Genomic DNA, 50,941 nt, shown 5'->3' on the forward strand with positions numbered 1-50,941 from the left:
TAAGATCCCTGAAAGATGATCAGGTTGATAGGTCAGAGGTGGAAGCGCGGTGACGTGTGGAGCTGACTGATACTAATCGATCGAGGGCTTAACCAAATATAAAAAGCAGAGGCGAGCGTTTAGCGAGCTAAAGCTAGATTACGAATACACTATGTTATCCAGTTTTGAAGGAATATGCCTTCAAATGTCTAGTGATGATGGCAAAGAGGTCACACCCGTTCCCATACCGAACACGGAAGTTAAGCTCTTTTGCGCCGATGGTAGTTGGGACCTTGTCCCTGTGAGAGTAGGACGTCGCTAGGCACACAGTAAGCCGGTCATGTTGACCGGCTTTTTTATTTTGTGTATTAAAGTTTAATCCTAATATCCGTATTTATTAATTATGGTGTGTGGAGGATACAGCCCAAAGTGCATAGCGCTAAGGAGATTGCCTGATGTTTTCGCAAAGTGAACTTCTGTAACAAAAATCAATAAAAAAACCTTAAGACTTTGTTTTAACAGAGCTTTTGTTTTATATAACATAGAGTATGGTAAATCAAATAAAGATAGGCACCAATAAAATGCCTATATCATAAACTATAAAACAAAAAATTATCTAAATAATTTAAAAAATGTATAAAATTTAAGATAACAGTTAACTATAATAATACGGAGGTGAAGGGTTTGGAGAATACAATAAATGCAATGAAATCTTGTATTGTATGTGATCTTGAAAAGCCTACTGGTATTATGTTGTATAATGGATTCATATGTGAGAGTTGCGAAAAGGATATTGTATGTACAGAAACCAATGATCCTAAGTATGAATTTTATCTTACGAAATTGCGGAGGATACACGCGTGATACTCTCCTTATAAAAAAGTGAGTTTCTGTATTTAAAAATTTGTAAAACAGTAGGCTATAGTCTATTGTTTTTTATCTTTTCACCTGAATTATTCTCTAAAAAGTATGGAAAAGATAGCTTGGCAAACAGATCGGGATAGCTCCATTCTCTTCTACTGAACGACTTATTATAGTAAACTGTCAAAGGATATATAAGTAAATACTAATTAAGCTGAGGATAATAAAAATGAATCAATTAAAAACTCCTTTGTATGATGCATTAGTGCAATTTGCTCATCATAAACCTGTATCGTTTCATGTACCAGGTCATAAAAATGGGCGCTTTGCCTCTAAACATGCCAGTAAGTATTTTAATAATTTACTAGAAATTGATGTGACAGAGTTAAGCAATTTAGATGATTTACATCATCCAACAGAATGTATTAAGGAAGCAGCGGAGCTTGTTGCAGATTTATATGAAGTCAAAAAAAGTTTTTTGTTAGTGAATGGTTCTACCGTAGGGAACTTAGCAATGATTTTAGCTACATGTCGTTCCGGAGATATAGTATTAGTGCAACGCAACTGTCACAAGTCGGTTATAAACGGCATTGAGCTGGCCGGTGCTGTGCCGGTGTTTTTACGAACAGAGGTAGATGAGAAAGCGCAAGTTCCTGTTGGTGTAGCATATGAGACACTAGAAGCAGCTATTGAGGCATATCCACATGCCAAGGCACTTATTTTAACACATCCCAATTATTATGGAATGACACAAAATTTACAAAGTATGATTAATCTTGCACATAAGCATCACCTCGTCGTGCTGGTTGATGAAGCACATGGTGCACACTTTTGCTTAGGACATCCTTTTCCTAAATCAGCCTTAGCTTACGGTGCAGATATCGTTGTGCATTCAGCTCATAAAACGTTGCCTGCTATGACAATGGGATCTTATTTACATGTAAATAGTAGTAGAGTGGAAGAGGAAATGGTTGCCGAATATCTACATATGTTACAATCAAGTAGTCCGTCCTATCCAATTATGGCATCTTTAGATTTGGCGCGCTTTGAGTTAGCACAAATAAAAGAAAGTGACATAGAACCGCTACTTGCCTTTTATCGTGTATGGAAAGAGCGACTTGCATGTATACCGCAAATTGAAATGCTATACCCAAACGACCCGCTAAAAGTCATTATACAGACAAGATGCACTTTATCAGGCTTTGAGCTGCAAGCACTGTTTGAGGAAAAAGGGATTTATACAGAACTAGCAGATGTGTATAATGTACTATTTATTTTGCCATTGTATATAGATGAAACGCTTGTACAAGTAGTAGATATTATCGCAGATGCTTTACGTGCGTATCCTGTGATGCCAAGTAATAAACTTGCTGCACCGAGCGAACCGCTACTGCAAGCGTTAGAGATTCCTTATCGGCAATTAGCTAAATTCCCTAAGAGGGAGTTACCTCTTGAGAAAACGTTAGGCTATCTCGCAGCCCAACCTGTTGTTCCCTATCCGCCTGGCATTCCATTACTTTTAAAGGGGGAGCGCATTACAAACACTCATCTGCGTCAGATTATGTACTTGAAAGAGGCTGGAGCAACATTTCAAACCGATATAGAATATATCAAAGTATATGATTCGACACCCCCATGCCTAAAGGCAGACTAAAGTCCTGCATGGGATGAAAGTATCGCAAATTCTGTAAAGAAAGGGAATAGATTATGAAGTTTATCACAATTGAAGGGCCTGAAGGATCAGGTAAGACAACACTATTAGCTAAGCTTGTTCCTGTCTTGCAACAAGAAGGATATAATGTTCTACTTACAAGAGAACCAGGTGGTATAGAGATTTCAGAAAAAATTCGTGAAATTATTCATGACCCATCACATCTTGCGATGGATGCAAGGACGGAAGCTTTATTGTATGCGGCTGCTCGTAGACAGCATCTTGTAGAAAAGGTAATACCAGCATTGGAAAGAGGAATAATCGTTATTTGTGATCGATTTATAGATAGTTCACTTGCCTATCAAGGCTTCGCACGAGGCTTGGGGATGGAAAATATTTTAGAAGTCAATCGCTTTGCGACAGAAGGATGCATGCCGGATCTTACTATTTATCTAGATATCGAACCGGAAGTAGGATTAGCTCGTATTCATAAAGATAATGAAAGAGAAATTAATAGACTGGATTTAGAAGGAGTATCTTTCCATCACAAAGTAAGAGAAGGGTATCTACAGTTGTTAAATTTGTTTCCTGAACGTATTAAGCGTATTGAAGGAGATCAAGAAGCGGATCAGGTGTTACAGGATGTATTGTACCTTGTAAAACAGTATATAAAAAAAGCGGAAACATAACATATGCACAAGAAAGTTGGTATAATAAAGATATAAGTAGTCCTTTTATGAAATACGATATAAGTGAGTGATATAAAATGGGAACAACGTGGGAGCAATTCATGGTTGTACAACCGCTTGTTGCAAAGATGTTAACCAATAGTATAAAGAAAAATAGAATATCCCATGCCTATTTATTTGAGGGCTCAAAAGGAACAGGAAAGCTAGATGCGGCTTTGCAACTTACGAAAAGTGTATTTTGTGAACAACGTAATGGGTATGAACCATGTCAATTGTGTCGAAATTGTAGACGTATTATGTCAGGCAATCATCCGAATGTGCACATCGTAAAGCCTGAAGGTACTTCTATTAAAAAGCAACAAGTGCAAACTTTACAAGAGGAGTTTGCTAAGACTGGCGTTGAGTCTAATCAAAAAGTGTATATTATTGAGCATGCAGATCGTATGACAACGACAGCGGCAAATACATTGTTGAAATTTCTAGAAGAACCCCATACTGGCACAATGGCTATCCTCCTAACAGAAAACAGTCATAAGATTTTAAATACAATCCTTTCACGTTGCCAAACGCTAACCTTCCAACCACTAGTAAAGCATGCCATGGTTATGAAGCTTGAGGAAAAAGGTATATCTAAACCATTTGCACTAACTGTTGCACAGTTAACAAATAATATCCAAGAAGCGGAAGAACTATGTAACGATGAATGGTTTGCACAAGCTAGAACTTTAGTGATAAAATTATGTGAGGCTTTAGGAGATGCCTCATCGCTTTTTTTTGTTCAAGAAAAGTGGCTTAAGCATTTTACAGATAAAGAGCAAATTCAAATTGGTTTGGACTTATTACTCCTAATTTATAAGGATTTATTATATGTTCAACTTAATGAAACGGGAAATATAACATTTATTGACCAACAATCTTTATTTGAGACGTTCTCCTATTCTCAAAAACGTATTGTTTCGGCACTTTCAAATATATTAGAAGCAAAAAATAGGCTAAATGCTAATGTAAATGTACAGCTTACATTTGAACAATTGGTATTGCGCTTACAGGAGGGGTAGTTGCTTGTACGATGTAGTAGGAGTACGGTTTAAAAAAGCAGGAAAAATCTATTACTTCGACCCAAACCATCTTGATATTCCTGAAAACGAATTCGTTATTGTAGAAACAGTAAGAGGAATTGAATATGGTAAGGTTGTAATGAATCGAAAAAAGGTTGCTGAAAACGATGTAGTGCTTCCTCTGAAAAAGGTGCTTCGTATTGCGGATGAAAATGATCGAAGTATTGTGGAAGAAAACAAAACGGCTGCGAAGGAAGCTTATCGTATATGTTCAGAAAAAGTAGCAATTCATGAGTTAGATATGAAGCTTGTGGATGTAGAGTATACATTTGATCGGAATAAAGTTATTTTTTATTTCACTGCAGACGGTCGTATTGATTTTAGAGAGCTTGTAAAAGATTTGGCCGCTATATTTCGGACACGTATTGAATTAAGACAAATTGGAGTACGTGATGAAGCGAAAATGCTAGGTGGAATAGGTCCTTGCGGTAGGATGCTATGTTGTTCTACATTTTTAGGTGATTTTGATCCAGTTTCTATTAAGATGGCAAAGGATCAAAACTTATCTTTAAATCCTGCAAAAATTTCAGGACTGTGTGGTCGTTTAATGTGCTGTTTAAAGTATGAAAATGACGAATACGAAGCAGCAAAAGAGCAGTTACCGGATTTAGAACAAAAAATCCAAACACCAAGCGGTCTAGGACGAGTAGTTGGATTAAATATATTGGAGCGTTTAATTCAAGTGGAGCTTATCGGAAAAGACCGTGTTATTGAATATACATTGGACGAGCTAATTAATGGAGGCGTCGTTTCTAGTCAAGCCACGGATTAATGGGGTGGATGCTTGTGGAGAAAAAGGATATTTTCCAATCTGTTTCGAGTATGGAAGAGCAGATTGGACATTTATATAAGCAATTGGGTGAATTAAAGCAACATCTTGCAGAGTTGTTAGAAGAAAACCAGCATATCAAAATGGAAAATGAAAATCTTCGTCAACATTTTGAACAAGTTTCACAGTCCAAGCGTACTCATTTTAAAGAGAGACAAAAGAAAGTAGCAAAAGATATTGGAGAAGGCTACGATAACTTGGCCAGGCTATATCAAGAAGGCTTTCATATTTGTAACTTACATTATGGGAGTGTTCGAAAAGAAGGAGATTGCTTATTTTGCCTTTCTTTTCTCAATAAAAAGTGAAATTACCTTTCCAAGAGATTGGAAAGGTAATTTTTATATAACGTTAAAGGAGCTTACGTATGCATTTGTATGATGATGAACGGTTAGATTATTTACCTGGAGAGGATATAAAAATCATTCAAAGTCCCTCTGTATTTAACTTTTCGTTAGATGCAGTGTTGCTTGGAAGATTTGCTTGGTTACCTATTCAAAAAGGAGAAATTTTAGACTTATGTACTGGTAATGCAGTTATACCTCTGCTCATGAGCAGGCGTACGAAGGGAAATATTACAGGTGTTGAAATACAAGAGCGTATTTATCATATGGGTGTACGCAGTATAGAAGAAAACAGATTGGAAGAACGCATTCGTTTAATTCATGGAGACTTAAAAGATATGCCGAATGTGCTAGGATATCATAAGTTTGATGTTGTAACGTGTAATCCGCCCTATTTTCAAACACCAAATACGTCAGAAATAAATCCAAACAAGCATTTAGCTATTGCCAGACATGAAATTATGTGTACGCTAGAGGATGTAGTACGTGTTAGCAGTCAACTTGTGAAGCAAGGCGGTAAAATTGCTTTTGTCCATAGGCCTGGAAGGCTTTTAGATATTGTTACTCTTATGAGAACATATAAGGTGGAGCCGAAGCGTTTGCAACTTGTATATCCAAAAGCAGGCAAGGAAGCAAACATGCTTTTGATAGAGGGAATAAAAGATGGAAATCCGGATTTAAAAGTATTACCGCCACTTACTGTTTATCAAGATAATAATGAATATACAGAAGAAATGCGTGCTATTTTGTATGGAACATAACCATTACTTTTACGTAGTCCAATGCAGAGATGGAAGCTATTATGCTGGTTATACAAATCGTTTAGAGCAGCGTATTCGTCAGCATAATGAAGGAAGGGGCGCAAAATATACAAGAGCGCGTAGACCAGTAACGCTTATGTATTATGAGGTATTCGCTTCAAAATCAGATGCGATGAAGGCAGAATATCATTTTAAACAGTTAAGACGCAATGAGAAAGAAGTTTATATGAAAAGAGGAGATTGCCATGTGGCAACAAAAGAGTTTTCAGCCCAATGACAAAGGTACATTATTTCTTGTTCCTACGCCGATAGGAAATCTAGAAGATATGACATTTCGAGCGATTCGCACTCTCAAAGAAGTAGACTTTATTGCTGCTGAAGATACAAGACAAACAAAAAAGCTATGCAATTATTTTGAAATTGATACGCCCATATTAAGTCATCATGAGCATAATAAAGAAACAAGTACACATAAAATTATTAGCCTATTAGAAGATGGAAAAACGATAGCTCTTGTAAGTGATGCTGGAACGCCATGTATATCTGATCCCGGTTATGAATTGGTAGTACAAGCAACCTCACTTCAGTATACAGTCGTTTCACTACCCGGTGCTAATGCGGCCCTTACTGCTTTAATCGCATCAGGCTTATCGACAAAGCACTTTTATTTTTATGGTTTTCTGCACAGGAATAAGAAAGAGCGCAAGCAGGAATTAGACAAGTTACGTTACATACAGGATACGTTGATTTTTTATGAAGCACCACATCGGCTCACAGAAAGTTTGCTTAGCATGCGTGAAGTGTTAGGAAACCGCAATGTAGCTATATGTCGAGAGTTGACGAAGAAGTTTGAAGAATTTATTCGAGGATCGTTAGATGACGTACTGGAATGGACTAAACAAGGAGAAGTACGAGGAGAATTCTGTTTATTAGTCGAAGGATCAAAAGAAGAAGCACTAATTGAAGATGCTTGGTGGGATAAGTTATCTGTTCTAGAGCATGTGCAATTTTATATAGATGAGCAGGGAGTTAACTCAAAAGAAGCTATTAAAACAGTAGCAAAAGAGCGAAATATGTCAAAACGAGATGTATATCAGGCATATCATATACATGAATAAAAGCTGAGCGAAATGCTCAGCTTTTATTCATGTATTACTTTACTGTTGTAAGATATTGTTGCAATTCAGAAAGAATAGCTTCTGCACCTTCAGGGCTAAGAATGATTTTTCCATCAGCTAAAGAAAGGTTGTCATCAGATACTTCACCTGTAACTTGGCAAGTCATGTTTGGTTTGTATTTTTTCAGAATGATTTTCTCATCATCTACGTAGATTTCTAATGCATCCTTTTCTGCAATACCAAGTGTACGACGCAATTCGATAGGAATAACAACGCGTCCTAATTCATCAACTTTACGAACAATACCTGTAGATTTCATATCTTTTCTCCTCTCAAATGCTATTTATTCATAAGATAATTATATATCTAAATTCGTCATTTTTCGACAAAATTTATTACTGCTTTATCATACCAATGATTTACATTTACGTCAATTATTAAATTCTAAATTTCTATAAAAAATTTAAGAAATATATAATGAAATGTAATAGATTTGACACATTTTTACTATCTATAAATATATAAAGATAGATAAAAAATAAAAATTGGATATATTTACAAAAATAAATTGTATATTTTGTAATAGAAAATAGCAGTATCAATTGTGATGAAATGTATATTTTTAGGTGGTAATAGAAATACCTGATAATATTGATTAGAATTGAGTGTTGTAGTCTCGTTTTTGTATAAAGATTTTTGATATACTAGTACTAGTACATAGGTTATTTGGGAGGATAAACAATGATAGAGGAAAAAAAGACTTTTTATATTACCACACCGATATACTATCCGAGTGGTAAGTTGCATATTGGACACGCATACACAACAGTTGCTGGAGATGCGATGGCTCGTTATAAACGCCTGCGAGGGTTTGATGTATATTATTTAACGGGAACAGATGAACATGGTCAAAAAATTCAAAAGAAGGCAGAAGAGTTACAGGTTACACCGCAAGATTATGTAGATGGCATTGTTGCAGGAATTAAAGAACTGTGGACTAAAATGGATATCTCGTATAGCGACTTTATTCGCACGACAGAAGATCGTCATAAAGAAGTGGTCGAGAAGATTTTTAAGCAACTCCTGGATCAAGGTGATATTTATTTAGATGAGTATGAAGGTTGGTATTCTGTACAAGATGAGACTTTCTATACAGAACACCAATTGGTAGATCCAATTATTGAAAATGGGAAAGTAGTCGGCGGAAAGAGTCCTGATAGTGGCCATCCTGTAGAGTTAGTAAGAGAAGAGTCTTATTTCTTCCGCATGGGGAAATATGCAGATCGTTTACTAAAGTTTTACGAAGAGAATCCAGGATTTATTCAACCAGAATCTCGTAAAAATGAAATGATTAATAATTTTATTAAACCAGGCTTGGAAGACCTCGCTGTTTCCCGTACATCTTTTGATTGGGGAGTTAAAGTGCCTGGTAATCCTAAACATGTCATTTATGTATGGATAGATGCACTATCAAACTACATTACAGCATTAGGATATGGTACAGATAACGATACAAACTATAAAAAATATTGGCCGGCAGACGTACACCTTGTAGGAAAAGAAATTGTTCGTTTCCATACGATTTATTGGCCAATTATGTTAATGGCATTAGATTTGCCGCTACCTAAGAAAGTATTTGCTCATGGTTGGATTTTGATGAAAGATGGAAAGATGAGTAAATCTAAAGGAAATGTAGTAGATCCAGTTATGCTCATTAACCGCTATGGTCTAGATGCTTTGCGCTATTATTTACTTCGCGAAGTGCCATTCGGATCAGATGGTGTATTTACACCGGAAGGTTTTGTTGAGCGTCTAAACTACGATTTGGCAAATGATTTAGGAAATCTATTAAATCGTACCGTTGCAATGATTGACAAATACTTTGAGGGTGAAATTCCAGTTTACGAAGGCATTGTTACAAATTTTGATCAGGACTTGCAAGATGTCGCAAAGGCTACTGTGGCTAAAGTAGAAGAGGCTATGGAAAATATGGAGTTTTCCGTAGCGTTAACAACGATTTGGCAGTTGATTAGCCGTGCCAATAAGTATATTGATGAAACGCAGCCTTGGACTTTGGCTAAGAGCGAAGAACATCGTAAACAATTAAGTGCGGTAATGGTTCATTTAGCAGAAGTACTTCGTCAGTCCGCTATTATGTTAATGCCTTTCCTTACTGAGACACCAGCAAAGATTTTCGAGCAGCTAGGTTTAACACAGAGTGAACTAAAAACATGGGACAGCTTAGGGAACTTTACAGGTATTGTAAAAGGAACAAAAGTAGCAAAAGCACAACCAATCTTCCCAAGGCTAGAAGTGGAGCCTGAGGTTGCATATATTCAAGAGCAAATGAAGGGCACAGCACCTAAACAGGAAGAGAAAGAAGAAGTTACACAAGAAATACAAGAAGTATCTGAGATTACAATTGATGACTTCTTTAAGGTAGAGCTCCGTGTAGCAGAAGTTTTAGAAGCTGAACCAATTAAAAAAGCAGACAAGCTACTCAAGTTACAATTAGATTTAGGAACTGAAAAAAGACAAGTCGTGTCTGGTATCGCACAGTATTATTCTCCAGAGGAGTTAAAAGGGCGTAAAGTGATTTGCGTAACGAACTTAAAGCCTGTAAAGCTTCGCGGGGAGTTGTCACAAGGAATGATTCTTGCAGGAAGCGATAATGGAAAACTTTCACTGGCAACAATAGATCCATCCATACCAAACGGTACAAAAATTAAATAAATCGACAAAAAAGGAGATGTTTCACGTGTAACAACTAGAAACATCTTCTTTCTTGTTGTAGGAATTCAAACTGTGTCGATAAATATCATTCTGTTACAAGGGATGTATTCTTTTTGTAAAGAAACTGTAATTAAACGAAGTTTTTGAGCTGATTTCTTGTCGTTTTTTGTAAAATATATACATGAGATGTATTCTAAATGTAATACAGTTGTTATTTCACTGTTAGGAAAGTAATTTTTTGTTATGTTAGACTTAAACACAGTAAAGGAGATCATGTAATGCTATTTGATACACATGCACACTTAAATGCGGAACAATTTGAAGAAGATTTGCAACAAGTAATTGAACGCACAAAGGAAGCGGGGATTTCTCGTATCGTAGTTGTAGGCTTTGATGAGGTTACTATTTATAAAGCAATGGAACTCGTTGAGCGTTATGATTTCATTTACGCAGCTGTCGGTTGGCATCCTGTTGATGCAATTGATATGACAGATAAACATTTACAGTGGCTAGAAGAGTTGGCCGCTCACCCAAAGGTTGTAGCTATTGGAGAAACGGGCTTAGATTATTATTGGGATAAATCTCCGAAAGAGATACAACAAGAAGTATTTAAAAAACAAATTAGACTAGCGAAAAAAGTGGGTTTGCCGATTGTAATACATAATCGAGAGGCAACACAGGATATCGTGGATATTTTAAAATCAGAAGGTGCGTCTGAAGTGGGAGGGATTATGCATTGTTTTAGCGGCAGTGCTGAAACAGCAAAGCAGTGCATCGAAATGAACTTCCTGATTTCTTTAGGAGGACCGGTTACGTTTAAAAATGCAAAAAAGCCGAAAGAAGTAGCGGCGCAAATTCCGCTTGAAAAACTTCTTATTGAAACAGATTGTCCGTACTTGGCGCCCCATCCGCATCGCGGCAAGCGAAATGAGCCAGCATATGTTTCACTTGTAGCGCAAGAGATTGCGGATATTAAAGGTCTTTCTTTCGAAGAGGTTGCTCGTGTAACCACTGAAAATGCGAAGCGAATCTTCGGTATCCAATAACATATGGTAAAGAGGGTTATATACGGAAGGTTATATAACTACAGGTGTGGTATAACCCCCTCTTTTTATCATTTCTTCTCCTATTATCTTACCGGCCCGGATTTACTAGATTCATAAGGGGAAGCTAGTCATTTGATCTCAAGCATAAAGGAGGCGTTCTTCGTGAATACAAAGAACCTGTTATTAAAGTTGAGGACAAGTAAAAAGCTAGCAGTAAAACTTACAAGTGCTCTAGTAATATCCAGTTCAGTAGGCACAGCAGCTTATGCCGGAACAAAAGATAATGTTACTGTTGATGTGGAAGGAAAAAAAGAGGCATTCCGTACCCATGCCGATACCGTAGGAGAATTACTTAAAGAAAAAGGAATTACAATTAGTAAATATGACCATGTTACACCGAGTGCATCTGCAAAAGTAACAGATAACATGAGCATTGTAGTCGAAAAAGCAGAAGCGTTTACTCTTGTAGTAAACGGTAAAAAAAGAGAATTGAAGTCTCCAGCTACAACAGTAAAAGAGCTTTTAAAGAATGAAGGTATTGAGCTTGGTGAACATGATAAAGTTACACCAAGTTTAGATACACCACTTAAAGAAAACGACACAGTAACAGTACGATATGCTTTTGCTCTTACATTAAACATTGGTGGAGAAGAGAAACAAATATGGTCTACTTCGGATACGGTCGCTGATCTTTTAGACGAACAACAGGTGAAGTTGAATGAAACTGACAGAGTAGAGCCGTCTCGTGATCAAACAATTACACCAAATATGCACATTAAGGTCACACATGTCGAAAAGGTTAGCGATGTAGTGGAAGAAGTGGTTCCGTTTGCTATAGTAAAGCAAAAAGATTCTTCCTTAGCTGTCGGAACTGAGAAAGTATTGCAAGAAGGCGAAGAAGGTAAAGTTCAAAAAACCTTTGAAGTTATTAAGGAAAATGGTGTAGAAGTTTCACGTGCTATCAGGAATCAGGTTACTTTAAAAGAAAGCAAAGATAAAATTATTGCAGTAGGAACAATGCAAACAGCGGCTGCTGAACCTTCTCGTGGTTCTGATGGTGGTGTTGTTGCTGATGAGTATTACGTGGAGGCTACTGCATATTCGCCTTACTGCAGAGGTTGTCAGGGAACAAGTGCTGGTGGATATAACTATAAAGCAAATCCAAATATGAAGTTGATTGCAGTTGATCCGCGTATAATACCGCTTGGTACGAAAGTATGGGTAGAAGGTTATGGATATGCGATTGCGGGTGATACTGGAGGCGCTATTAAAGGAAGAAAAATTGACGTTCTAATGCCAACAGAGGCTCAAGCTAGTGCTTGGGGCCGTAAACGAGTAAAAATTCGTATTTTAAGATAAAACAGGGGCCATAGGGCTTCTGTTTTTTTTATGTTGTTGCTTGATGTTGATATTTAGAGTGTATTTGAGTAAAGGGAGCCAGCGTAAAGCAAACTCATGTAATGAACTTTCACATAGCTCATAAGTAAGATAAACCACTAATAATTTTAGGAATGGCCCACTCTTTTCTATATGATTTGATCAGAAGCAGGCACAACCTAAGTTTGAACCATATTGATATAGCACTGTGTTAAAGCCCATTGTTAATCTAATTGGAGTGAAGGGGGTGAGACTCCGCAGGCGCATAGCTCTGAGGAGGCCCCTGACCGCCCGCGGAAAGCGAACTCCCGTAACGGAAATCAACAACAAACTTTAACAGAGTCAATGCTAAAAAAGAGGATTTGATTAAATAAAACATCCAACTGCGTATTGTAGTATAATAAGGGAATGCTCAATGTATACGAAATTTTTAAAGGATAAAATGATTTCCTATAGAGGCTTGTAAAGGTGAGTGAAAGTGTGTCAAACGGAGTGAGAATTAAAGAAGTTATTGTTGTTGAAGGCAAAGACGATACGGTTGCAATAAAAAGAGCTGTAAATGCAGATACAATTGAAACAAATGGTTCAGCAATTGGCGAGGATGTAATTGAAAGAGTTCGTCTTGCACAGGCAACAAGAGGCGTTATTATTTTAACAGACCCGGATTATCCAGGGGAACGTATTCGTAAAATTGTCGCAGAGAAGGTCCCAGGATGCAAGCATGCTTTTTTGCCAAAAGAAGAAGCAATTGCTAAGCGTAAAAACGGATTAGGAATAGAGCATGCGACACCTGAAGCAATTCGTCGTGCTTTACAAGATGTAAAAGAAGAAATGAAAGAATATATAAGTGAAATTACATGGGAAGATATTGTAGATGCAGGATTGACTGGAGGAGAAAAAGCGAGCGATCGGCGTATGCGTCTAGGCAAAATCTTAAAAATTGGACATACAAATGGTAAGCAATTGTTTAAACGAATTCAAATGTTTCAGATTTCAAAAGAGGCGTTTGCAGAAGCGATGTCTCAAGTGTTACAGGAGGAAAAGAAATGAAGGATATTGCAACACCTAATCGCACAAAATTGATACTTGAAAAATACGGCTTCTCGTTTAAGAAAAGCCTTGGGCAGAACTTTCTAATTGATACAAATGTATTAAACAGGATTGTAGACTGTGCAGATCTTGATAATACCTCAGGAGCGATTGAAGTTGGTCCGGGTATAGGGGCTTTGACAGAACAACTAGCAAAACGAGCGAATAAAGTTGTAGCGTTTGAAATTGATCAACGTCTTTTACCTATTCTTGAAGAAACACTGGCACCGTATCCACATGCTAAAGTCATTCACAGTGACATCTTAAAAGCCAATGTTAAACAGGTGATGAAGGAGGAGTTTGGAGAAGGTCAAGATGTGATGATTGTTGCGAATTTACCATACTATATCACAACACCCATTCTCTTTAAGCTGCTCGAGGAAAATCTACCAATTCGAGGCATCGTAGCCATGATGCAAAAGGAAGTAGCAGATCGGATTGCGGCAGGTCCGGGTACAAAGGAATACGGCTCATTGTCCATTGCAATTCAGTATTATACAGAAGCAGAAACAGTTCTGACTGTACCGCGTACGGTGTTCGTGCCACAGCCAAATGTGGATTCAGCGGTCATTCGTTTAACGAAGCGCTCTAAACCATTGGTTGATGTAACAGATGAAGCGTTCTTCTTCTCTGTCATTCGTGCTAGCTTTGCGCAAAGGCGCAAGACATTAATGAATAATCTTGCTAATAATTTAAGTGGTATTCCAAAAGATAAGGTATGGCTAGAACAAACATTGCTTCGTATTGATATTGATCCGAAGCGTCGGGGTGAAACATTAACTATTGAAGAATTTGCTCGTTTAAGCAATGCTTTGTTACAAGGGAAGACAGCTGCAGAATAAGCAGCTGTCTTTTTTGTAACTTTTTTTTATTTCTTTCATAGGCTAGATAAAGAAATGAAAAGCGATGCGCCGAAGCTTGGAGGTAGGAAGAGATGGAGGTAAAGATTGGCGATTTAGTGGAAAGAGCGTCTCATCAGCGTGACCTTCTTTTTCGGGTAATTGAGTTACGGGAGGATCATACAAGTAAAGTCGCGGTTCTATTTGGAGAAGAATTTCGATTAGTCGCGGATGCGCCGTTGGAGGATTTAATCATTGTTAGTTCACATGAATATAGAGAACGCTCTAAAGAAGGGAAAAACAAATTAGATCGCACATACCAATTATTTCAGCAGGATTATCGTTTGGTCCAGCAGCGTAATGAGTATTATTCAACAAGTGGGTATACTGCAGATGTGAACTACTTTCAGCTTCCAGGAAAGGTATTACACCTAGATGGAGACCCATTATATTTACGAAAATGCTTAGATTTATATGCCAAAATAGGAGTTCCTGTACAGGGCGTTCATTGTAAAGAAGAGGAAATGCCTCAAAGAATTAACGAACTGTTAGTGCAATTTCAACCAGATATATTGGTGATTACAGGACATGATTCCTATACAAAAAGTAAAGGAAAAATCGGGGACTTACATGCTTATCGTAATTCTAGGCACTTCGTACAGGCAGTGAAGGAAGCGAGGCAAAAGTATCCTTCTTTAGATCAACTCGTTATTTTTGCAGGAGCATGTCAATCCCATTTTGAGGCGTTGATTCGAGCAGGAGCCAATTTTGCTAGCTCTCCTTCAAGAATTAATATTCACGCATTAGATCCTGTGTATGTGGTTGCTAAAATTAGCTTTACATCGTTTGTTGATCGAGTAAATGTTTGGGATGTTGTACGGAATACCATTACAGGTGAGCGAGGCCTTGGAGGAATTGACACAAGGGGAATTTTACGAACAGGATTACCATTTCAACATTACGAGGATTAACTTACTAAGAATTTATTTATGTTTCCTAAAGAGTCTGTGGAAGTGAACGGGCTCTTTAGGAAAAGTTCTCTTCACATGACAAGATAATTCTCTTACACATACTGATGATTAGAATTATTCGGATACATGCTTCCTCCTTGATAAGAGCTACGCTAAATTCTGGTTAACAGGCCTTAATACTTAATACATGGATGTAGCAAACTTTTTGTACATAAAAAAGGACCAAGCTGTACAAACTATAAGCGTGAATTATGGTCAAATAAGGTGACTTTCACAAATACGCAAGCAGCGAGGTGCAACATATATGACAAAACGGTTGACTGAGATTAAAGATTCTTTAGACGGCCAGCTTGGAAGACGATTAATGTTAAAAGCAAATAGTGGGAGAAGAAAGACCATCGAACGATCTGGCTTTTTAGCCGAAACATATCCGTCTGTTTTCGTCATACAACTTGACCAAGAAGAATATGCGTTTCAGCGTGTATCTTATAGCTATGCGGATGTACTAACGGAAACGGTAGAATTGACTTTTTTAGATGAACAAGCGGATGGAACGGCTTGGAGTAGTCATTGAACCTTACATAACTTGCTAGTAGTGAAACCCTTCGTTGTTATTCATACTATGGAAGTACAAGTAGAAAAAGCACATTTTCTAAACGGGAGAAAAAGGAACGTAATACTTAATTTTTGAGTGTTCATTGTCTTACCGTTTATTTATGTCTAAAAAACTACATGTACTTATAGGATAATACCGCAGCATAAAAAGGAGGGTTTGCATTGAGTAGAAGACGAGGTATCATGTCAGAGGGCTTTAAAGAAGAATTGGCAAAAGAACTCGGTTTTTATGATGTTGTACAGAAAGAGGGTTGGGGAGGCATTCGTGCCAAAGATGCCGGAAACATGGTAAAGCGAGCTATTGAAATAGCTGAAGAACGGCTTGCAAGTCAGAAGCATCAATAGTAAATATATTCTTTTCAACTGCGGTAATAAGGCTGTCGGGTTTCTCCTGACAGTCTTATTTTTATAAAGCAAAAACATTTGCAAATCGCTTTAAAGTGGTATGAAGCAAAGTATGATTTCCTTTTTGACCATAAAAAAACGGTTTTATTTTTGAGCATTTTTCTTAATGGAAGTTTTCGGTTATAATTAGGCTTACTGACTATGTAAGTATGATAAAATAAACGACAAAGATTGAGTATCTAGAGTAGGTGAAAAGATTGAAGTTATTAGTGAAGGCACCAGCTAAGATTAATTTATCATTAGATGTATTAAGCAAACGAGCGGATGGCTACCATGATGTGCGAATGATCATGACAACAATTGACCTGGCGGATCGTATAGAGTTAACAGAGCTGTCAGAAGATCGAATTGAAATTGTTTCACATAATCGTTATGTTCCTGATGATCAAAGAAATTTGGCATATCAGGCTGCTAAATTAATTAAAGAACGCTATCGTGTAGATAAAGGTGTTTCAATTGCAATTGAGAAAACCATTCCTGTTGCAGCAGGTTTAGCTGGTGGAAGCAGTGATGCGGCTGCAACCTTGCGAGGGTTAAATCAGCTTTGGAAGCTTGGATTGTCTGTTGATGAACTGGCAGAGATAGGTGCGGAAATTGGGTCTGATGTTTCATTTTGCGTATATGGTGGAACAGCTATTGCGACAGGTAGAGGAGAAAGAATTGAACATATTCCAGCACCGCCTCCTTGTTGGGTTATTTTAGCTAAACCTAAAATTGGCGTATCGACAGCGGATGTATACCGAAATTTAAAAGTAGACCGTATTCAACACCCCAATGTAGATGACATGATTCAAAGTATCCGTGAGGGGGACTATGACGGAATTTGTAGCTCTGTGGGAAATGTACTCGAGGAAGTTACGTTCCGTATGCACCCTGAGGTACAACATATTAAAGAACAAATGAAGCGCTTTGGGGCGGATGCGGTGTTAATGAGTGGTAGCGGTCCAACTGTTTTTGGTCTTGTTCGTTATGATTCACGGATGCAGCGTATCTATAATGGACTAAAAGGCTTTTGTGAACACGTGTATGCAGTTCGTATGCTTGGTGAACGAGAAAAACTTGAATAAAGACGTATAATGGGTTATGATTTATTTAGAATATTCGTGATTTGAGGTGAAGGTGTGAAAATTAGACGCAGTACTCGACTGGTCGATATGACATACTACCTGCTACAAAACCCCAGACGTTTGATGTCCCTCACTTTTTTTGCTGAACGATATCAATCTGCAAAATCTTCTATAAGTGAAGATCTAGTAATTATTAAACAAACGTTCGAGCAACAAGGTGTTGGTACATTGCAAACCATTCCAGGGGCAGCTGGTGGTGTCAAATATATCCCATATATGAATGAACAAGAAGCAGATGCTTTAATTGAGGAGTTTTGCAAACAACTATCTGATCCTACGCGTCTTCTTCCTGGCGGCTATTTATATATGGCAGATTTGCTGAGTAATCCTCACTATATCAATGGAGCTGGTCGATTGTTTGCTTCGATCTTTGCACAGCATGACATTGATGTAGTAATGACAGTTGCTACAAAAGGGATTCCTCTTGCTTATGCAGTTGCCAATTACTTAGATGTGCCCGTAGTGATCGCACGCAAAGATAGTAAAGTAACAGAAGGTCCTACAGTAAGTATCAATTATGTATCCGGTTCATCTAAACGGATTCAAGTTATGACCCTATCTAAGAAAAGCCTGCAAGAAGGTGCTAATGTACTAATTGTTGATGATTTTATGAAAGCAGGCGGCACTGTACAAGGTATGATAAGTATGCTTGAGGAATTTAAAGCAAATGTTGTAGGTATTGGAGTATTAGTGGAAGCTGTTGATATTGAGGAACGACTCATTGATGATTATGTATCTCTTGTACGATTATCTTCCGTCGATATTCGTGATAAAGTGATTGAACTCGAAAGAGGAAACTACGCGCTTCCGGCTTTACAACAGGAAGAATTAGTGACAGAAGAATAAGTATACAAGCCCTTGTCTTTTTAGGGCTTTTTTTTAGAAAAAAATATCAGAAAGGTATGATAATTTATGAAAATCATTCAAACAAATGAAGCACCTCAAGCAATTGGTCCTTATTCGCAAGGTATTGTTGTCAATAATGTATTTTACAGCTCCGGACAAATTCCTCTTCAAGCAGATGGAACTTTAGTTTCTGGAGATATTACGGTACAAACACATCAAGTATTTAAAAATTTACAGGCAGTATTGAATGCCGCAGGTTCATCTTTTGAACAGGTTGTGAAAACAACAGTTTTTCTGAAGGATATGAATGATTTTGCTGCATTTAATGATGTATACAGCGAATATTTTCATGTACATAAACCAGCGCGCTCCTGTGTAGAAGTTGCACGTCTACCTAAAGATGTAGCTGTTGAAATTGAAGTAATCGCCCTGACAAAATAAACACAAAAAAATTTGTTTAATTAGAAGGAAAATACAAAATATTATGGAATCTATAGTATATATCGCTTATTTAAAAAAAGGGTGGTGAACATAAGATGGAAGTTACTGACGTAAGATTACGCCGCGTAAGCACAGAAGGCCGCATGAGAGCGATTGCATCCATTACTTTGGATCATGAATTCGTTGTTCATGACATTCGCGTGATTGACGGCAACAATGGCTTATTTGTAGCGATGCCAAGCAAACGTACACCAGATGGAGAGTTCCGTGACATTGCGCATCCAATCAATTCGGGTACTCGTTCTAAGATTCAAGATGCGGTGCTAGCTGAGTATCATCGCCTCGGTGAATTAGAGGAAGTAGAATTTGAAGAGGCTGGTGCTTCGTAAACCATATACTCATGAACTCAAATAGTTCTTTAAAAACTCTTGCTGCCGGCAAGAGTTTTTTTGTGTTAAAATTTAAGAGTTTGACTACCTTCCTTGAAATGATGCGCATTTTAATATAATATCTTTATTGGATAAATAGGTAACCATGGAGGGTTTTTATGTCGAATCGATTTGCGGTCGTTTTAGCTGCGGGACAAGGCACTCGTATGAAGTCCAAACTATATAAAGTATTGCATCCTGTTTGTGGAAAGCCAATGGTACAGCATGTAGTGGATCATATCTCTGAACTTGGTATGCAAAAAGTTGTTACAATTGTAGGACATGGTGCAGAAATGGTCAAACAGCAACTTGGCACAAGCAGCGAATATGCACTGCAAGCCGAGCAACTTGGAACAGCACACGCTGTTATGCAGGCTCAACCTTTGCTAGAAGGAAAAAAAGGTGTTACTTTAGTGATTTGCGGTGATACGCCTTTAATTACAACAGAAACAATTGCTGCATTACTTGCTCATCATGAAAAGATGGATGCCAAAGCAACAGTGCTAACAGCTTACATAGATGAGCCGTTCGGATATGGACGTATTGTACGAAACGCTGAAGGTCATGTAGAACGGATTGTTGAGCAAAAAGATGCAAGTGAAGAAGAATTGCGTATTTGCGAAATTAATACAGGTACGTATTGCTTTGATAATGAACTTTTATTCCAAGCACTTTCTCATGTTTCAAATGAAAATGCACAAGGTGAGTTTTACCTTCCTGATGTAGTTGAAATTTTAAAATCACAAGGTCATATTGTCACAGCATATCAAACGTCAAACTTTGAGGAAACATTAGGGGTAAATGACCGCATTGCTTTGTCACAAGCAGAGCATATTATGCGTAAGCGTATTAATCGTAAACATATGATTAATGGTGTAACTATTATCGATCCTGCTAACACATATATTTCTGCTGACGCAGTCATTGGGAATGATACTGTATTGCATCCTGGTACAGTCATTGAAGGTAAAACGATAATTGCTTCGGATTGTCAAATTGGACCTAATACGACAATTAAAGACTGTCAAATTGGCATGCGTACGGAAATTCGTCAATCGCATGTGAGTGACAGTAAAATTGGAAACGACGTAAATATTGGTCCGTTTGCACATATTAGACCTGATTCAGTTATCGGTGATGAAGTGCGCGTCGGTAACTTCGTTGAAATTAAAAAAGCTGTTTTTGGAAAAGGTAGCAAAGCATCTCACTTGAGCTATATCGGTGATGCCGAAATCGGTTCCGATGTAAACCTAGGATGTGGCTCTATTACAGTTAATTATGATGGAAAAAATAAGTTTAAAACAGTAGTGGAAGATGGTGCATTTATTGGTTGTAATTCCAATTTAATTGCCCCTGTCACAGTAGGAAAAGGTGCTTATGTGGCAGCAGGTTCTACTATTACAGACGATGTACCAGCAAGTGCCTTATCGATTGCGCGTGCGCGTCAAGTGAATAAAGAGCAATACGTGGATAAATTGAATAGCAAGAAAAATTCTTAATGCGGAGGTTTACCCAGTGCCAACTCAATATCTTAACTCTAAATTAAAAGTATTTTCTCTGAATTCCAATCAAGGATTAGCATCTCAAATTGCCAAACATATCGGTGTAGAGCTAGGAAAATGCTCTGTTACACGTTTTAGCGATGGTGAAATTCAAATTAATATCGATGAAAGCATTCGCGGCGGGGATGTTTTCGTTATTCAATCAACAAGCAATCCTGTAAATGATAATATTATGGAACTGCTCATTATGATTGATGCATTGAAGCGTGCATCCGCAAAAACAATTAATATTGTTATCCCTTATTATGGTTACGCACGTCAAGATCGCAAAGCGCGCTCTCGTGAGCCTATTACAGCTAAACTTGTAGCAAACTTACTTGAAACAGCGGGAGCAACTCGTGTTATTACATTAGATCTACATGCACCGCAAATTCAGGGTTTCTTTGATATTCCAATTGATCATATGATGGGAGTTCCTATTCTTTCTGAGTACTTTCAAAAGAAAGAGCTACAAGATATTGTAATCGTATCACCAGATCATGGTGGCGTGACGCGTGCTCGTAAAATGGCAGATCGTTTAAAGGCACCAATTGCGATTATTGATAAGCGTCGTCCAAGACCAAACGTTTCTGAAGTTATGAATATTGTTGGTAATATTGAAGGTAAAACAGCAATCTTAATCGATGATATTATTGATACGGCAGGTACAATTACTTTAGCAGCGAACGCTCTTGTTGAAAATGGCGCGCGTGAAGTATATGCTTGCTGTACGCATCCGGTTCTGTCTGGCCCTGCTATTGAGCGTATTCAAAATTCTAAGATTAAAGAGTTGGTTGTTACAAACTCTATTGCATTGCCTGAAGAAAAGAAAATTGATAAAATTAAAGAACTATCAGTTGCAAGCTTGATTGGAGAAGCAATCATCCGCATTTATGAAGAACAATCTGTAAGTACGTTGTTTGATTGATAGAATAAAGACGTAACCAAACTTTGGTTACGTCTTTTCGTACATACTATACTAAGCGTTTGAATACGGTTTCATTATCTGTATTTATATTGTAAGGAGTTGCATAATGATGAAATTAATTGTGGGTCTTGGTAATCCAGGAAAAGAATACGAAGCAACACGTCATAATATTGGGTTTATTGTTATTGATGAATTGTCTGAGAGATGGAATATCCCGTTGAACCAACAAAAATTTAAAGGTGTATACGGAACGGGTATTGTAAATGGAGAAAAGGTCATTTTATTAAAACCATTAACATACATGAATCTCTCAGGAGAGAGCATCCGACCATTAATGGATTATTATAAGATTGATATCGAAGACTTTGTAGTATTATACGATGATTTAGATTTGCCAGTAGGAAAGCTACGTCTTCGTATGAAAGGAAGCGCAGGTGGTCACAATGGGATAAAATCAACGATTGCTCATTTAGGAACACAAGAGTTTAATCGCATTCGCATTGGTATTGACCGGCCGAAAAATGGAATGAAGGTTCCTGATTATGTACTGGGACGATTTACGGTTGAAGAAGGTCCTGATATGCGTCATGCCGTACAAAAAAGCGCAGACGCATGTGAAGCGTGGTTACGTACACCTTTTTTGCAAGTTATGAATACGTTTAATTAAGTAATTGATGTATAATACATTCATATACGAATAAAATTTGTCTCCATCATCCATACTGGTAATAATTGCGAAGTTTCAGGAGGAATAGATGAACACGCATTATTATTGCCGTCATTGTGGAAGTCATGTAGGAACTGTTGGATATAGGACAGAATCGTTATTAGATGATTTATCACCAACAGAAAAGTTAGATACGTTACATTATGATGAGTATGGAAATATGTACGTAAAAGCGATATGCCAGTACTGTCAAGAAACCTTAGATAGTTACCCGCACTATCATGAGTACGAGTTGTTTATTCAGTAAGCTTTGGTTTAACCAAAGCGTTTTTCTATTCTATTTTTATTTTTTGTCCGTATGGTAAAGCGGATATATAAACTGATTTGTCCTTTGGTTGAGAGGAGTTTGAAAAATGCTAGGTTTATTAGAGCGTTTTTATGATAGTAAAGAAATAGCAACAATCGTTAGTGGGGTAGAGAAAGGACTGAAAGAGCAACTTATTTCAGGTATGTCAAATTCTGCTCGTACCTTGCTAATGGCAGCTGTATATAAACAGACGAAGAAGTCTCAACTCATAGTCACGCATAATTTGTTTCAAGCGCAAAAGGTACATGATGACCTTCTGGCCTTGTTAGGAGAGCAGGACGTGCTTTTATATCCTGTAAACGAACTAATCGCTTCAGAAATCGGTGTCGCAAGTCCTGAACTACAGGCGCAACGAATTGAAGTGATGAATCGACTGCTACGTGATGAGCCGGTTATTATTGTAGCGCCAGTAGCTGGCTTACGTCGCTATCTTCCTGCAAAGAGAGTTTGGGAAGCTTATCAAAAACAGATTCAAGTAGGCAACGATTTAGAGTTGGAAGATTTAGCAAGGTCTTTAGTAGAAATGGGATACGAACGTAAATCTATGGTGGAAGCGCCTGGAGATTTTAGTGTGCGCGGCGGAATATTGGATGTATACCCTCTAACAGAGGAACTGCCGGTACGGATAGAATTTTTTGATACAGAAGTCGACTCTATTCGTTCATTCAGTATTGAAGATCAACGTTCGCAAGAAAAGAAATTGTCTATCTCCTTTGGGCCTGCTTCAGAGTTTGTTTTTACAAAAGAGCAGAGAGAGCATGGAACAAAACGCTTGGAAGAAAGTTTGGCACAAGCATTGGTAGATACGAAAGACACAAGATTAAAAGAACAAATCGCCGACAATGTAGGACGTGAGCTGGAATATTTAAAAAATGACCAATCTATTGAGCAAATGTTTAAATACTTGTCTCTTTATTATGAGCAGCCTTATAGTTTAGTAGACTATCTTCCTAAAGATGGTATCGTTATTTTAGACGAGGTATCAAGGATTCAAGAAACAGTTGAACATCTTGAGAAAGAAGAGGGAGAATGGTATATATCTTTACTTGAAGAAGGTACAGTAGTGCGAGGGTTGTCGTTCTCTCATGATTTCTTTAAGGAGTTGCAGCAAAAGAAGCGAAGTTATTTATATTTAAACTTATTTTTAAGGCATATTCCGCATACAAGTCCTCAAAATATTGTCAATATGACTTGTAAAACGATGCAAGATTTTCATGGGCAGATGCAACTTTTCAAGACGGAGCTAGAACGTTGGCAAAAAGGTCGCTATACAGTTGTTTTGCTTGCAGCAGATGAAGAACGGATAAAAAAACAATTACAAATTCTACAGGACTACGGCTTAGAAGCCGATGTGGGATCTGTGAATATAGCAAGTGATCGTATTCAAATTATACAAGGAGCGTTGCATGCAGGATTTGAATTACCAATGCAAAAGCTCGCTGTTATTACAGAAAAAGAACTATTCAATAAAAAAGTGAAAAAACCGCAGCGGAGACAAAAACTTTCTAATGCGGAGAGAATTAAGAGCTATTCAGAATTAAAACCCGGTGATTATGTTGTTCACGTTAATCATGGTATCGGAAAATTTTACGGTATTGAGACTTTAGAAATTAATGGCGTTCATAAAGACTATTTGCATATTAAATATCAGGGTAATGATAAACTGTATGTGCCTGTTGAACAGATTGATCAAGTTCAAAAGTATGTTGGTTCTGAAGGGAAAGAGCCTAAAATATACAAATTAGGTGGAACAGACTGGAAGCGCGTTAAAACAAAGGTTGAAAAGTCAGTTCAAAATATTGCTGATGATTTAATTAAATTATACGCAGAACGTGAAGCTTCTAAGGGATACGCATTTACTCCGGACACAGCAGAGCAAAGAGAGTTTGAAACCTCGTTTCCTTATCAAGAGACAGAGGATCAATTGCGCTCTATTGCTGAAATTAAGAAGGATATGGAACGAGAGCGACCAATGGATCGTTTGCTTTGCGGTGATGTAGGTTACGGTAAGACGGAGGTTGCTATTCGTGCCGCTTTTAAAGCTGTAATGGACGGAAAACAGGTTGCCATTTTAGTTCCTACTACTATTTTGGCGCAACAACATTATGAAACGATTCGTGAACGCTTTCAAGACTATCCAATTCAAATTGGTTTACTTAGTCGTTTCCGTACTAGAAAACAGCAGAACGAGACAATAAAGGGCTTAAAAGACGGGACAATTGATGTTGTGATTGGCACACATCGAGTTTTATCAAAGGATATTGTATTTAAGGATTTAGGCTTGCTTATTATCGATGAAGAGCAACGCTTTGGGGTAACCCATAAAGAAAAAATTAAGCAAATGAAAGCCAATATTGATGTATTAACACTAACTGCAACACCAATTCCGCGTACCTTGCATATGTCTATGCTGGGGGTTCGCGATTTATCAGTTATTGAAACGCCGCCTGAAAATCGTTTTCCAGTACAAACATATGTTGTTGAATATAATGCAGGTTTAGTCCGAGAGGCAATTGAACGAGAACTAGCAAGAGAAGGACAGGTTTACTTTTTATATAATCGTGTAGAAGATATTGAGAGAAAAGCTGAAGAGATTTCCATGTTAATTCCTGATGCTCGTGTTACTTACGCGCATGGAAAGATGAATGAGAGTGAATTAGAGTCTGTTATGCTTGCGTTCTTAGATGGGCAATATGATGTCTTGGTAAGTACGACAATTATTGAAACAGGTGTAGATATTCCAAATGTAAATACATTGATTGTACACGATGCCGATCGAATGGGATTGTCACAGCTGTATCAGCTTCGTGGGCGTGTTGGTCGCTCCAATCGAGTGGCTTATGCATACTTTACCTATAAAAAAGACAAGGTGCTTTCTGAAGTCGCAGAACGTAGGTTGCAAGCTATTAAGGAATTCACAGAGCTGGGATCGGGCTTTAAAATTGCTATGCGTGATTTATCAATTCGGGGCGCTGGTAATTTGCTTGGTGCTGAACAGCATGGTTTTATTGATTCAGTAGGTTTTGATCTTTATTCACAAATGCTGAAAGAGGCAATCGAAACTCGCAGAGGCACAACTGGTGTTGAAGCGCACTTTGAGGTAGAAGTGGATCTAGAGGTAGATGCATACTTGCCAGATAGTTATATTGCAGATAGCAAGCAAAAAATACTTATGTATAAACATTTCCGCGGCGTATCTTCCGTTGAGGATATTGAAGAGCTTCAGGAAGAGATGACAGACAGATTCGGTGACTACCCGCAAGAAGTTGGATACTTACTACAAATTTCTATGTTGAAGGTTCTGGCAACTAAAGAGAAAATTGAAAGTATTAAACAAAGCAAGCAAGAAGTAACCTTCCTGTTTTCTGAACAAGCAAGCCGTAATCTAGATGGAGGAAAATTGTTTATGTTAACAAACTCCATTAGTAGGTCTATGCGTTTAGGTATGGAAGGAGCCAAACTGAAAATTGTGATGGATGTTAAAGGAATCGAGCCTTCTAAATGGCTTTCTCAGATTGAAACGCTCATAAGAGGGTTAGATGATGCAAAAAAAGAAGCAATAAATGCCTAGCTTAACAAGAAAATCAAATCGGCGTGCATAGAACGTCTAATGTGAACAATACTATGCTTAACAGTTGGTGGTTTTGACAATATAAGGAGAAGAAACCACTACTTTTACCATCTGTAGAAAGCGAGGCAGCATTAGAATGAAAGCAACTGGAATAGTACGTCGAATTGATGATTTAGGAAGAGTCGTTATTCCAAAAGAAATTCGCAGAACGCTCCGCATCCGCGAAGGAGATCCTTTGGAAATTTTTGTGGATCGAGATGGAGAGGTTATCTTAAAGAAGTATTCGCCGATTAGCGAACTTAGTGATTTTGCAAAAGAATACGCTGATGCGCTTTACGATAGCTTAGGTCATAATGTGTTAATATGTGACCGCGATCAGATTATTGCTGTAGCGGGCGTTTCAAAAAAGGAATTTTTAAATAAAAATATTGGCGAATTAATTGAGAAGGCGATGGAAGAGCGTAACTCTGTTGTTATGATGGATGCAAGTGAGATCTCTATTATTGATGGATTAAAGGAGCAAGTTGCCTCTTATACAATTGGTCCAATCATTGCAAATGGCGATCCAATTGGGGCTGTCGTCATCTTCTCTAAAGAAAAAATTATAGGTGAGCCGGAACATAAAGCTGTTGATACGGCGGCAAGCTTCTTGGCGAAGCAAATGGAACAGTAAAAAGGTAGCTTTTAGCTACCTTTTTTTTGTTATAATATGGGACGGATGCTATACAGCTATCAGAATCACAGAAATGGAGCTTATCTTATGGAAACAAAGAAATATGCCTCGTTTTGGCAAGGTGCAATCATACTTACGATTGCTGGCATTATTGTAAAAATATTGAGCGCTTTTTACCGCATTCCTTACCAAAATATCGCTGGAGATATAGGGTTTTATATTTATCAGCAAGTATACCCTTTTTACGGCGTATGCTTAATTTTAGGTACGTATGGATTTCCAGTCGTTATTTCAAAGCTAGTGGCCTCGCGTATGGAAAGTGGTGATATTACAAAGGTCAAAGATATTATATATATTTCATTTTTAGCCTTAATGTGTATAGGAATCCTGTTATTTTGTACATTCTTTTTTGGGGCTGAAATCATTGCAGGATATATGGGAGATTCTTCTTTACAAATTTTGTTGCAGGTTATCGCCTTTTCGTTTCTGTTAATGCCATTTCTGTCCGTGATGCGCGGATATCTGCAGGGAATTGGTGATATGAAGCCTACTGCAGTATCGCAAGTAGCTGAACAAGCCCTAAGAGTTACTATTATCGTAGGGCTATCGCTTTACTTGGTTGCACAGGGATCTAACAGATATATTGTAGGCGGGGGCGCTATGTTTGGATCAGTTGCTGGTAGTATACTTGGTATTGTTATTTTAGCTTATTATCTACATCAACGCAAAGCAAGCATATATAAAGCTTCGTGGTCCGCTATAAGCGATAAAGGGATGATTATAAAACTGGTTGTACTACAAGGTATACTCGTATGTATTAGTAATATAACTTTACTTCTTATTCAAATGGTCGATTCTGTAACCTTTTATGAATTGCTTTTACAAACAGGAGAAACGTCAGAGAGGTCGAAGGTTATAAAAGCTGTATACGATCGGGGATTTCCGCTTATTCAACTAGGTACTGTAGTAGCTACCTCTTTTGTTTTACCTCTTATCCCGATGATTTCTGCTGCTCGTACAAAAGGTGATTATCGTGCTGTTAAGCGTTATATGCAATTGGCAATGAAGCTAACCCTAGTCGTAGCATTAGCAGCCACAGGTGGTCTCATTTGCATTATTGAACAGACGAATATTATGCTATTTACAGACAATCAGGGTTCTTTTACTTTAGGTATTTTAGCTGTGTGTATTCTATTTGGTTCCTTTGGAATCGTGGCATCAGCAGTGTTACAAGGAATTGGGAATACCATTTTGCCAGCCTTTTTTGCAGTTGTTGGTGTTGCTATTAAGTATATGGGCAATATAGTGCTGATGCCAAAGTTAGGAGATGTAGGTGCTGCATGGGCTGCAGTGTTGTCTTTAAGCTGCATCAGTATCTTAAACGTTGTGTATTTAAAACATAAAATGAAAATGCCTCTAGTTGGATGGAAGAACGCAAGCAAGGTCGTTTTCGCTTGCCTTGCTATGATGTTTGTTTTGAAGGGATATGTATATGGAATAAATACACTAGTTGATCATACAAGCCGTTATTTAATATCTGTAGAGGCTTTAAGTGCGGTTTGTATAGGAGGCATGTTATATTTAATTTTAATTATTCGATGGGGCGTATTTACAATTGAAGAAGTTGGTACAGTCTGGAAGGGAAAAAAACTACCTTCTTTCTTACGCTCTCAACGCTTATAACAAGGAAAGAGAGGAATAATTCATTGGGACATAAAATTACAGTTGTTGGACTAGGTGCCGGTGAGCTTGAGCAATTAACACTTGGCGTCTATAAATTGCTTACAAATACCTCGCATATCTATTTGCGTACAAAAGAGCACCCGGTTATTGAACAGCTTGAACATGAAGGCTTACGTTATACTTCTTTTGATCATATTTATGAAAAGCATGATCAATTTGAGCAAGTATATGAAGAGATTGTCACAGTACTACTAGATAAAGCTTTGGAAGAAGATATTGTCTATGCTGTACCTGGACATCCGTTAGTTGCTGAGCGCACCGTACAGTTGTTATTGCAACAAAATATGATTGAAGTTGAAATTGCAGGTGGACAAAGCTTTTTGGATCCTTTATTTGCAAGTGTAAAGGTAGACCCGATAGAAGGTTTTCAATTAATAGATGCGACTTCCTTTGCTCTAGATGAGATTGAATTGAGACACCATTTAATCTTTGGTCAAGTATATGATTCGTTTATAGCTTCTGAAGTGAAGTTATCGTTAATGGAGGTATTGCCTGACACCTATGAAGTGTATATTGTCACAGCTGCCGGGACTTCGTTTGAAAGTGTAAAAAAAGTACAATTATATGAACTTGACCGTCAAACAGAATTAAACAATTTGACTAGTGTGTATGTGCCGCCGGTTCAAGATAAGGAATTGTTATATGGACAATTTCATGCACTGCGGGAGATTATCCGCAAGCTACGTGGTCCTAATGGCTGCCCATGGGATAAAGAACAAACACATCAATCATTAAAGAAATATTTAATTGAAGAGGCGTATGAGCTCTTAGAAGCAATTGATGAAGAAGATGATGATCACATCATTGAAGAATTGGGAGATGTTCTTTTGCAGGTAATGCTACATGCACAAATTGGAGAGGATGAAGGATGGTTCTCTATTGATGATGTCATTCGCTCTACTTCAGCTAAGATGGTACGTCGCCATCCGCACGTATTTCAAGATGTGCAAGTGTCTGGTGCTGAAGAGGTTGTAGCAAATTGGGACGAGATTAAAAAGCAGGAAAAGGCTGATAGACCAAAATCTGTTTTATCTGGTATCCCGAAGAGTTTACCACAACTTTTGCAGGCATATGAGATTCAAAAGCGGGCAGCAAAAGTCGGATTTGATTGGAAAGAAGTAGAGCCTATGATGGAGAAGGTTCGAGAAGAATGGGAAGAGTTTTGCCAAGAAGCGCGTAATATGAACCAACAAGAAATGTTAAACGAGTTGGGAGATATTTTGTTTGCTCTTGTAAATGTTGCACGTTTTTATAAATTGAACCCTGAAGAAGCGGTTCACGCGACCAATCGTAAATTTACGAAGCGATTTACTTATATTGAAAAGTATATTGTACAAACGGGCAAAGAATGGGATGAGTTTACCTTAGAAGAGTTGGATTTTATCTGGGAAGAAGCAAAGAAAGAGGAAAACCGTTAGGAGGGAAATGTTATGAGGTTAGATAAGTTTTTGAAAGTTTCACGTTTAATTAAAAGAAGAACATTGGCTAAGGAAGTAGCAGATCAAGGTCGAATCTCCATCAACGGTCAACCAGCCAAGGCAAGCTCAGTTGTTAAGGTAGGAGATGAACTAACAGTTCGATTTGGTCAAAAAATTGTTACGGTAAAAATCAATGAAATTAGAGAAACAACAAAAAAAGAGAACGCTGTGGATATGTATTCAATTGTGAAAGAAGAGAAAGTAGAAACACAGGGCTTGTTCTAAATAAAAATATCCCTTCATACATTGATAGCAGTATAGGTTATGGGGGGATTAACATGAACGGGTATCAAACGAATTCTCAAAATACAGCAGCTTCTGTAGAGCATGATGTAGTGATGCGAGGAAGACGGCTTTTGGAGATTACCGGTGTTAAACAAGTTGAAAGCTTTGATAGTGAAGAGTTTTTACTTGAAACTGTTATGGGATTTTTAACGATCCGGGGTCAGAATCTACAAATGAAGAATTTGGATGTTGAAAAGGGCGTTGTTTCTATCAAGGGAAAAGTTTTTGAAATGATGTATATTGATGAACATCATTCGGAGAAGGCTAAAGGATTCTTTAGCAAGTTATTTAAATGAGCTTAACCGTACAGTTTTATACCATGCTCTCGATGATTGGAATGGGAGCTTGGACTGGTGCAGCATTAGATACCTATCAACGTTTTTTACAACGTTCTAAGCGAAAGCGATGGTTCGTTTTTATAAATGACGTATTGTTTTGGACTGTCCAAGCTCTGCTTGTTTTTTACGTGCTGCTGCTCTCTAATGAGGCGGAGTTACGCATCTACGTGTTTGTAGCACTTCTATGTGGATTTGCCGCGTATCAAAGCATGTTAAAGCGTATCTACACATCTCTGTTGGAAATGATGATACGTTTTGTTATTCGGACCTATCATTTTCTAGCTACTGTTGTGAAGGTTGTAATCATTCGCCCGTTGTTGACATTAGTGCAATTGCTGTTAACTATTTCTATATTCGTATTAAAGCTGCTACAAAAAATAGCGCAACTATTATACAAGTTTACTATAAAAATTTTATTGGTAGCATGGAAGATAATCTCAATTCCAATTGCATTTATCCTAAGACTTCTATGGAAAGTGCTTCCTAATCGTGTTAAAATTTTTATTAGACACTATGCAGGATTTTTACGTAAAGTCGAGAAGATGAAAGTAAAGATACTTGGGTGGTGGGAATATATTAAAAACAGGTTAGGGGGACCTCGTAAATGAGGGAACTGAAAAATCATTTGGAACAAAGCTCAAATCAAATTTCCTCGCATACAATAAAAACAGGTAATAAAAGTAAAAAACGTTTAGTACGACGTTTGTCTTTGTTTTTTGCTTTTGCATTTGTTGTAGCCGTTAGTGTCAGTTTCAGCTTGCATAAACAGTCTGTTGCTATAGAAGCACAGAAGAAGGAAATTCGGAGTTTGAGCACAAAGTTAAAAACACTGCAGGCAGAAGAGAAGAAGTTGCATAATGAGATAAAAAAATTGAATGATGATGACTATATTGCTAACATCGCTAGAAGAGACTACTTTTTCTCTAAACCAGGAGAGGTAATTATTCCTATTTCTAAGTAGGCAGGTTTTGTTGACACTGTATTTTAGGATTATATATAATGTAGTAAAATCGACCTTTTCAAACCTAAGGAGGAGCATTTTTTTTATGGCAATTGAGGTAGGCAGCAAGTTACAAGGAAAAGTAACAGGTATTACTAATTTTGGAGCTTTTGTAGAGCTGCCAGATGGAGTAACAGGTCTCGTCCACATTAGTGAAGTTGCAGATAACTATGTAAAAGATATCAATGATCACCTTAAAGTTGGTGATCAAGTGGAAGTAAAAGTTATCAACGTTGAAAAAGATGGTAAGATTGGGCTTTCTATTAAGAAAGCGAAAGAGCGCGAAGGAGCAGCTGCTGAGCAACGTCCAAATCGCCCGCAACGCAACAACAATCGCCCTTATGGTGATCGTGATCGCGGTGGTCGTGGACGCGATAGAGAAGAACGTGCTCCGAAAGAAAATTTTGAGCAAAAAATGCTTCGTTTCCTAAAGGAAAGTGAAGATCGTTTGTCTTCTTTAAAAAGAAATACAGAATCTAAGCGCGGTTAACTAAGAGTGAAGGGCATTCGAGTGCGAGTGCCTTTTTTACTTGTGTCAATGACTTATCACATGCAGTATAAGTAGATATAGTCTATCTAAAAAATGTTTTTGATACTTACATAAAAATTTATCTGTGTTAAAGCCCAATGTTGATAATTTGCACTCGTTGATTGGAGTAAAGGGGGTGAGACTAGCGCCCTGACCGCCCTCGGAAAGCGAACCACCGTAACGGAAATTAACAACGAACTTTAATAGAGCTAAAAATTTTTAAAAAAGACGTTGACATGTATCAGAATAATAGTTATTATAGTAATTGTCCGTTAAGGAATTATACAATATGGCGGTGTAGCTCAGCTGGCTAGAGCGTACGGTTCATACCCGTAAGGTCGGGGGTTCGATTCCCTCCGCCGCTATCCCATTAAGGCCCGTTGGTCAAGTGGTTAAGACACCGCCCTTTCACGGCGGTAACACGGGTTCGAATCCCGTACGGGTCATCATGAAAAGATCAAACCAAACTGGTTTGATCTTTTTTGTTTTTTATATATGCTCTTCTACAAAAAGAGATACAATCTGTATAAATTTCTACACTTGTAATAAAGAAGAACCAACAAATGTGTATACATATGGAAGTATTTAAAATAAAAAGTCGAACAATTCCAAAAAACCAAATTGCTATTTTGACAAAAAACCCGCTTGCATCATTTTATAATACAAGTAATAAAATATGCGGGTGGTGTGAAAAGTATGCCAAGAACTGAAAAACGTACGGTAGAAGCAGGGATATTGGCGATGAACCGCGGTCAAGCGAATTTATCAAATTGGACAAGTAAAATTAGGTCAGTCATTGAGAGTGTTTTTTTTCGATGGGGCTTTGTTATTGTTTTAATTGGCTTCTTATTAGGAAGAGCGTATATTCTAAGTAACATTCTTCCGTTTGCACTGCCTTTCTTTGCAGCCGTATATGTAATGAAGCGTGAAAAAACGGCATTAGCCTTTTTAGCGCTAATAGGAGGAGCCTTAACGGTCTCTCTAGAAAATACAGCATTTACATTTGCCTCGATCTTTATGTTTTTTGTGTACAACCTGTTTTTTGCCAAGTTTACAAAGAAAATAATCGGTCTCGTTCCTTTCCAAGTATTTTTATCCGCTTTAACAGCTCATCTTATTGTTGTTTATTTCACGGAACAATCTCTCGTATTATATGATGTTTTCATTAGTACCATTGAAGCTGGATTAAGTTTTGTACTCACAATGATTTTTTTACAAAGTGTTCCTCTTCTTACTGAAAGAAAAGGGAAACAACAGCCTCTAGAAACAGAGGAGATTGTTTGTTTAATTATCTTATTGGCGTCTGTACTTACGGGTACAACAGACTGGTATATCTATGGATTATCGGTACAGCACATTTTCACACGTTACCTGGTCTTAATATCAGCATTTACTGCCGGTGCTGCAATTGGGTCCACAGTTGGTGTTGTAACCGGCTTAATTCTAAGTCTAGCGAATGTAGCGAGCCTATATCAATTGAGCTTATTAGCTTTCTCAGGTTTACTTGGTGGTATGCTGAAAGAAGGGAAGCGAATTGGTGTTGGTCTTGGTCTACTAATTGGAACTAGCTTGATTACTTTATATGTAGATAAACAGGCTGATATTGCAATTACATTGTTAGAATCGGTGGCAGCTATTGGAATTTTTCTTTTTACACCTAAATTTTTGTTAGACAAGCTGGCAAGGTTCGTTCCCGGTACTGTAGAGAATTCCGCAGATCAGCAACAATATTTAAGGAAAATGCGTGATGTCACTTCACAAAAGATAGCAAGATTTGCTAATGTTTTTCAAGCATTGTCTAACAGTTTTTCTACCTATGGGTATGTGCAAGAAATGGATAAGGAAGAGCAAATTGATTTGTTCCTAGAGCATGTTACGAAAAAAACTTGTAACAATTGCTTTAAAAAGGATCAATGTTGGTCAGTAAAACCGGAACAAACCTATGAATACATGAAAGAGATTATGGCGCAAACAGAAGAAGGAACACTTGCGCGCAATCGGAAGTTTCATAAAGAATGGAGTAAGCATTGTATGCGAGCTTCGCAGGTTATGGATGTAGTTGACCGGGACTTAATGCATTTCTATAATGACCAAGAAATGCGTAGACAAATGCGAGAAAATCGTCGTCTAGTTGCAGAACAGCTACAGGGTGTTTCAAAGGTGATGGAGAATTTCGCGAAAGAAATTCAAAGAGAGAAAGAAAATCACCAAGTGCAAGAGGAGCAAATTATAGAGAGTTTGCGCAGTTTTGGTGTTGAGATTGGCAATGTTGATATATATTGTTTAGACCAAGGAAACGTAGATATTGAAATGACGATTCCGAATGTAAGTAACGAGCGGGGGGAGTGTGAGAAATTAATTGCGCCTATGTTATCCGATATTCTAAAAGAAACAGTTTTCGTTGTTCGTGAAGAGCGCTCACCGTATCCGCATGGAATGAGTACAGTAAGTTTTGGATCGGCAAAAACGTTCTCGGTTGACACGGGCATCGCAACGGCAGCGATGGGTGGAGGACTGCTATCTGGTGATTCTTATTCTACGATGGAGCTCGGCGCGGGCAAATACGCATTGGCAATTAGTGACGGCATGGGAAATGGTGAACGTGCACATATGGAAAGTAAGGAGACATTAAAACTCCTTCAAAAAATCTTACAATCTGGTATTCAAGAAACGATTGCAATTAAAGCAATTAATTCTATTCTATCACTGCGAACTACAGAAGAAATTTTTACAACTTTAGATTTGGCTATGGTGGATTTAAGGGATGCTACCGCTAAATTTATTAAGGTAGGGTCAACGCCAAGCTTTGTAAAGCGTGGAGATCGCGTAATTAAGGTAGAGGGAAGCAACCTGCCAATCGGTATTATTGAGGATTTTGAGGTTGATGTGATTAGTGAACAATTGAAGAGCGGTGATTTACTTATTATGATGAGCGATGGTATCTTTGAAGGACCTAAGCATGTCGAAAATCATGATGCGTGGATGAAGAGAAAGATTAAAGAGATACAGACACAAGATCCGCAAGAAATTGCTGATATCCTTATAGAAGAAGTAATTCGTTCTAGAGGTGGATTTATTGAAGATGATATGACAGTAGTAGTAGCGAAGATAGAAAAAAATATGCCGAAGTGGGCTACAATTCCGATTGCCAGTAAGCAAATTCAGTAGTATAAGAACGATTCCCTTTGTCGATGCTAGATATATAAGTTTGTAAAAAATCCGAGAGATGTATCTCGGATTTTTTTAATAAACAGCCTGTATTAAAGAGTAATAAATGGAGATTTGCTGATTGGTGCGTCAAAGATATGAAGCGCCTGCAAAAAGCGACTCTTAAACTTTAGTAGAGCCCAAACGATACTAGCAGTAGGTAGCAACAGTTGTGTACTTGTATCGATTCTTTATAAAGGTTGAGTTGTATAAGGTAGCATTTTTTAGGACTTATACTGCCTTTTCTTTGCTAACAGAGATAAAATAATGGTACCATAGCAATAAGAAACAGGCTTATAGAAGGTGATTTCGTTTTGAGTGTTTCATTTGTTTCTAAGATAGAGCGTTTCATTTGCGAGAATGAACTATTAAATATGAACACTACAGTTGTAGTGGGGGTATCCGGTGGTATGGATTCTATGGCTTTGCTGTATTATCTCCACGGAATTAAAGAGCGCTACCATTTACACATTATTGTGGCTCATATCGATCATATGTTTAGAGGAGAGCAGTCGGCTGCGGATATGCATCATGTAGTAAAGGTGTGCGAAGAGTTACACCTAGTTTGCGAAGCGGCACAGGTAAATGTAGGTCAATATCAACGAGAAAATGGATTAGGTGTACAGGAAGCAGCTCGGGCATGTCGATACGCTTATTTTGCGGAGGTAATGGAGAAGCATCAAGCGGACTGTTTAGCACTTGCACATCATGGTGATGATCAAATAGAGACTATTATGATGCGAATGGTACGCGGGAGTATATCGAAGGGATACGCAGGTATACCTGTTAAGCGAATGTTTGCTGGTGGTATGATTATACGTCCGTTCCTTTCGGTGACCAAAGAAGATATAAAAGCTTATTGTGAAGATGAAGGTATCGTCTATCGAAATGACCCAAGTAATGAGAAGGATACGTATACAAGAAATAGGTTTCGTAAATATATTATCCCTTTTTTAAAACAGGAAAATCCGAATGTACATGTTCATTTGCAGCGGTTTAGCAAGTTTGTTGAAGCGGACGAGAAATATTTGCAGGAATTAGCTTTTGAGAAGCTGAATACAGTAATTAAGAAAAAAGACAAAAATCGTATAGTAATTTCAATTCCTGCTTTTGAATCCTTGCCTATGCCTTTACAAAGAAGAGGTATTCAACTAATATTAAACTATCTTTATGAATACCAGCTTCCTTCTTCACTTTCTTCTATACATATTGAGCAAGCGCTATCTTTTTTACGACGTCCTCACCCTTCCGGTTCACTTGATTTTCCAGCTGGACTTAAGGTAATGCGTTCCTATAAAGAGTGCGAGTTTTACTTTTTTTCAGAAAAGCCTGAGGAGTTTTCTTATATCCTTCCAGTACCCGGAAAAGTAGTGCTACCGAATGGAGATGAGGTTACGGCAGAGGTTAGCAAGTTATACCCAGATACGTCTGATTCTGCTTTGTTTGTCGGCTCGCATGAGGAGATTTCTACACCATTGAGCATTCGAACAAGAAAAAATGGAGATCGGATGACAATAAAAGGTATGAACGGCACAAAAAAGATAAAAGCTATCTTTATTGAAGAAAAAGTGCCGAAGCAGCAAAGAGACAGTTGGCCTATTGTTTGTGATGCGCAAGGGGAAATTATCTGGATTCCCTTGCTGAAGCAATCTGCGTGGGCCGCGTCATCAAAGAAGCATGGGCATTATATACTCATTCGTTACAACAGCAAGGAGTCTTCTAGGAGGATAAGTAAATGATGAATCAAGATATTGAAAAGGTACTTGTATCTGAAGAACAAATTCAAGAGAAGGTAAGAGAACTCGGCGCTATTATCGCACGAGATTACAAAGACACAATTCCGTTAGCAGTAGGTGTACTAAAGGGTGCGATGCCTTTCATGGCAGATCTTTTAAAACGTACAGATACTTACTTGGAGATGGATTTCATGGCAGTTTCTAGCTATGGACATTCTACAGTGTCTACGGGAGAAGTAAAAATCCTAAAGGATTTGGATACTTCTGTCGAAGGTCGTGATATTTTAATCGTCGAAGACATTATCGACAGCGGTTTAACATTAAGTTACTTAGTGGACCTGTTTAAATATCGCAAAGCAAAATCAGTCAAAATTGTAACGTTGTTGGATAAGCCAACTGGAAGAAAAATTGATATCCAAGCAGACTACGTAGGTTATATCGTACCAAACGAGTTTGTAGTTGGTTATGGTTTGGACTACAAAGAGCAGTACCGTAATTTGCCGTATATCGGTGTATTAAAACCGAGTGTGTATTCAAGCTAATAATACATAAGTCTTACAATTGGATAGGAAAGTTTTTGTATGTTACTATTTATTATAGTGTTTATGCTGTGAGAGGAGGTTAGGAATGAATCGGATCTTCCGTAATACCATCTTTTATTTATTAATATTTTTAGTTGTAATCGGTGTGGTAAGTTATTTTAATGGTTCAAGCCAGCAAACAAAGCCGGTTCGCTATGATACATTCCTAGATCGCTTAGATAAGGGAGAGGTCAAGGAAGTTAATTTGCAACCGAAAAATGGTGTGTTTGAGCTTAAAGGACAATTCACGGAATATAATAAAGATGAATTTTTTGTGACGTATGCAGCCAACACAGAAGAGTTGCAAAAGAAATTAAATGACAGTGCGAAAAATACAAAGGTGAATTACCAACCTGCTGAAGAAACGAGCGCGTGGGTAACGTTCTTCACTTCCATCATTCCATTTGTTATCATCTTTATTTTATTCTTCTTCTTACTAAACCAAGCGCAGGGCGGCGGTAGTCGTGTTATGAACTTTGGTAAAAGTAAAGCAAAGCTATATAACGATGATAAAAAGAAAGTTCGTTTCCGTGATGTTGCAGGAGCAGATGAGGAAAAACAAGAACTTGTAGAAGTTGTTGAGTTCTTGAAAGATCCTCGTAAATTTGCAGAGTTAGGTGCACGTATTCCAAAAGGGGTGCTATTAGTTGGACCTCCGGGAACTGGTAAAACATTGCTAGCAAGAGCTGTAGCTGGAGAAGCTGGTGTGCCGTTCTTCTCTATCAGTGGTTCTGACTTCGTAGAGATGTTCGTCGGTGTCGGTGCTTCACGTGTACGTGACTTGTTTGAAAACGCGAAAAAGAATGCACCTTGTATCATTTTTATTGACGAAATTGATGCGGTAGGTCGTCAGCGTGGCGCTGGTCTTGGCGGTGGCCATGATGAGCGTGAGCAAACATTAAACCAATTGCTTGTTGAAATGGATGGGTTTGGTGCAAACGAAGGTATTATTATCGTAGCAGCTACAAACCGTCCTGATATTCTAGATCCAGCGTTATTACGTCCTGGCCGTTTTGACCGTCAAATTACAGTTGATCGTCCTGACGTAAATGGTCGTGAAGCGGTACTAAAAGTACATGCTCGCAACAAACCACTTGATGAAAGCATTAACCTGCGCGCTATCGCAATGCGCACACCGGGCTTTTCAGGTGCTGATTTAGAAAACCTATTGAACGAGGCTGCGCTTGTAGCGGCTCGTCAAAATAAGAAGAAGATTGACATGGAGGATATTGATGAGGCAACGGATCGTGTAATTGCAGGTCCAGCTAAAAAGAGCCGTGTAATCTCTGAAAAAGAAAGAAACATTGTCGCTTATCATGAAGCAGGTCATACAGTAATTGGTATGGTCCTTGATGAAGCAGATATGGTGCATAAAGTAACAATCGTTCCTCGTGGGCAAGCTGGTGGCTATGCTGTTATGCTTCCAAAAGAAGATCGTTACTTCATGACAAAACCGGAATTGTTGGATAAAATTGCAGGATTGCTTGGTGGTCGTGTTGCTGAGGAAATCGTGTTCGGTGAAGTAAGTACAGGTGCTCACAATGACTTCCAACGCGCAACGGGCATTGCAAGAAGAATGGTAACAGAATTCGGTATGAGCGATAAACTCGGTCCTATGCAGTTTGGAAACTCACAAGGTCAAGTATTCTTGGGCAGAGACTTCCATTCCGAGCAAAACTACAGCGATGCTATTGCTCATGAAATCGATTTGGAGATGCAACGCATCATGAAAGAGTCTTATGCTCGTGCGAAGCAAATCCTAACTGATAATCGTGATAAGCTTGAATTAATCGCAAAAACGTTGCTTGAAGTGGAAACTTTGGATGCGGAACAAATTAAAAGCTTGTTTGAAAACGGTGTAATGCCTGATAGAACGGCAACTACGTTTAATACAGATGATGTGAAAGTTAATATTTCCGCTAAAAAAGATGAAGCAAAAGAAGAAGAGCCAAAGGAGTGACTTTACGTCACTCCTTTTTTCTTGCAAGATAATGAACATGCAGTAGGGAGTGTGAAGATATGATTTTTGTGTTAGATGTGGGAAATACGAACGCGGTTCTTGGAGTGTTTGAACAAGGAACACTTAGGCAACATTGGCGAGTAGAGACAAATCGTAACAAAACGGAAGATGAGTACGGTATGCTCGTAAAGGAACTGTTACAACACGAAGGGATTCAATTTAGTGATATTACAGGAATTATTATCTCCTCTGTAGTTCCTCCTATTATGTTTGCTTTAGAGAGAATGTGCGAAAAGTATTTTAAACGTAAGCCTCTTGTAGTAGGACCAGGAATTAAAACAGGTCTTAATATTAAATATGAAAATCCCCGTGAAGTAGGTGCTGACCGTATTGTGAATGCTGTGGCTGCCATCCAAATGTATGGAGGTCCGTTGGTTATTGTAGATTTTGGTACAGCAACAACGTATTGCTATATTGATGAACACAAAAACTATATGGGTGGAGCTATTACACCGGGAATTATGATTTCAGCGGAGGCTTTATATAGCCGAGCTGCCAAGCTTCCTAGGATTGAAATTACTCGTCCAAGTGAAGTGATTGGAAGAAATACGGTTAGTGCTATGCAAGCAGGAATTTTATTCGGCTATGTTGGTCAAGTAGAGGGCATCGTAAAGCGTATGAAGGAGCAGGCCAAAACAGAACCATTGGTCGTTGCTACAGGTGGACTGGCCAAATTGATTGCTGAGGAGTCCGATGTAATTGATATTGTCGATCCGTTTTTAACACTAAAAGGCTTATACATGCTTTATGAGCGTAATGTAATTCAATAAGAGAAGGGTGATTTAGATATGAAGGATTATTTAGTAAAAGCACTTGCTTTTAACGGTGAGGTACGTGCATATGCAACAGTTACAACCCATACAGTTCGAGAAGCTCAAAAACGTCATGATACATGGAGAACAGCCTCAGCCGCGTTAGGAAGATCGCTAACTGCAGGTGCTATGATGGGTTCTATGCTAAAGGGTGAGCAAAAGCTTACTATCAAGGTGGAAGGAAACGGGCCACTTGGGCATATTCTAGTTGATGCAAATGCTAAAGGTGAGGTACGTGGTTACGTGGCAAATCCTCATGTAGATTTTGAGGCAAATGAGCAAAACAAGCTTCGTGTTTATCAAGCAGTTGGTACGGAAGGATATTTAACAGTTATTAAAGACATAGGTATGAGAGAACCATTTACAGGACAGGTTCCAATCGTTTCAGGAGAACTTGGAGAAGACTTTACTTATTATTTTGCAGTGTCAGAGCAAACGCCGGCTTCAGTTGGTGTTGGGGTACTGGTGAATGGTGATGATAGTATATTGGCAGCTGGTGGATTTATTTTGCAAATCATGCCTGGGGCGCAGGAAGAAACGATTACCTTCCTAGAAAATAAATTAAAAACCATTATCCCAGTTTCTCGAATGGTTGAGCAAGGATTTACACCTGAGCAAATGTTACACGAACTGGTAGGGGAAGAAAATCTTAAAATTCTAGAGCATATGGATGTTGCTTTTCAATGCACATGCTCCAGAGAACGTATTGAAGCTGTGTTAGTAAGCTTAGGAAAAGGTGAATTAGAAGCAATGCGTGAAGAAGAGGATAAAACAGAAGTACATTGTCATTTCTGTAACGAGCGCTATATTTTTACAGAAGAGGACTTAACGCAGATTATTGAAGAAATAAAATAATTTTAACTTTTCTAAAAAATATAAACAATATCAAGTGATTACGATTGACAAATGATGAGCACTCTGTGAAAATGTTTATAAATTCAATAAAATTACTTGGTAATAGGGGTGACGGAGATGAAGATTGCACAATCTGTTTCAGATTTGATTGGAAAAACACCAATTGTGAAGCTAAATCGCATTGTCGATGAGGATAGTGCCGATATCTACTTAAAGCTGGAGTTCATGAATCCTGGCAGCAGCGTAAAGGATCGTATTGCTTTAGCGATGATTGAGGCTGCGGAGAAGGAAGGATTATTGAAGGAAGGCGACACAATAATTGAACCAACGAGTGGAAATACAGGAATTGGATTAGCTATGGTGGCCGCGGCAAAAGGGTATAAAACAATCTTAGTTATGCCTGAAACGATGAGCATGGAACGTCGAAATTTATTGCGTGCTTATGGAGCGGAATTGGTGCTAACGCCTGGTCCTGAAGGGATGGGAGGTGCCATTCGTAAGGCAGAAGAGCTTGCGAAAGAGCACGGCTACTTTATGCCTCAGCAATTTAAAAACGAAGCAAACCCTGAAGTCCATCGTTTAACAACAGGTCCTGAAATTATTGAGCAAATGGGCGAACAATTGGATGCTTTTGTTTCTGGAATTGGAACTGGTGGAACAATCTCTGGCGCCGGCGCAGTATTAAAAGAAAAGTATCCAAATCTACAAATTATTGCAGTTGAACCTGCGGATTCCCCAGTCCTATCGGGTGGGAAACCAGGTCCTCATAAAATCCAAGGAATTGGTGCTGGATTTGTGCCGGATATATTGAATACGGACATCTATGATGAAGTTATCACAGTAAAAAATGAACAGGCTTTTGAATATGCACGTTTAGTGGGCAAAAATGAAGGGATTCTTGTAGGGATTTCCTCGGGAGCCGCTATATACGCTGCGCTAGAAGTGGCAAAGCGCCTTGGTAAAGGCAAGAAGGTTTTGGCTATCATCCCAAGCAACGGTGAACGTTACCTAAGCACACCTCTATACCAATTCGAATCTTAAAATAATAAGAAGGGCATCCCTTACAACGTTAAAGGGATGCCCTCTTTTTGGTTAGGATTCCTTACTCGGAATCACAATAAGCACAGAGTAGAAGTTTTACTGTTCTTACAGGTAATGTTACAATTTTCAGTTCATCCTGAAGTAAAAGCGCAAGGGAGTCTCGTGCACTAAGGATGCTTCCTAATCGTCCATGTTCATTGGAAATCTAGCCAGGAATTTTAAAAGAGGCCTCTTAAAAAAGAGTGAAGAGACTGAAAACATCGTGTAGAATGGAAGCGTACTAACTAATTGATATGAGGTGTGAATATGAAGCAACAAATATTTGCTGTTTCTATGCCGTACGAAAAGGATCTTTTTCTTCAATATAAAAATTTATCGCAATCTAAGTGGCAGCACTTCATTTTAGAGAGCGGTCGCGGTGGTCGCTACAGTATGGCGGGACTAGAGCCAGTGGCTGTCTTACGTGGAAAGGGTGAAGAGCTTCGTATTCAAGAAGGCGGTCAAGAATCGGTTCTTAAAGGAAACCCGTTAGATCTCGTAAAGAACTACATGGCCGAACGTTACGTTAAACATGATGATTCTTTGCCTCCTTTTCAGGGGGGGGCTATGGGTTATTTTAGCTATGACTGTATCCGATACATAGAGCGTCTTGATGATAAAGCACAAGATGATTTAGAACTGCCCGATGTTTTCTTGATGATATACGATGAGGTGATTGTGTTTGATCATAAGGAGCGTGTCCTGTGGGTAATAGTTCGTCATCATGATGAAAAGCAGGCAACAGAGCGTCTGCAATATCTGCAGCATATATGGACACAACAGGTGGATTCTGTAGCTATTCCACTACAAAACACTCGCGAATTTACCCCTTACGTGTCGTTTACGGAAGAAGAGTTTGTGAAAGCTGTAGAGCGTATTCAAGAGTATATTGCGTCAGGTGATGTATTTCAGGTTAACTTATCTGTGAGACAATCGCAGCCATTACGTTCCCATCCTATTGAAATTTATGAGAAATTACGTGAAATCAATCCATCACCGTATATGGGGTATATGGAACTGGGTGATTTCCAAATTGTGAGCGGTTCACCGGAACTGCTTATTAAAAAAGCAGGAATGGAAGTTAGCACCCGTCCTATTGCTGGTACTCGTTCAAGAGGAAAAGATGCGCAAGAAGATGAAGTTTTAGCAAAAGAACTGATTGAAAATGAAAAAGAGCGTGCTGAACATGTGATGCTCGTAGATCTTGAACGCAATGACTTAGGACGTGTTTGTCGTTATGGTACGGTGGAAGTAAATGAATTTATGGCGATTGAAAAATATTCACATGTGATGCATATTGTTTCCAATGTTCGCGGTGAACTAGAGGAAGGAAAAGATGCATTTGATATTTTAAAGGCAGTATTTCCAGGCGGTACGATTACAGGTGCTCCTAAAATTCGTACAATGGAAATTATTGAAGAGTTAGAGCCAGTTCGAAGAGGTATTTATACAGGCTCTATTGGATGGCTTAGCTTCTCCGGTGAAATGGAGCTTAATATTGTGATTCGTACATTGCTGGCTAAGGGCGGATATGCACATGTGCAGGCAGGAGCTGGTATAGTTATTGATTCAAATCCTCAAAATGAATATAAGGAATCATTAAAAAAAGCAGTGGCTTTATGGCGTGCTAAAGAAGCTAGTGAACAGGTGGGTGAGTAAAGATATGATTTTAATGATTGATAACTATGATTCCTTTACGTTTAATCTTGTGCAGTTTCTGGGAGAATTAGGACAGGAACTCGTCGTAAAAAGAAATGATGCACTGACAATAGAAGAGATTGAAGCAATGGAGCCTTCCTTTTTAATGATATCTCCCGGTCCGTGCAGCCCAAATGAAGCGGGAATTAGTTTGGAAGTTATCAAACATTTTGCAGGGAAAATACCTATTTTTGGTGTGTGTTTAGGCCATCAAGCCATTGCGCAAGTATTTGGAGGAGATGTAATTCGCGCAGACCGCTTAATGCACGGGAAGACATCTTTAATGTACCACGATGGACGTACAGTGTTTAAAGGTATACCAAGTCCGTTTCACGCGACGCGTTATCATTCTCTAATCGTTAAAAAAGAGACATTACCCGATTGTTTAGAAGTTACGGCCTGGACAGAGCAAGGTGAAATCATGGGAGTGAGACATAAAACATTAGCGGTTGAAGGTGTACAATTTCATCCTGAGTCCATTATGACCACACATGGTAAGGAATTGTTGCAAAACTTTATTTCTCACTACAGTAGGAAAGAAACGACATGCTGATTTATGTGAATGGCTCATATGTAGAAGAAGCGGATGCAAGAATATCTCCTTATGACCATGGATTTTTATATGGTCTAGGCGTATTTGAAACATTCCGTGTATATAACGGTCATCCATTTTTATTTCATGATCATTATGAGCGGCTTGTTGCCGCTCTTGCTTTTTTAAATATTGAATGGAATATGGACAAAGCAGTGGTACTGGGTATTTTGCAAGAGCTGTTGCAAAAGAACGGTATAAAGGATGCGTATATTCGTTTAAATGTTTCAGCAGGGAATGGTGAAGTAGGTTTGCAGGTAACTCCTTATACAAAACCATCTGTTATCATGTTCATTAAGCCGCTACCTTTATCTAATATTATCGTTGAAAAAGAAGGAGTGATGCTACGGATACCTCGAAATACGCCGGAGGGACCTTGGCGTTTAAAGTCACACCACTATATGAATAATATTCTTGGTAAAAGAGAAGTGGGAGCGGACGTGAATAAGGAAGGTTTATTTTTTACAAAAGAAGGCTGGTTGGCAGAAGGTGTTGTATCAAACATCTTTTTTAGCAAAGATAACACACTATATACACCTTCTATTGAAACAGGGATTTTAAACGGTATCACTCGAAATTTCGTGATATGTTTAGCTAAGAGCCTTGGATATGAGGTAGAAGAAGGTTTATACACAGAAGAGAACCTTCTTAGTAGTACAGAAGTATTTGTTACTAATTCGATTCAAGAAATCGTACCAATCCACAAAATTTCTTCGGTTTTATTTCCCGGAAAAGAGGGTAAGATTACAAACGAACTTAGTCATGCATACAGGCAACATCGTAACACCTTATGGCGTGTAGAGGATGTTGTGAAAGGAGAAGGGTTATGAACAGATATAATATAGCGTGTGGACCTTATGAACTTCGTATTTCTGAAAAAACGATAATTATGGGAATATTGAATATTACACCAGACTCTTTTTCTGATGGTGGTACATATGATGAAGTTGGTGCGGCTGTTAACCGAGCAAAAGAGATGATTGAACAAGGTGCGCATATCATTGATATCGGAGGTGAATCTACGCGTCCTGGTGCAATTAAGGTGTCGCAAGAAGAAGAGTTAAACCGAGTTATCCCTATTATTCAAGCTGTATCTAAACAAGTTTCTGCTCCTATATCTGTTGATACATATAAAGCGGAGGTAGCTCGTCAGGCTATCGAAGCCGGAGCTCATATTATCAATGACATTTGGGGAGCGAAAGCTGATCCTAAAATGGCAGAAGTCGCGGCATATTATGAGGTTCCTATTGTGTTAATGCATAATCGTGATAATCAAAACTATCGCAATTTACTTGCGGATATGATTGGTGATTTATACGAAAGCGTTAGAATTGCGAAGCGCGCCGGCGTCAGGGATGAAAATATTATTTTAGACCCGGGAATTGGTTTTGCGAAGACACCAGAACAAAATCTTGAGGTTATGCGCAATTTAGAACAACTAACCGTGCTTGGATATCCTGTATTGCTTGGTACGTCCAGAAAGTCGTTTATCGGACATGTACTAGATCTTCCGGTAGAGGAAAGGATGGAGGGTAGCGGAGCAACAGTTTGTTTAGGTATCCAAAAAGGGTGCGATATTGTACGTGTACATGATGTACGAGAAACAGCAAGAATGGCAAAAATGATGGATGCCATGCTGGGTAAGGGAAGTGTTTGGGTTGGATAAAATCTTTGTCAAAGAGATGGAGTTTTATGGATATCATGGTGTGTTTCCGGAAGAAACTAGACTAGGACAACGGTTTAAAGTAGATTTAACAGTTCACCTTGACTTACGTAGAGCAGGAGTTACAGATGATCTTTCGCAATCTGTAAATTATGGAGAGTTATATCAGCTATGTGAAAAGATTGTGCAAGGTAAGCCATATAAGCTTGTTGAATCTGTCGCTGAAAATATCGCTATGCAAATTTTGCATCAATATGAAAGTATCCAATCTTGCACAGTGAAGGTTATTAAACCGGATCCACCTATTCCAGGTCATTATCGTGAGGTGGCTGTTGAGATTACAAGGAGCCGCGCATGACAAACATAGCATATATAGGATTAGGTTCTAATATAGGAGATCGGTTTGGGTATTTAAAGCAAGCAGTTTTCTTACTGAATGAATTAGATAACACTAAAGTAGAAAAGGTTTCTTCTGTTTATGAAACTGCGCCGGTAGGATATGTAGAACAAGAGCCATTTCTGAATATTGCTATACAAGTTTCTACCAATATGGACGCGCATAAACTCTTGGAAACTATGCAAAGTATTGAAATGAAGTTAGGAAGAAAAAGGGAAATTCGCTGGGGACCTCGTACAATTGACCTTGACATTTTGCTGTATAATCATGAAAATATTGAAACAGAGAGCCTTATTGTTCCTCATCCTCGGATGTATGAACGGGCGTTTGTGCTTGTACCTCTTTGTGACATTAATAAAGATGTCAAGCAGTCTATTTCAGATATGCAACTAGAAGAGATGATAAGGCGAGAAGGAGTTACGGTATGGAAGCGGACAAGTGGGGAAGGCGCATCCGCGCTTTTAGAAAATTAAAAGGATACACACAAGAAGGCTTTGCGAAGCGTCTAGGTATATCAGTTTCTATTTTGGGAGAAATTGAACGTGGTAACCGACTCCCAAGTGAAGAATTTATCTTACAAGTTATTAAAGAGTTAAATGTTTCAATAGAAGAATTAAAACCTAAAGAGTAAGAGAGGAGGGAAAGAAATGTTGAAAATAGGTAATATTGAAATGAAAAATCCGGTTGTTTTAGCACCGATGGCAGGTGTATGTAACGCTGCATTTCGTTTAACAGTAAAAGAATTTGGTGCAGGACTTGTTTGTGCGGAGATGGTGAGTGACAAGGCTATTCTATTTAATAACAAAAAAACGATGGATATGTTATACATTGATGAACGTGAAAAACCTTTGAGCCTACAAATTTTTGGGGGTGAAAAAGAAACGTTGGTCGAAGCAGCTAAATTTGTAGATAAAAATACAACGGCTGATATTATTGATATTAATATGGGATGCCCCGTACCAAAGATTACAAAGTGTGATGCAGGCGCAAAGTGGCTTCTTGACCCCAATAAAGTATATGAGATGGTTGCGTCTGTAGTAGACGCCGTCCAAAAGCCAGTTACAGTCAAAATGCGTCTGGGTTGGGATGAAGATCACATTTATGTAATTGAGAATGCGTTAGCTGTTGAACGAGCTGGAGGTCAAGCTGTAGCTGTTCACGGTCGAACACGCTCTCAAATGTATGAGGGTAAAGCGGACTGGAACTACATTAAGCAAGTAAAGCAGGCACTTAAAATTCCTGTTATTGGAAACGGAGACGTCGAAACACCGCAAGATGCGAAGCGTATGCTTGATGAAATTGGTGTAGATGGTGTGATGATTGGCCGGGCAGCCCTTGGTAATCCATGGATGATTTATAGAACAGTTAAATATTTAGAGACAGGCGAATTAATGGATGAGCCTGGCGTAAGAGAAAAAATGGATGTATGTATTCTGCATTTAGATCGTTTAATTGACCTAAAGAATGAAAAGATTGCTGTTAAAGAAATGCGTAAACACGCAGCATGGTATTTAAAAGGTGTACGAGGAAACGCAAAAGTAAGAAATGCAGTAAATGAATGTAACACGAGAGAAGATATGGTTTCGTTGTTGTATGCCTTTGCTGAAGAAATGGAGAACAAGCAAGAAGCAATTCAGGTAGGATAATTGTTATAATAATTTACAGATGAAAAAGGGTGTCCTAAAGTCAAGGAACACCCTTGTTTCATAGGAAAGTGAAGAGAGTGAGGAAGAGCAAACAGATCTTTAAACATAACAGTAATACAAAAATAGAAAATCTGGGTGTTCTATTTTTATAATTGTATTTTCGCTAAGTACGAGTCTTGCTGAAAGCGAATCTCCGTATTTTCTCACCTTAAAAGAATATTAGTTTTTATGCTTGTACTTATATATACTTGAAAGAAAGTGTTATACTATGTATATTGCAAATTTAACAATCTGGAGTTGATGTAATGAGCTACGAAGAATTAAATGACCAGTTGCAGGTTCGCCGCGATAAGTTGCAAAAACTATTTGAAAAAGGAATGGACCCGTTTGGCAAACGATTTGAGCGTACACATTCTACTGACCAATTGCTAGATCTTTATGGTGAAGTAGAAAAAGAAGCGCTTGACGAAAAAGGAATCTCCGTTTCTATCGCTGGACGTATCATGACAAAGCGCGGAAAAGGTAAAGCAGGCTTTGCTCATGTTCAGGATTTGCATAATCAAATTCAAATCTACGTAAGGCAAGATGCGGTGGGGGAAGAACAATACGAGTTATTCAATAACGCTGACTTAGGTGACCTTGTTGGTGTGACAGGAACCGTATTTAAAACAAAAGTGGGCGAATTGTCTATTAAAGTAACAGATTTCAAGCTGTTGACAAAGTCTCTTCGTCCGTTACCGGATAAATATCATGGCTTGAAAGATATTGAACAACGATACCGTCAACGTTATTTAGACTTGATTACAAGTATGGAAAGTCGTAAAACGTTTATTGCTCGCAGTAAAATTATTCAATCTATGAGAAGATATTTAGATGACAATGGCTATTTAGAAGTAGAAACACCTATGATGCATGCAATTGCAGGTGGTGCATCTGCTCGTCCATTTATTACACATCACAATGCTTTAGATATGCAATTATATATGCGCATTGCTATCGAGTTGCATCTAAAACGCTTAATTGTCGGCGGTTTAGAAAAAGTATATGAAATTGGACGTGTATTCCGTAATGAAGGAATCTCTACTCGTCATAACCCTGAGTTTACAATGATTGAATTATATGAGGCGTACGCTGACTATAAAGATATTATGGAGCTTACGGAAAACCTAATTGCTCATATTGCTAAAGAAGTACTTGGTACAACCAAGGTACAATATGGTGAGTACGAAGTAGATTTAGAACCAAAATGGAAACGAGTTCACATGGTAGATGCTATTAAAGAGCAAACAGGTGCGGATTTCTGGGCGCCTATGAGTGTAGAAGAAGCTCGCGCTCTGGCTAAAGAGCACGGTGTAGAAGTAACCGAGCATATGGAAGTAGGACACATTATTAATGAGTTCTTTGAGCAAAAAGTAGAGGAACATCTAATTCAACCGACGTTTGTTTATGGTCATCCGGTTGAGATTTCTCCGCTAGCTAAGAAGAATGAGGAAGATCCTCGTTTCACAGATCGTTTCGAGTTATTTATTGTTGCGCGTGAGCATGCAAATGCATTCACTGAACTTAATGATCCTATCGATCAAAAAGAGCGTTTTGAAGCGCAATTAAAAGAGCGTGAACAAGGAAATGATGAGGCACATATGATGGATGATGACTATATCGAAGCGCTAGAATACGGTATGCCTCCTACGGGTGGATTGGGTATCGGTATCGATCGTCTTGTTATGTTGCTAACTAATGCTCCGTCTATTCGTGATGTACTATTATTCCCGCAGATGAGACATAAGTAAGATTAACAGTTACTTTTACAAAGGGTTACTAATCTCATTGCAGATGTTTATTTATAAAAAATGCCCCGTAGTTGTTTTGGGGCATTTTTATTTGGTTAAAAGTTTGTTCGTTATTGATATGAACACTTGCGTATCGGAGTGGAAGATGCGACACTCCCTCACCGCCAGCGGAAAGCGAACCTCTGTAACGGAAATTAACAAAGAACTTTAAACTTATATAAAGTTTTATTGCAAAAACTATTGCATTTCTGATTTATAGCTGTTATATTTATAAACGTTGTCGCTGACGAAACAACTTAAACAAAAAAGTTGTTGACTTGGATGATGCGAAATGTTATATTAATAAAGTCGCTTCTGGGCGATAAGTTAGTTCTTTGAAAACTGAACGAAGTACAAAACGTCAACATTTATTTTAGCTAGACAAACACTTTTATGGAGAGTTTGATCCTGGCTCAGGATGAACGCTGGCGGCGTGCCTAA

The 50,941-nt window shown here is 38.3% G+C and carries 51 protein-coding genes, 2 tRNA genes and 2 rRNA genes; 54 read left to right on the top strand and 1 reads right to left on the bottom strand.

Annotated elements, in window-relative coordinates; all coding sequences use genetic code 11:
- The 11 genes from EEJ45_RS14845 to rsmI form a co-directional block, all read left to right on the top strand.
- Positions 1–96 (top strand): 23S ribosomal RNA (locus EEJ45_RS14845); the annotation flags it as partial.
- 91 nt (positions 97–187) lie between these two features.
- Positions 188–303, top strand: a 5S ribosomal RNA gene (gene rrf / locus EEJ45_RS14850).
- Between the two features lie 381 nt (positions 304–684).
- Positions 685–843, top strand: a complete 159-nt coding sequence (locus EEJ45_RS14855) for a sigma factor G inhibitor Gin (RefSeq protein WP_124565639.1) — start codon at positions 685–687, stop codon at positions 841–843.
- Positions 844–1,069: 226 nt separating this feature from the next.
- Complete coding sequence (locus EEJ45_RS14860; protein WP_124565592.1) at positions 1,070–2,494, top strand: aminotransferase class I/II-fold pyridoxal phosphate-dependent enzyme; 1,425 nt, start codon at positions 1,070–1,072, stop codon at positions 2,492–2,494.
- 53 nt (positions 2,495–2,547) lie between these two features.
- Positions 2,548–3,180, top strand: a complete 633-nt coding sequence (gene tmk, locus EEJ45_RS14865) for a dTMP kinase (RefSeq protein WP_124565593.1) — start codon at positions 2,548–2,550, stop codon at positions 3,178–3,180.
- A 77-nt stretch (positions 3,181–3,257) separates the two neighbouring features.
- Positions 3,258–4,238, top strand: coding sequence for a DNA polymerase III subunit delta' (gene holB, locus EEJ45_RS14870; protein WP_124565594.1), 981 nt, complete (start codon positions 3,258–3,260; stop codon positions 4,236–4,238).
- A gap of 4 nt (positions 4,239–4,242) precedes the next feature.
- Positions 4,243–5,070 carry a PSP1 domain-containing protein gene (locus EEJ45_RS14875; protein ID WP_124565595.1) on the top strand — a complete coding sequence of 276 codons (828 nt, stop codon included), beginning with the start codon at positions 4,243–4,245 and terminating at the stop codon, positions 5,068–5,070.
- Between the two features lie 14 nt (positions 5,071–5,084).
- Positions 5,085–5,432: a DNA replication initiation control protein YabA gene (gene yabA / locus EEJ45_RS14880; protein WP_124565596.1), complete on the top strand. Its 348-nt coding sequence runs from the start codon at positions 5,085–5,087 to the stop codon at positions 5,430–5,432.
- 59 nt (positions 5,433–5,491) lie between these two features.
- Positions 5,492–6,229 carry a tRNA1(Val) (adenine(37)-N6)-methyltransferase gene (locus EEJ45_RS14885; protein ID WP_124565597.1) on the top strand — a complete coding sequence of 246 codons (738 nt, stop codon included), beginning with the start codon at positions 5,492–5,494 and terminating at the stop codon, positions 6,227–6,229.
- On the top strand, positions 6,219–6,506 hold the full coding sequence (locus EEJ45_RS14890) for a GIY-YIG nuclease family protein (RefSeq protein ID WP_124565598.1): 288 nt from the start codon (positions 6,219–6,221) through the stop codon (positions 6,504–6,506). Before EEJ45_RS14885 ends, EEJ45_RS14890 begins: the two co-directional genes overlap by 11 nt.
- Positions 6,475–7,347 (top strand): 16S rRNA (cytidine(1402)-2'-O)-methyltransferase, encoded by an 873-nt coding sequence (gene rsmI / locus EEJ45_RS14895; protein WP_124565599.1) that lies wholly within the window; start codon positions 6,475–6,477, stop codon positions 7,345–7,347. The genes EEJ45_RS14890 and rsmI overlap by 32 nt, the downstream gene beginning before the upstream one ends.
- 34 nt (positions 7,348–7,381) lie before the next feature.
- Here the strand turns inward: rsmI and EEJ45_RS14900 are convergent, their stop codons facing one another.
- On the bottom strand, positions 7,382–7,666 hold the full coding sequence (locus tag EEJ45_RS14900) for a transition state genes transcriptional regulator AbrB (protein ID WP_124565600.1): 285 nt from the start codon (positions 7,664–7,666) through the stop codon (positions 7,382–7,384).
- Between the two features lie 422 nt (positions 7,667–8,088).
- On the opposite strand from EEJ45_RS14900, the gene metG reads away from it, so the two are divergent.
- From metG to lysS, 43 genes are all read left to right on the top strand, one after another.
- On the top strand, positions 8,089–10,080 hold the full coding sequence (metG, locus tag EEJ45_RS14905; protein WP_124565601.1) for a methionine--tRNA ligase: 1,992 nt from the start codon (positions 8,089–8,091) through the stop codon (positions 10,078–10,080).
- A 278-nt stretch (positions 10,081–10,358) separates the two neighbouring features.
- Positions 10,359–11,126 (top strand): TatD family hydrolase, encoded by a 768-nt coding sequence (locus EEJ45_RS14910; RefSeq protein WP_124565602.1) that lies wholly within the window; start codon positions 10,359–10,361, stop codon positions 11,124–11,126.
- Positions 11,127–11,288: 162 nt separating this feature from the next.
- On the top strand, positions 11,289–12,485 hold the full coding sequence (locus EEJ45_RS14915) for a G5 and 3D domain-containing protein (RefSeq protein WP_245999956.1): 1,197 nt from the start codon (positions 11,289–11,291) through the stop codon (positions 12,483–12,485).
- Between the two features lie 510 nt (positions 12,486–12,995).
- Positions 12,996–13,553 (top strand): ribonuclease M5, encoded by a 558-nt coding sequence (rnmV, locus tag EEJ45_RS14920; protein ID WP_124565641.1) that lies wholly within the window; start codon positions 12,996–12,998, stop codon positions 13,551–13,553.
- On the top strand, positions 13,550–14,434 hold the full coding sequence (gene rsmA / locus EEJ45_RS14925; protein ID WP_124565603.1) for a 16S rRNA (adenine(1518)-N(6)/adenine(1519)-N(6))-dimethyltransferase RsmA: 885 nt from the start codon (positions 13,550–13,552) through the stop codon (positions 14,432–14,434). The genes rnmV and rsmA overlap by 4 nt, the downstream gene beginning before the upstream one ends.
- A 92-nt stretch (positions 14,435–14,526) precedes the next feature.
- A complete protein-coding gene (yabG, locus tag EEJ45_RS14930; protein WP_124565604.1) occupies positions 14,527–15,402 on the top strand; it encodes a sporulation peptidase YabG in 876 nt (291 codons plus the stop codon).
- Positions 15,403–15,706: 304 nt separating this feature from the next.
- Positions 15,707–15,976, top strand: coding sequence for a biofilm formation stimulator Veg (veg, locus tag EEJ45_RS14935; RefSeq protein ID WP_124565605.1), 270 nt, complete (start codon positions 15,707–15,709; stop codon positions 15,974–15,976).
- A 203-nt stretch (positions 15,977–16,179) separates the two neighbouring features.
- Entirely contained in the window at positions 16,180–16,362 is a 183-nt protein-coding gene (locus EEJ45_RS14940) for a small, acid-soluble spore protein, alpha/beta type (RefSeq protein WP_124565606.1), read from the top strand.
- 257 nt (positions 16,363–16,619) lie between these two features.
- Positions 16,620–17,489: a 4-(cytidine 5'-diphospho)-2-C-methyl-D-erythritol kinase gene (gene ispE, locus EEJ45_RS14945; RefSeq protein WP_124565607.1), complete on the top strand. Its 870-nt coding sequence runs from the start codon at positions 16,620–16,622 to the stop codon at positions 17,487–17,489.
- 54 nt (positions 17,490–17,543) lie between these two features.
- Positions 17,544–18,395: a pur operon repressor gene (gene purR / locus EEJ45_RS14950; RefSeq protein ID WP_124565608.1), complete on the top strand. Its 852-nt coding sequence runs from the start codon at positions 17,544–17,546 to the stop codon at positions 18,393–18,395.
- 66 nt (positions 18,396–18,461) lie between these two features.
- Positions 18,462–18,836 (top strand): RidA family protein, encoded by a 375-nt coding sequence (locus EEJ45_RS14955; protein ID WP_124565609.1) that lies wholly within the window; start codon positions 18,462–18,464, stop codon positions 18,834–18,836.
- 95 nt (positions 18,837–18,931) lie between these two features.
- Positions 18,932–19,225 (top strand): septation regulator SpoVG, encoded by a 294-nt coding sequence (gene spoVG / locus EEJ45_RS14960; protein WP_124565610.1) that lies wholly within the window; start codon positions 18,932–18,934, stop codon positions 19,223–19,225.
- 158 nt (positions 19,226–19,383) lie between these two features.
- On the top strand, positions 19,384–20,763 hold the full coding sequence (glmU, locus tag EEJ45_RS14965; RefSeq protein ID WP_124565611.1) for a bifunctional UDP-N-acetylglucosamine diphosphorylase/glucosamine-1-phosphate N-acetyltransferase GlmU: 1,380 nt from the start codon (positions 19,384–19,386) through the stop codon (positions 20,761–20,763).
- A gap of 16 nt (positions 20,764–20,779) precedes the next feature.
- Entirely contained in the window at positions 20,780–21,733 is a 954-nt protein-coding gene (locus EEJ45_RS14970) for a ribose-phosphate diphosphokinase (protein ID WP_124565612.1), read from the top strand.
- 109 nt (positions 21,734–21,842) lie between these two features.
- Positions 21,843–22,400, top strand: a complete 558-nt coding sequence (pth, locus tag EEJ45_RS14975; RefSeq protein WP_124565642.1) for an aminoacyl-tRNA hydrolase — start codon at positions 21,843–21,845, stop codon at positions 22,398–22,400.
- 88 nt (positions 22,401–22,488) lie between these two features.
- Complete coding sequence (locus EEJ45_RS14980) at positions 22,489–22,707, top strand: anti-sigma-F factor Fin (protein ID WP_124565613.1); 219 nt, start codon at positions 22,489–22,491, stop codon at positions 22,705–22,707.
- A gap of 106 nt (positions 22,708–22,813) precedes the next feature.
- Positions 22,814–26,338, top strand: a complete 3,525-nt coding sequence (gene mfd / locus EEJ45_RS14985) for a transcription-repair coupling factor (RefSeq protein WP_124565614.1) — start codon at positions 22,814–22,816, stop codon at positions 26,336–26,338.
- 136 nt (positions 26,339–26,474) lie between these two features.
- The gene (gene spoVT / locus EEJ45_RS14990) at positions 26,475–27,011 is read left to right on the top strand and encodes a stage V sporulation protein T (RefSeq protein ID WP_124565615.1); all 537 of its coding nucleotides are present in this window, start codon (positions 26,475–26,477) and stop codon (positions 27,009–27,011) included.
- 87 nt (positions 27,012–27,098) lie between these two features.
- Entirely contained in the window at positions 27,099–28,694 is a 1,596-nt protein-coding gene (locus tag EEJ45_RS14995) for a putative polysaccharide biosynthesis protein (protein ID WP_124565616.1), read from the top strand.
- Positions 28,695–28,717: 23 nt separating this feature from the next.
- Positions 28,718–30,172: a bifunctional methyltransferase/pyrophosphohydrolase YabN gene (gene yabN, locus EEJ45_RS15000; protein WP_124565617.1), complete on the top strand. Its 1,455-nt coding sequence runs from the start codon at positions 28,718–28,720 to the stop codon at positions 30,170–30,172.
- A gap of 12 nt (positions 30,173–30,184) precedes the next feature.
- The gene (locus EEJ45_RS15005) at positions 30,185–30,457 is read left to right on the top strand and encodes an RNA-binding S4 domain-containing protein (RefSeq protein WP_124565618.1); all 273 of its coding nucleotides are present in this window, start codon (positions 30,185–30,187) and stop codon (positions 30,455–30,457) included.
- Positions 30,458–30,510: 53 nt separating this feature from the next.
- On the top strand, positions 30,511–30,813 hold the full coding sequence (yabP, locus tag EEJ45_RS15010; RefSeq protein WP_124565619.1) for a sporulation protein YabP: 303 nt from the start codon (positions 30,511–30,513) through the stop codon (positions 30,811–30,813).
- Positions 30,810–31,463, top strand: a complete 654-nt coding sequence (gene yabQ / locus EEJ45_RS15015; RefSeq protein ID WP_124565620.1) for a spore cortex biosynthesis protein YabQ — start codon at positions 30,810–30,812, stop codon at positions 31,461–31,463. The genes yabP and yabQ overlap by 4 nt, the downstream gene beginning before the upstream one ends.
- A complete protein-coding gene (locus EEJ45_RS15020) occupies positions 31,460–31,816 on the top strand; it encodes an FtsB family cell division protein (RefSeq protein ID WP_124565621.1) in 357 nt (118 codons plus the stop codon). Before yabQ ends, EEJ45_RS15020 begins: the two co-directional genes overlap by 4 nt.
- 85 nt (positions 31,817–31,901) lie before the next feature.
- Positions 31,902–32,345 (top strand): S1 domain-containing RNA-binding protein, encoded by a 444-nt coding sequence (locus tag EEJ45_RS15025; RefSeq protein WP_124565622.1) that lies wholly within the window; start codon positions 31,902–31,904, stop codon positions 32,343–32,345.
- Between the two features lie 330 nt (positions 32,346–32,675).
- Positions 32,676–32,749: transfer RNA gene (locus EEJ45_RS15030), tRNA-Met, on the top strand.
- Positions 32,750–32,758: 9 nt separating this feature from the next.
- Positions 32,759–32,830, top strand: a tRNA-Glu gene (locus EEJ45_RS15035).
- A 250-nt stretch (positions 32,831–33,080) separates the two neighbouring features.
- A complete protein-coding gene (gene spoIIE / locus EEJ45_RS15040; RefSeq protein ID WP_124565623.1) occupies positions 33,081–35,552 on the top strand; it encodes a stage II sporulation protein E in 2,472 nt (823 codons plus the stop codon).
- A 353-nt stretch (positions 35,553–35,905) separates the two neighbouring features.
- Entirely contained in the window at positions 35,906–37,330 is a 1,425-nt protein-coding gene (gene tilS, locus EEJ45_RS15045; RefSeq protein ID WP_124565624.1) for a tRNA lysidine(34) synthetase TilS, read from the top strand.
- The gene (gene hpt / locus EEJ45_RS15050; protein WP_124565625.1) at positions 37,327–37,869 is read left to right on the top strand and encodes a hypoxanthine phosphoribosyltransferase; all 543 of its coding nucleotides are present in this window, start codon (positions 37,327–37,329) and stop codon (positions 37,867–37,869) included. Before tilS ends, hpt begins: the two co-directional genes overlap by 4 nt.
- A gap of 85 nt (positions 37,870–37,954) precedes the next feature.
- Positions 37,955–39,868 (top strand): ATP-dependent zinc metalloprotease FtsH, encoded by a 1,914-nt coding sequence (ftsH, locus tag EEJ45_RS15055; protein ID WP_124565626.1) that lies wholly within the window; start codon positions 37,955–37,957, stop codon positions 39,866–39,868.
- 59 nt (positions 39,869–39,927) lie between these two features.
- Positions 39,928–40,698: a type III pantothenate kinase gene (locus EEJ45_RS15060; protein ID WP_124565627.1), complete on the top strand. Its 771-nt coding sequence runs from the start codon at positions 39,928–39,930 to the stop codon at positions 40,696–40,698.
- 18 nt (positions 40,699–40,716) lie between these two features.
- Complete coding sequence (gene hslO / locus EEJ45_RS15065; RefSeq protein WP_124565628.1) at positions 40,717–41,595, top strand: Hsp33 family molecular chaperone HslO; 879 nt, start codon at positions 40,717–40,719, stop codon at positions 41,593–41,595.
- A 117-nt stretch (positions 41,596–41,712) separates the two neighbouring features.
- Positions 41,713–42,636, top strand: coding sequence for a cysteine synthase A (gene cysK, locus EEJ45_RS15070; protein ID WP_124565629.1), 924 nt, complete (start codon positions 41,713–41,715; stop codon positions 42,634–42,636).
- 306 nt (positions 42,637–42,942) lie between these two features.
- Complete coding sequence (trpE, locus tag EEJ45_RS15075) at positions 42,943–44,334, top strand: anthranilate synthase component I (protein WP_124565630.1); 1,392 nt, start codon at positions 42,943–42,945, stop codon at positions 44,332–44,334.
- 4 nt (positions 44,335–44,338) lie between these two features.
- Positions 44,339–44,926, top strand: coding sequence for an aminodeoxychorismate/anthranilate synthase component II (gene pabA / locus EEJ45_RS15080; RefSeq protein WP_124565631.1), 588 nt, complete (start codon positions 44,339–44,341; stop codon positions 44,924–44,926).
- Positions 44,920–45,795, top strand: a complete 876-nt coding sequence (gene pabC / locus EEJ45_RS15085; RefSeq protein ID WP_124565632.1) for an aminodeoxychorismate lyase — start codon at positions 44,920–44,922, stop codon at positions 45,793–45,795. Before pabA ends, pabC begins: the two co-directional genes overlap by 7 nt.
- Positions 45,792–46,631 carry a dihydropteroate synthase gene (folP, locus tag EEJ45_RS15090; protein WP_245999959.1) on the top strand — a complete coding sequence of 280 codons (840 nt, stop codon included), beginning with the start codon at positions 45,792–45,794 and terminating at the stop codon, positions 46,629–46,631. Before pabC ends, folP begins: the two co-directional genes overlap by 4 nt.
- Complete coding sequence (gene folB, locus EEJ45_RS15095; protein ID WP_124565634.1) at positions 46,624–46,986, top strand: dihydroneopterin aldolase; 363 nt, start codon at positions 46,624–46,626, stop codon at positions 46,984–46,986. The genes folP and folB overlap by 8 nt, the downstream gene beginning before the upstream one ends.
- Complete coding sequence (gene folK / locus EEJ45_RS15100) at positions 46,983–47,498, top strand: 2-amino-4-hydroxy-6-hydroxymethyldihydropteridine diphosphokinase (RefSeq protein WP_124565635.1); 516 nt, start codon at positions 46,983–46,985, stop codon at positions 47,496–47,498. Before folB ends, folK begins: the two co-directional genes overlap by 4 nt.
- Positions 47,450–47,656 carry a helix-turn-helix domain-containing protein gene (locus EEJ45_RS15105; protein WP_124565636.1) on the top strand — a complete coding sequence of 69 codons (207 nt, stop codon included), beginning with the start codon at positions 47,450–47,452 and terminating at the stop codon, positions 47,654–47,656. Before folK ends, EEJ45_RS15105 begins: the two co-directional genes overlap by 49 nt.
- Before the next feature lie 16 nt (positions 47,657–47,672).
- The gene (gene dusB, locus EEJ45_RS15110) at positions 47,673–48,671 is read left to right on the top strand and encodes a tRNA dihydrouridine synthase DusB (RefSeq protein WP_124565637.1); all 999 of its coding nucleotides are present in this window, start codon (positions 47,673–47,675) and stop codon (positions 48,669–48,671) included.
- Positions 48,672–48,976: 305 nt separating this feature from the next.
- Entirely contained in the window at positions 48,977–50,461 is a 1,485-nt protein-coding gene (gene lysS / locus EEJ45_RS15115; RefSeq protein ID WP_124565638.1) for a lysine--tRNA ligase, read from the top strand.
- Positions 50,462–50,941: the final 480 nt, after the last annotated feature.

The organism is Ectobacillus antri, from assembly GCF_003852715.1.
GTDB classification, from domain to species: Bacteria; Bacillota; Bacilli; order Bacillales; family Bacillaceae_G; genus Ectobacillus; species Ectobacillus antri.

What these genes read in the sequence shown, in the direction of transcription:
- EEJ45_RS14855 (WP_124565639.1), top strand. Translation starts at nt 685, where the DNA reads ATGAAATCTTGTATTGTATGTGATCTTGAAAAGCCTACTGGTATTATG.
- EEJ45_RS14860 (WP_124565592.1), top strand. Translation starts at nt 1,070, where the DNA reads ATGAATCAATTAAAAACTCCTTTGTATGATGCATTAGTGCAATTTGCT.
- tmk (WP_124565593.1), top strand. Translation starts at nt 2,548, where the DNA reads ATGAAGTTTATCACAATTGAAGGGCCTGAAGGATCAGGTAAGACAACA.
- holB (WP_124565594.1), top strand. Translation starts at nt 3,258, where the DNA reads ATGGGAACAACGTGGGAGCAATTCATGGTTGTACAACCGCTTGTTGCA.
- EEJ45_RS14885 (WP_124565597.1), top strand. Translation starts at nt 5,492, where the DNA reads ATGCATTTGTATGATGATGAACGGTTAGATTATTTACCTGGAGAGGAT.
- EEJ45_RS14890 (WP_124565598.1), top strand. Translation starts at nt 6,219, where the DNA reads ATGGAACATAACCATTACTTTTACGTAGTCCAATGCAGAGATGGAAGC.
- rsmI (WP_124565599.1), top strand. Translation starts at nt 6,475, where the DNA reads ATGTGGCAACAAAAGAGTTTTCAGCCCAATGACAAAGGTACATTATTT.
- EEJ45_RS14900 (WP_124565600.1), bottom strand. Translation starts at nt 7,666, where the DNA reads ATGAAATCTACAGGTATTGTTCGTAAAGTTGATGAATTAGGACGCGTT.
- metG (WP_124565601.1), top strand. Translation starts at nt 8,089, where the DNA reads ATGATAGAGGAAAAAAAGACTTTTTATATTACCACACCGATATACTAT.
- EEJ45_RS14910 (WP_124565602.1), top strand. Translation starts at nt 10,359, where the DNA reads ATGCTATTTGATACACATGCACACTTAAATGCGGAACAATTTGAAGAA.
- rsmA (WP_124565603.1), top strand. Translation starts at nt 13,550, where the DNA reads ATGAAGGATATTGCAACACCTAATCGCACAAAATTGATACTTGAAAAA.
- yabG (WP_124565604.1), top strand. Translation starts at nt 14,527, where the DNA reads ATGGAGGTAAAGATTGGCGATTTAGTGGAAAGAGCGTCTCATCAGCGT.
- veg (WP_124565605.1), top strand. Translation starts at nt 15,707, where the DNA reads ATGACAAAACGGTTGACTGAGATTAAAGATTCTTTAGACGGCCAGCTT.
- EEJ45_RS14955 (WP_124565609.1), top strand. Translation starts at nt 18,462, where the DNA reads ATGAAAATCATTCAAACAAATGAAGCACCTCAAGCAATTGGTCCTTAT.
- spoVG (WP_124565610.1), top strand. Translation starts at nt 18,932, where the DNA reads ATGGAAGTTACTGACGTAAGATTACGCCGCGTAAGCACAGAAGGCCGC.
- glmU (WP_124565611.1), top strand. Translation starts at nt 19,384, where the DNA reads ATGTCGAATCGATTTGCGGTCGTTTTAGCTGCGGGACAAGGCACTCGT.
- pth (WP_124565642.1), top strand. Translation starts at nt 21,843, where the DNA reads ATGAAATTAATTGTGGGTCTTGGTAATCCAGGAAAAGAATACGAAGCA.
- EEJ45_RS14980 (WP_124565613.1), top strand. Translation starts at nt 22,489, where the DNA reads ATGAACACGCATTATTATTGCCGTCATTGTGGAAGTCATGTAGGAACT.
- mfd (WP_124565614.1), top strand. Translation starts at nt 22,814, where the DNA reads ATGCTAGGTTTATTAGAGCGTTTTTATGATAGTAAAGAAATAGCAACA.
- spoVT (WP_124565615.1), top strand. Translation starts at nt 26,475, where the DNA reads ATGAAAGCAACTGGAATAGTACGTCGAATTGATGATTTAGGAAGAGTC.
- EEJ45_RS14995 (WP_124565616.1), top strand. Translation starts at nt 27,099, where the DNA reads ATGGAAACAAAGAAATATGCCTCGTTTTGGCAAGGTGCAATCATACTT.
- EEJ45_RS15005 (WP_124565618.1), top strand. Translation starts at nt 30,185, where the DNA reads ATGAGGTTAGATAAGTTTTTGAAAGTTTCACGTTTAATTAAAAGAAGA.
- yabP (WP_124565619.1), top strand. Translation starts at nt 30,511, where the DNA reads ATGAACGGGTATCAAACGAATTCTCAAAATACAGCAGCTTCTGTAGAG.
- yabQ (WP_124565620.1), top strand. Translation starts at nt 30,810, where the DNA reads ATGAGCTTAACCGTACAGTTTTATACCATGCTCTCGATGATTGGAATG.
- EEJ45_RS15020 (WP_124565621.1), top strand. Translation starts at nt 31,460, where the DNA reads ATGAGGGAACTGAAAAATCATTTGGAACAAAGCTCAAATCAAATTTCC.
- EEJ45_RS15025 (WP_124565622.1), top strand. Translation starts at nt 31,902, where the DNA reads ATGGCAATTGAGGTAGGCAGCAAGTTACAAGGAAAAGTAACAGGTATT.
- spoIIE (WP_124565623.1), top strand. Translation starts at nt 33,081, where the DNA reads ATGCCAAGAACTGAAAAACGTACGGTAGAAGCAGGGATATTGGCGATG.
- hpt (WP_124565625.1), top strand. Translation starts at nt 37,327, where the DNA reads ATGATGAATCAAGATATTGAAAAGGTACTTGTATCTGAAGAACAAATT.
- ftsH (WP_124565626.1), top strand. Translation starts at nt 37,955, where the DNA reads ATGAATCGGATCTTCCGTAATACCATCTTTTATTTATTAATATTTTTA.
- EEJ45_RS15060 (WP_124565627.1), top strand. Translation starts at nt 39,928, where the DNA reads ATGATTTTTGTGTTAGATGTGGGAAATACGAACGCGGTTCTTGGAGTG.
- hslO (WP_124565628.1), top strand. Translation starts at nt 40,717, where the DNA reads ATGAAGGATTATTTAGTAAAAGCACTTGCTTTTAACGGTGAGGTACGT.
- cysK (WP_124565629.1), top strand. Translation starts at nt 41,713, where the DNA reads ATGAAGATTGCACAATCTGTTTCAGATTTGATTGGAAAAACACCAATT.
- trpE (WP_124565630.1), top strand. Translation starts at nt 42,943, where the DNA reads ATGAAGCAACAAATATTTGCTGTTTCTATGCCGTACGAAAAGGATCTT.
- pabA (WP_124565631.1), top strand. Translation starts at nt 44,339, where the DNA reads ATGATTTTAATGATTGATAACTATGATTCCTTTACGTTTAATCTTGTG.
- pabC (WP_124565632.1), top strand. Translation starts at nt 44,920, where the DNA reads ATGCTGATTTATGTGAATGGCTCATATGTAGAAGAAGCGGATGCAAGA.
- folP (WP_245999959.1), top strand. Translation starts at nt 45,792, where the DNA reads ATGAACAGATATAATATAGCGTGTGGACCTTATGAACTTCGTATTTCT.
- folK (WP_124565635.1), top strand. Translation starts at nt 46,983, where the DNA reads ATGACAAACATAGCATATATAGGATTAGGTTCTAATATAGGAGATCGG.
- EEJ45_RS15105 (WP_124565636.1), top strand. Translation starts at nt 47,450, where the DNA reads ATGGAAGCGGACAAGTGGGGAAGGCGCATCCGCGCTTTTAGAAAATTA.
- dusB (WP_124565637.1), top strand. Translation starts at nt 47,673, where the DNA reads ATGTTGAAAATAGGTAATATTGAAATGAAAAATCCGGTTGTTTTAGCA.
- lysS (WP_124565638.1), top strand. Translation starts at nt 48,977, where the DNA reads ATGAGCTACGAAGAATTAAATGACCAGTTGCAGGTTCGCCGCGATAAG.